The sequence below is a fragment of the Acinetobacter sp. S-1 genome (assembly GCF_059579785.1).
In genome coordinates this window covers 2,074,012-2,130,863 of the sequence record NZ_CM184207.1, presented here as the reverse complement: position 1 = coordinate 2,130,863, position 56,852 = coordinate 2,074,012, and the positions used below count along the sequence as shown (strand labels likewise).

At 37.5% G+C, this 56,852-nt stretch carries 61 protein-coding genes (2 of these 61 only partly in view); 32 read left to right on the top strand and 29 right to left on the bottom strand.

What is annotated here, in order from left to right; translation table 11 throughout:
• On the bottom strand, positions 1-271 hold the 5' portion of the coding sequence (locus AC52J8_RS10205; RefSeq protein WP_025465521.1) for a fimbrial protein. It extends 266 nt beyond the left edge of the window; 271 of the gene's 537 nt are visible here — the first part of the coding sequence; the start codon lies at positions 269-271; the stop codon falls past the left edge of the window.
• Between the two features lie 445 nt (positions 272-716).
• Here AC52J8_RS10205 and AC52J8_RS10200 point away from each other — a divergent pair, with 445 nt between their 5' ends.
• Both AC52J8_RS10200 and AC52J8_RS10195 read left to right on the top strand, forming a co-directional pair.
• Positions 717-1,067 (top strand): hypothetical protein, encoded by a 351-nt coding sequence (locus AC52J8_RS10200; RefSeq protein ID WP_017386793.1) that lies wholly within the window; start codon positions 717-719, stop codon positions 1,065-1,067.
• Positions 1,068-1,130: 63 nt separating this feature from the next.
• The gene (locus tag AC52J8_RS10195; RefSeq protein WP_039760740.1) at positions 1,131-1,343 is read left to right on the top strand and encodes a hypothetical protein; all 213 of its coding nucleotides are present in this window, start codon (positions 1,131-1,133) and stop codon (positions 1,341-1,343) included.
• Between the two features lie 48 nt (positions 1,344-1,391).
• On the opposite strand, the gene bioB is transcribed toward AC52J8_RS10195, so the two are convergent.
• Positions 1,392-2,381, bottom strand: coding sequence for a biotin synthase BioB (bioB, locus tag AC52J8_RS10190; RefSeq protein WP_017386794.1), 990 nt, complete (start codon positions 2,379-2,381; stop codon positions 1,392-1,394).
• A gap of 87 nt (positions 2,382-2,468) precedes the next feature.
• Positions 2,469-3,569 carry a tRNA epoxyqueuosine(34) reductase QueG gene (gene queG / locus AC52J8_RS10185; protein ID WP_060465769.1) on the bottom strand — a complete coding sequence of 367 codons (1,101 nt, stop codon included), beginning with the start codon at positions 3,567-3,569 and terminating at the stop codon, positions 2,469-2,471.
• A gap of 26 nt (positions 3,570-3,595) precedes the next feature.
• Here queG and AC52J8_RS10180 point away from each other — a divergent pair, with 26 nt between their 5' ends.
• A complete protein-coding gene (locus AC52J8_RS10180; RefSeq protein WP_086398930.1) occupies positions 3,596-5,056 on the top strand; it encodes an NAD(P)H-hydrate dehydratase in 1,461 nt (486 codons plus the stop codon).
• A 4-nt stretch (positions 5,057-5,060) separates the two neighbouring features.
• On the opposite strand, the gene ruvC is transcribed toward AC52J8_RS10180, so the two are convergent.
• A complete protein-coding gene (gene ruvC / locus AC52J8_RS10175) occupies positions 5,061-5,606 on the bottom strand; it encodes a crossover junction endodeoxyribonuclease RuvC (protein ID WP_002121356.1) in 546 nt (181 codons plus the stop codon).
• A 198-nt stretch (positions 5,607-5,804) separates the two neighbouring features.
• Here ruvC and AC52J8_RS10170 point away from each other — a divergent pair, with 198 nt between their 5' ends.
• Together AC52J8_RS10170 and AC52J8_RS10165 are read left to right on the top strand one after the other, a co-directional pair.
• Positions 5,805-6,398 (top strand): helix-turn-helix domain-containing protein, encoded by a 594-nt coding sequence (locus tag AC52J8_RS10170; RefSeq protein ID WP_060465767.1) that lies wholly within the window; start codon positions 5,805-5,807, stop codon positions 6,396-6,398.
• Positions 6,395-6,940, top strand: a complete 546-nt coding sequence (locus AC52J8_RS10165) for a GNAT family N-acetyltransferase (RefSeq protein WP_017482297.1) — start codon at positions 6,395-6,397, stop codon at positions 6,938-6,940. The genes AC52J8_RS10170 and AC52J8_RS10165 overlap by 4 nt, the downstream gene beginning before the upstream one ends.
• 79 nt (positions 6,941-7,019) lie before the next feature.
• Here the strand turns inward: AC52J8_RS10165 and AC52J8_RS10160 are convergent, their stop codons facing one another.
• On the bottom strand, positions 7,020-7,841 hold the full coding sequence (locus AC52J8_RS10160; RefSeq protein WP_086398931.1) for an OXA-213 family carbapenem-hydrolyzing class D beta-lactamase OXA-943: 822 nt from the start codon (positions 7,839-7,841) through the stop codon (positions 7,020-7,022).
• Positions 7,842-8,257: 416 nt separating this feature from the next.
• Between AC52J8_RS10160 and AC52J8_RS10155 the strand changes: the two genes are divergently transcribed.
• On the top strand, positions 8,258-8,824 hold the full coding sequence (locus AC52J8_RS10155) for an FxsA family protein (protein WP_002121432.1): 567 nt from the start codon (positions 8,258-8,260) through the stop codon (positions 8,822-8,824).
• A 66-nt stretch (positions 8,825-8,890) separates the two neighbouring features.
• On the opposite strand, the gene AC52J8_RS10150 is transcribed toward AC52J8_RS10155, so the two are convergent.
• Complete coding sequence (locus AC52J8_RS10150; RefSeq protein WP_086398932.1) at positions 8,891-9,082, bottom strand: hypothetical protein; 192 nt, start codon at positions 9,080-9,082, stop codon at positions 8,891-8,893.
• A gap of 259 nt (positions 9,083-9,341) precedes the next feature.
• On the opposite strand from AC52J8_RS10150, the gene AC52J8_RS10145 reads away from it, so the two are divergent.
• On the top strand, positions 9,342-9,590 hold the full coding sequence (locus AC52J8_RS10145; RefSeq protein WP_002121448.1) for a hypothetical protein: 249 nt from the start codon (positions 9,342-9,344) through the stop codon (positions 9,588-9,590).
• A 128-nt stretch (positions 9,591-9,718) separates the two neighbouring features.
• Here AC52J8_RS10145 and metK read toward each other — a convergent pair whose 3' ends face one another.
• Entirely contained in the window at positions 9,719-10,885 is a 1,167-nt protein-coding gene (metK, locus tag AC52J8_RS10140) for a methionine adenosyltransferase (protein ID WP_005069601.1), read from the bottom strand.
• Positions 10,886-11,421: 536 nt separating this feature from the next.
• Between metK and tkt the strand changes: the two genes are divergently transcribed.
• A complete protein-coding gene (tkt, locus tag AC52J8_RS10135; protein WP_005076314.1) occupies positions 11,422-13,410 on the top strand; it encodes a transketolase in 1,989 nt (662 codons plus the stop codon).
• 55 nt (positions 13,411-13,465) lie between these two features.
• On the opposite strand, the gene AC52J8_RS10130 is transcribed toward tkt, so the two are convergent.
• The gene (locus tag AC52J8_RS10130) at positions 13,466-13,873 is read right to left on the bottom strand and encodes an OsmC family protein (RefSeq protein ID WP_002121367.1); all 408 of its coding nucleotides are present in this window, start codon (positions 13,871-13,873) and stop codon (positions 13,466-13,468) included.
• Between the two features lie 213 nt (positions 13,874-14,086).
• Here AC52J8_RS10130 and AC52J8_RS10125 point away from each other — a divergent pair, with 213 nt between their 5' ends.
• Positions 14,087-14,677, top strand: a complete 591-nt coding sequence (locus tag AC52J8_RS10125; RefSeq protein ID WP_002121395.1) for a YceI family protein — start codon at positions 14,087-14,089, stop codon at positions 14,675-14,677.
• A 45-nt stretch (positions 14,678-14,722) separates the two neighbouring features.
• Here AC52J8_RS10125 and AC52J8_RS10120 read toward each other — a convergent pair whose 3' ends face one another.
• The gene (locus AC52J8_RS10120; protein ID WP_086398934.1) at positions 14,723-15,313 is read right to left on the bottom strand and encodes a lecithin retinol acyltransferase family protein; all 591 of its coding nucleotides are present in this window, start codon (positions 15,311-15,313) and stop codon (positions 14,723-14,725) included.
• A gap of 193 nt (positions 15,314-15,506) precedes the next feature.
• Between AC52J8_RS10120 and AC52J8_RS10115 the strand changes: the two genes are divergently transcribed.
• Complete coding sequence (locus tag AC52J8_RS10115) at positions 15,507-16,253, top strand: phosphodiester glycosidase family protein (RefSeq protein WP_086398935.1); 747 nt, start codon at positions 15,507-15,509, stop codon at positions 16,251-16,253.
• 35 nt (positions 16,254-16,288) lie between these two features.
• Here the strand turns inward: AC52J8_RS10115 and AC52J8_RS10110 are convergent, their stop codons facing one another.
• The 4 genes from AC52J8_RS10110 to putA all read right to left on the bottom strand — a co-directional run bounded on the left by AC52J8_RS10110 (position 16,289) and on the right by putA (position 22,293).
• A complete protein-coding gene (locus AC52J8_RS10110; protein ID WP_000011679.1) occupies positions 16,289-16,519 on the bottom strand; it encodes a hypothetical protein in 231 nt (76 codons plus the stop codon).
• Between the two features lie 248 nt (positions 16,520-16,767).
• Positions 16,768-17,853: a tRNA (uridine(54)-C5)-methyltransferase TrmA gene (trmA, locus tag AC52J8_RS10105; protein ID WP_017399478.1), complete on the bottom strand. Its 1,086-nt coding sequence runs from the start codon at positions 17,851-17,853 to the stop codon at positions 16,768-16,770.
• Between the two features lie 108 nt (positions 17,854-17,961).
• Entirely contained in the window at positions 17,962-18,435 is a 474-nt protein-coding gene (locus tag AC52J8_RS10100) for a GrpB family protein (protein WP_005076305.1), read from the bottom strand.
• Between the two features lie 105 nt (positions 18,436-18,540).
• Complete coding sequence (gene putA / locus AC52J8_RS10095) at positions 18,541-22,293, bottom strand: trifunctional transcriptional regulator/proline dehydrogenase/L-glutamate gamma-semialdehyde dehydrogenase (RefSeq protein ID WP_203079901.1); 3,753 nt, start codon at positions 22,291-22,293, stop codon at positions 18,541-18,543.
• A 124-nt stretch (positions 22,294-22,417) separates the two neighbouring features.
• Between putA and AC52J8_RS10090 the strand changes: the two genes are divergently transcribed.
• Positions 22,418-22,906 carry an Lrp/AsnC ligand binding domain-containing protein gene (locus AC52J8_RS10090; protein ID WP_017386809.1) on the top strand — a complete coding sequence of 163 codons (489 nt, stop codon included), beginning with the start codon at positions 22,418-22,420 and terminating at the stop codon, positions 22,904-22,906.
• A 34-nt stretch (positions 22,907-22,940) separates the two neighbouring features.
• On the opposite strand, the gene putP is transcribed toward AC52J8_RS10090, so the two are convergent.
• The 14 genes from putP to AC52J8_RS10020 form a co-directional block, all read right to left on the bottom strand.
• A complete protein-coding gene (gene putP, locus AC52J8_RS10085; RefSeq protein WP_057062008.1) occupies positions 22,941-24,431 on the bottom strand; it encodes a sodium/proline symporter PutP in 1,491 nt (496 codons plus the stop codon).
• Positions 24,432-24,843: 412 nt separating this feature from the next.
• A complete protein-coding gene (locus AC52J8_RS10080; RefSeq protein ID WP_081035403.1) occupies positions 24,844-25,551 on the bottom strand; it encodes an SIR2 family NAD-dependent protein deacylase in 708 nt (235 codons plus the stop codon).
• A 109-nt stretch (positions 25,552-25,660) separates the two neighbouring features.
• Positions 25,661-26,035: a glycine cleavage system protein GcvH gene (gene gcvH / locus AC52J8_RS10075; RefSeq protein WP_017482286.1), complete on the bottom strand. Its 375-nt coding sequence runs from the start codon at positions 26,033-26,035 to the stop codon at positions 25,661-25,663.
• A 37-nt stretch (positions 26,036-26,072) separates the two neighbouring features.
• Positions 26,073-27,098 (bottom strand): AraC family transcriptional regulator, encoded by a 1,026-nt coding sequence (locus AC52J8_RS10070; RefSeq protein ID WP_002121430.1) that lies wholly within the window; start codon positions 27,096-27,098, stop codon positions 26,073-26,075.
• A gap of 108 nt (positions 27,099-27,206) precedes the next feature.
• Complete coding sequence (locus tag AC52J8_RS10065; protein WP_002121358.1) at positions 27,207-27,647, bottom strand: MaoC family dehydratase; 441 nt, start codon at positions 27,645-27,647, stop codon at positions 27,207-27,209.
• A complete protein-coding gene (locus AC52J8_RS10060) occupies positions 27,647-29,494 on the bottom strand; it encodes an ABC transporter ATP-binding protein (RefSeq protein ID WP_069030154.1) in 1,848 nt (615 codons plus the stop codon). The genes AC52J8_RS10065 and AC52J8_RS10060 overlap by 1 nt, the downstream gene beginning before the upstream one ends.
• Before the next feature lie 362 nt (positions 29,495-29,856).
• The gene (locus tag AC52J8_RS10055; protein WP_002121466.1) at positions 29,857-30,393 is read right to left on the bottom strand and encodes a DUF2058 domain-containing protein; all 537 of its coding nucleotides are present in this window, start codon (positions 30,391-30,393) and stop codon (positions 29,857-29,859) included.
• Positions 30,394-30,396: 3 nt separating this feature from the next.
• Complete coding sequence (locus AC52J8_RS10050) at positions 30,397-31,077, bottom strand: YoaK family protein (protein ID WP_069035654.1); 681 nt, start codon at positions 31,075-31,077, stop codon at positions 30,397-30,399.
• A gap of 5 nt (positions 31,078-31,082) precedes the next feature.
• Positions 31,083-32,285, bottom strand: a complete 1,203-nt coding sequence (sstT, locus tag AC52J8_RS10045; protein ID WP_086398937.1) for a serine/threonine transporter SstT — start codon at positions 32,283-32,285, stop codon at positions 31,083-31,085.
• Positions 32,286-32,693: 408 nt separating this feature from the next.
• Positions 32,694-33,005, bottom strand: a complete 312-nt coding sequence (locus AC52J8_RS10040; RefSeq protein WP_002121379.1) for an ArsR/SmtB family transcription factor — start codon at positions 33,003-33,005, stop codon at positions 32,694-32,696.
• A 468-nt stretch (positions 33,006-33,473) separates the two neighbouring features.
• Complete coding sequence (locus tag AC52J8_RS10035) at positions 33,474-34,037, bottom strand: TetR/AcrR family transcriptional regulator (RefSeq protein WP_002121343.1); 564 nt, start codon at positions 34,035-34,037, stop codon at positions 33,474-33,476.
• A 353-nt stretch (positions 34,038-34,390) separates the two neighbouring features.
• Positions 34,391-35,554, bottom strand: coding sequence for a ribosomal protein uL16 3-hydroxylase (locus AC52J8_RS10030; RefSeq protein WP_086398938.1), 1,164 nt, complete (start codon positions 35,552-35,554; stop codon positions 34,391-34,393).
• Positions 35,555-35,584: 30 nt separating this feature from the next.
• Positions 35,585-36,178: a Maf family protein gene (locus AC52J8_RS10025; protein ID WP_086398939.1), complete on the bottom strand. Its 594-nt coding sequence runs from the start codon at positions 36,176-36,178 to the stop codon at positions 35,585-35,587.
• Positions 36,178-36,561, bottom strand: a complete 384-nt coding sequence (locus AC52J8_RS10020; RefSeq protein ID WP_208753209.1) for a DUF2237 family protein — start codon at positions 36,559-36,561, stop codon at positions 36,178-36,180. The genes AC52J8_RS10025 and AC52J8_RS10020 overlap by 1 nt, the downstream gene beginning before the upstream one ends.
• Positions 36,562-36,699: 138 nt before the next feature.
• Between AC52J8_RS10020 and AC52J8_RS10015 the strand changes: the two genes are divergently transcribed.
• From AC52J8_RS10015 to fba, 3 genes are all read left to right on the top strand, one after another.
• Positions 36,700-37,887: a phosphoglycerate kinase gene (locus AC52J8_RS10015; RefSeq protein ID WP_170247726.1), complete on the top strand. Its 1,188-nt coding sequence runs from the start codon at positions 36,700-36,702 to the stop codon at positions 37,885-37,887.
• A 123-nt stretch (positions 37,888-38,010) separates the two neighbouring features.
• Positions 38,011-38,256: a hypothetical protein gene (locus AC52J8_RS10010; RefSeq protein WP_002121463.1), complete on the top strand. Its 246-nt coding sequence runs from the start codon at positions 38,011-38,013 to the stop codon at positions 38,254-38,256.
• Between the two features lie 121 nt (positions 38,257-38,377).
• Positions 38,378-39,415 carry a class II fructose-bisphosphate aldolase gene (gene fba / locus AC52J8_RS10005; protein ID WP_208753210.1) on the top strand — a complete coding sequence of 346 codons (1,038 nt, stop codon included), beginning with the start codon at positions 38,378-38,380 and terminating at the stop codon, positions 39,413-39,415.
• Between the two features lie 118 nt (positions 39,416-39,533).
• Here fba and AC52J8_RS10000 read toward each other — a convergent pair whose 3' ends face one another.
• Positions 39,534-40,844, bottom strand: a complete 1,311-nt coding sequence (locus AC52J8_RS10000) for a peptidylprolyl isomerase (RefSeq protein ID WP_005069560.1) — start codon at positions 40,842-40,844, stop codon at positions 39,534-39,536.
• Entirely contained in the window at positions 40,844-43,285 is a 2,442-nt protein-coding gene (locus AC52J8_RS09995) for an LPS-assembly protein LptD (RefSeq protein WP_017386818.1), read from the bottom strand. The genes AC52J8_RS10000 and AC52J8_RS09995 overlap by 1 nt, the downstream gene beginning before the upstream one ends.
• Positions 43,286-43,405: 120 nt before the next feature.
• Here AC52J8_RS09995 and AC52J8_RS09990 point away from each other — a divergent pair, with 120 nt between their 5' ends.
• From AC52J8_RS09990 to gspK, 18 genes are all read left to right on the top strand, one after another.
• Positions 43,406-44,419, top strand: a complete 1,014-nt coding sequence (locus AC52J8_RS09990) for an aminoglycoside phosphotransferase family protein (protein ID WP_208753211.1) — start codon at positions 43,406-43,408, stop codon at positions 44,417-44,419.
• Complete coding sequence (gene murU / locus AC52J8_RS09985) at positions 44,419-45,108, top strand: N-acetylmuramate alpha-1-phosphate uridylyltransferase MurU (protein WP_002121402.1); 690 nt, start codon at positions 44,419-44,421, stop codon at positions 45,106-45,108. The genes AC52J8_RS09990 and murU overlap by 1 nt, the downstream gene beginning before the upstream one ends.
• A gap of 87 nt (positions 45,109-45,195) precedes the next feature.
• Positions 45,196-45,828 (top strand): 16S rRNA (guanine(527)-N(7))-methyltransferase RsmG, encoded by a 633-nt coding sequence (gene rsmG / locus AC52J8_RS09980; RefSeq protein WP_208753212.1) that lies wholly within the window; start codon positions 45,196-45,198, stop codon positions 45,826-45,828.
• Between the two features lie 21 nt (positions 45,829-45,849).
• Positions 45,850-46,632: a ParA family protein gene (locus AC52J8_RS09975; RefSeq protein WP_002121458.1), complete on the top strand. Its 783-nt coding sequence runs from the start codon at positions 45,850-45,852 to the stop codon at positions 46,630-46,632.
• On the top strand, positions 46,629-47,516 hold the full coding sequence (locus AC52J8_RS09970; RefSeq protein ID WP_017399496.1) for a ParB/RepB/Spo0J family partition protein: 888 nt from the start codon (positions 46,629-46,631) through the stop codon (positions 47,514-47,516). The genes AC52J8_RS09975 and AC52J8_RS09970 overlap by 4 nt, the downstream gene beginning before the upstream one ends.
• A gap of 50 nt (positions 47,517-47,566) precedes the next feature.
• On the top strand, positions 47,567-48,202 hold the full coding sequence (locus AC52J8_RS09965) for a MotA/TolQ/ExbB proton channel family protein (protein ID WP_005069550.1): 636 nt from the start codon (positions 47,567-47,569) through the stop codon (positions 48,200-48,202).
• A gap of 15 nt (positions 48,203-48,217) precedes the next feature.
• Positions 48,218-48,646 carry an ExbD/TolR family protein gene (locus tag AC52J8_RS09960; protein ID WP_005069548.1) on the top strand — a complete coding sequence of 143 codons (429 nt, stop codon included), beginning with the start codon at positions 48,218-48,220 and terminating at the stop codon, positions 48,644-48,646.
• Positions 48,643-50,370: a lipid A export permease/ATP-binding protein MsbA gene (msbA, locus tag AC52J8_RS09955; RefSeq protein ID WP_208753213.1), complete on the top strand. Its 1,728-nt coding sequence runs from the start codon at positions 48,643-48,645 to the stop codon at positions 50,368-50,370. The genes AC52J8_RS09960 and msbA overlap by 4 nt, the downstream gene beginning before the upstream one ends.
• A gap of 2 nt (positions 50,371-50,372) precedes the next feature.
• Positions 50,373-51,383 carry a tetraacyldisaccharide 4'-kinase gene (gene lpxK / locus AC52J8_RS09950; protein WP_086398944.1) on the top strand — a complete coding sequence of 337 codons (1,011 nt, stop codon included), beginning with the start codon at positions 50,373-50,375 and terminating at the stop codon, positions 51,381-51,383.
• Between the two features lie 9 nt (positions 51,384-51,392).
• Entirely contained in the window at positions 51,393-52,154 is a 762-nt protein-coding gene (gene kdsB, locus AC52J8_RS09945) for a 3-deoxy-manno-octulosonate cytidylyltransferase (RefSeq protein WP_086398945.1), read from the top strand.
• A 13-nt stretch (positions 52,155-52,167) separates the two neighbouring features.
• Entirely contained in the window at positions 52,168-53,148 is a 981-nt protein-coding gene (locus AC52J8_RS09940; protein WP_068566161.1) for a DNA polymerase III delta subunit-related protein, read from the top strand.
• A 10-nt stretch (positions 53,149-53,158) separates the two neighbouring features.
• Positions 53,159-53,500: a PilZ domain-containing protein gene (locus tag AC52J8_RS09935; RefSeq protein WP_064784079.1), complete on the top strand. Its 342-nt coding sequence runs from the start codon at positions 53,159-53,161 to the stop codon at positions 53,498-53,500.
• Positions 53,501-53,517: 17 nt separating this feature from the next.
• Positions 53,518-54,291 (top strand): TatD family hydrolase, encoded by a 774-nt coding sequence (locus AC52J8_RS09930; RefSeq protein ID WP_086398946.1) that lies wholly within the window; start codon positions 53,518-53,520, stop codon positions 54,289-54,291.
• 36 nt (positions 54,292-54,327) lie between these two features.
• Entirely contained in the window at positions 54,328-54,936 is a 609-nt protein-coding gene (locus AC52J8_RS09925; protein ID WP_057085321.1) for a TetR/AcrR family transcriptional regulator, read from the top strand.
• Positions 54,937-54,942: 6 nt separating this feature from the next.
• Positions 54,943-55,497 (top strand): type II secretion system protein, encoded by a 555-nt coding sequence (locus tag AC52J8_RS09920; RefSeq protein ID WP_086398947.1) that lies wholly within the window; start codon positions 54,943-54,945, stop codon positions 55,495-55,497.
• Entirely contained in the window at positions 55,487-55,867 is a 381-nt protein-coding gene (gspI, locus tag AC52J8_RS09915) for a type II secretion system minor pseudopilin GspI (protein ID WP_017482272.1), read from the top strand. Before AC52J8_RS09920 ends, gspI begins: the two co-directional genes overlap by 11 nt.
• On the top strand, positions 55,867-56,682 hold the full coding sequence (gspJ, locus tag AC52J8_RS09910) for a type II secretion system minor pseudopilin GspJ (protein ID WP_069035668.1): 816 nt from the start codon (positions 55,867-55,869) through the stop codon (positions 56,680-56,682). The genes gspI and gspJ overlap by 1 nt, the downstream gene beginning before the upstream one ends.
• On the top strand, positions 56,683-56,852 hold the 5' end (the start) of the coding sequence (gene gspK / locus AC52J8_RS09905) for a type II secretion system minor pseudopilin GspK (protein ID WP_086398948.1). 790 nt of this gene lie beyond the right edge of the window; only the first 170 of its 960 coding nucleotides appear in the window; it begins with the start codon at positions 56,683-56,685; the stop codon falls past the right edge of the window.

Below are 56,852 nucleotides of genomic sequence, written 5' to 3'. Positions count from 1 at the left end.
TTGCGCCTGGTTCAAAATAAGTTGCGACTTTACCTGCAGCGGTACAGTTCGTTAAATTAATTTGAAAAGGTGTGCGACCAGCTACATCACCAGCATTTTTTAAGGTTTGAGATGAAACAGTAGGCAAATTGATTGTTAAATTTTTATCTCCAGTATCAATAGTACAAGTATTATCCGTGACAAGACCATTAATAGTAATTGTGCCATCTGCTGCTTGTGCATTTGCTATATTTAAGAAAGAAACTGCCGCCACAAAAATAAATTTTTTCATAAAATCCCCAGAATAGCTTTTTAAAATAAAATCCATTACTTTTCAGTAAGTTTATTCTGATTAAGTAAGGCGAGGGAAATATATCACTTTTCAATCAAAAAACAAGAAAAACATTATATTTATATGTATTTTGATCAATTGTTTTTATTAACAAAAATTAAAAAATTTATTTTTTATCATTTGGTAAAATAATTAATTAGTTTTTATTTAAAATAGAATTTAAAAATTAGTAATATCTAAGTAATTGTATTTTATTGAATTAATGAAATTTTAAAATATTTAAGATAATATATATCTAATATTTTTGATTAAGCTATTGTTTTTTAATGATAAAATTGTTTTGTGTATATCTTATAAATATATTTAATTTTTTAAGAATTTTTTAAGGTTCAATTCCTACTGTTTTAGTTGTAATTTAATAAAAGATAATCTGGAGTTCAGTTCCATGAATACTATGAAGTATAGCTATAAACCTAATTACTTTTTCTTTGCTCATAAATTAGTTTTATTTTTAAAGGATTATCTCATCAAGCATCCGACGGAGCAGCAAACAACGTTTAACTTGCAAACGATTTATGACATCTTTAGCCATGATCTTGCTTCAAGTACGACAAACCTTGAAGGTATCTTAAATATTGCAGATGAATATGTCTTTGAAACAGAAGATGGCTTACTTCCATTAATTAGCAAGCATTCAGTCAATCTCAAAAATCATGTACTTTCTTTAGAATTTACACCTCAAGCCTTGGCAAGTCTATTGTCAGGTCATTCGTTAGTAAATCCTAAAGCAGCTTAGATTTTCTTTTAAGGTAGAGTGAACTCATATAAAATTCATAAAATTTATTTTTAAGAGTTATTTATGAGTAAAGACTTCAAGGCCTTAACTTATATTGCGGATGAAAATGTAGCAGATACAGTGACTTGGCTTTTAAACCATCAAGATGTTTTTGATTCTTTCAATTTTGATGTGTTGAGCCAAGAATTCACAGTAACGCATGCAGCAGGAAAGGATATTATTCGAGTCGGAACCTTTCTAAACGCTACTTACGGAATATTAGTAACTTCTATATAAATGAAAAAAGCCCTGAATGATCAGGGCTTTTAAATTTTCTAATTTGAGTTAAGCACTCATTGCATCTACTGATAAATCAGCAACTGTTGGCTTTGGTTTTTCAGCCGTTAAACCTAGTTTATTAAATAAAGCTTGGTCTTTACCTTCACCGGCATTTGGTGTGGTTAGTAGTTTATCACCAGAGAATAATGAGTTTGCACCCGCCATAAATGCTAATGCTTGGTCTGAATCACTTAATGATTCGCGGCCCGCAGAGAGACGGATATAACTATGAGGCATGATAATACGCGCCACAGCAATAGTACGAATCCACTCAATTACATCAAGCTTTTCAACATCAGCTAAAGGTGTTCCTTCAATAGGAACAAGCATATTGATTGGCACAGATTCAGGGTGAATTGGTAGGGTAGCTAGTTCATGTAATAAACCAATTCGGTCTTCACGAGTTTCGCCTAAACCCACAATACCGCCACTACAAACTTTCATACCAGCTTGACGAACATAATCAAGGGTATTTAAACGGTCATCAAAAGTACGAGTACTAATGATGTGAGAATAATACTCACGAGATGTATCTAAATTGTGGTTATAGTAATCTAAACCAGCAACCTTTAGGCGTTCTGCTTGAGATTGGTTAAGCATCCCTAAAGTCATACAGGTTTCCATACCTAATGCTTTAACTTCACGTACCATTTCTAAAACATAAGGCATATCGCGCTCATGTGGGTTACGCCAAGCAGCACCCATACAAAAACGTGAAGAACCTGAATCTTTTGCAGCTTTCGCTTCACTAATCACTTTTTCAACAGCAATACGTTTTTCTGCTTCTAGTTTTGATTCGTAATGTGCCGATTGTGAGCAGTATTTGCAATCTTCAGGACATTTACCCGTTTTAATAGATAAAAGGGTACTGACCTGAATTGAATTGGCGGTGAAGTGCTCACGATGTACTTGTTGAGCCTTGAAAACTAAATCCAAAAAAGGTTGTTCATATAAAGCTTGGATTTCTTCACGATTCCAATCATTACGTAGAGTCATTGTCATATCCATGATGATGGCATTAATTCACTATACATAATCATACAGAATTCGTATTAAAGCTATAGGGCAAAAAACATCATTTTTTTAATTTGATAGCTGAAGTTGATTAAGTTGCTGTTCAATTGCCCAATCAATATGCACATTGACGATTTCGTCATGTAAATTTTTGCCATTTTGTAGTTGATCTACAATTTCTTTTGAATATGGAGCATTTCCTAATCCGATTGCAATATTACGTTTAAATGATTGATAACCTGTCCGGCGGATCGGGCTACCTTCTGTATTGGCAAAAAAAGTGGCTTCATCCCACTGCCAGATATCAAGCAGACTAATATTATCTAATCCATGTCTAGGATTAAAATCATTAATAGATGCTGTTTTGGCAAAACTATTCCAAGGACAAATTAACTGGCAGTCATCACAACCAAATATTCGATTTCCAATACCTGCACGTAATTCTTCAGCAATAATTCCTTTATATTCGATAGTTAAATAAGCAATACAACGTCGTGCATCTAGCATGTAAGGCTCGACAATTGCTTGCGTCGGGCAAATATCAATACAAGCGCTACAAGAACCACAATGTGCTGTTGCAGGCTCGTCGAAAGGTAAGTCGAGTGACGTAAATAGCTCACCTAATACAAAAAAAGAACCTGACTTTTTATGAATGAGCAAAGTATGTTTACCTGTCCAACCCATTCCAGCACTTTCAGCTAATGATTTTTCAAAAATAGGCGCCGAATCCGCAAAAGGACGAGATTCAAAGTCACCAACTTTTTCACGAATTCGTGTTGCTAGCGTTTTCAATCTACCACGCATGACTTTATGGTAATCACGGCCACGTGCATAACGGGCGATAATGGCAGAATTAGGCTCTAAAGGTACATATCGAGGCTTTGGAGATTCCACAAGATAATTCATGCGGACACAAATAATACTTTTTGTGCCAGGCACTAATAGTGTTGGATCAGCTCGTTTTTCTAGATTTTCTTCTAAATAGGTCATATCTGCATGAAAACCACGTTCAAGATACTCTAAAAAACGTGGCATTTGCTCTTGAGCATCTGGTTTTGCGATGACACAATCAGCAAAACCCAAGTCTAATGCTTGAGCTTTGATCCATGCTTTTAATTCATGTGGATCAATTTGTTGCACTGCAATGCGTGATGTGTCGGAAGATGTCATAAACCAAAATGCAAGAGGATAATAATATGCAAGCGGTAGTTTACCATAGCGATGATATTCGAGCATGGGAGCGGCGCTGGTTTGCTGCGCAAAACTCCTCATTAGGTTTAATGCAGCAAGCGGCTTGGTCAATTGCCCAGCAACTTATTGAGCTTTTTAACGATCGGGCTATTAAGAATATTGCTATTTGGTGCGGACAAGGCAATAACGCAGGTGATGGTTACTTTATAGCAAGTTACCTGAAACAAGCTGGATTTCAGGTTGAAATATTTGCGGCTCAATTGGGTGAGTCAACCGATTTACATTGTGCAGCGCAATTTGCTAGAGAAATGAAAGCCCAAATTCATCCAAATTTTGATATTAAAAGAACATTTGATTGTCATATTGATGCTTTATTTGGCATAGGTTTAAACCGAGAATTAAATATAGATTGGCAACAAGTAATTCAAAAGTTTAATGAACAATCTGGCCTAAAAATTTCAGTTGATATACCTAGCGGGTTACAAGCAAATACAGGGCAAGTTTTACCTTGCGCAGTGAGAGCTGATCATACCTTTACTGTTTTAGGACTTAAAGCTGGATTATTTACAGGACAAGGAAAAGAGTACGCAGGACAAGTTCATTTAATTAATTTAATTCCTATAGACCACGAGTTGAAACCCTTAGCTTATTTGTCACCCACAAATATTAGACTTCCTCAGCGTATGGCATTTGGCCATAAGGGAAGTTATGGGCATGTTTTAGTGGTGGGTGGACATGAGCAAATGGGCGGTGCAGTTATTATGGCTGCTGAAGCTGCCTTTCATGCAGGTGCAGGCAAAGTGACAGTGGTTTGTCATCGCAACCATCATCAGGCCATTTTGTCGCGGGCACCTAATATTATGCTTCGTGATATTAATGCTTTAGATGAAAACAATATTAAAGAGATTCTATCTCAGATCGATGCAATATGCTTTGGAATGGGATTAGGCCGTGACGATTGGGCAAAGCAAATTTACCAACAATGGTTTAATTTGTTAAATCAAAGTACACGCTTAGAAATTGTTTTAGATGCAGATGCTTTATGGTTTCTGGCTAAACAGCCTGAAAAGTTAAATACACATATTTATGCCACACCTCATCCTGGTGAAGCCGCTACTTTACTTGGTTGCTCTACAGCGCAAATTGAAAATGACCGAATTGCTGCAATTTATGCCTTACAACAAAAATATGCAGGCCAGTGGGTACTTAAAGGAGCGGGTAGCTTAATTTTAGAAGATAATTTGTATATCTGTACGCAAGGTAATGCTGGAATGGGAACGGGTGGAATGGGGGATGTATTAGCAGGAATGATTACAAGCTTAAAAGCCCAATTCCACCAAGATATTGCGTTACATGAGATTGTTACCCTTCATGCACAAGCAGGAGACCTTTTAGCTAAAAATGGTATGCGTGGCTTGCAGGCTTTTGAGATGAATCAGGCAATTATTCAAGTCGTAAATCAATAAATTTTTAACGTCTGCGACTGCTAGAACGACTTCGCCCACGTGCCATACCACCTAAAGCATTTAAAACAGACAGTTTGCTCATACTTCCCGATGCATGAGCATGGCAAATGGCAGCAGCAAGAGCATCGGCTGCATCGGATTGAGGCTTAATCGTCAAATTAAGTAATCGCATGACCATCATTTGAACTTGTTCTTTATCGGCAGCGCCATAACCAACCACAGACTGTTTAATTTGACGGGCAGTATATTCTGCAACTTGTAAATCTAAATTCACTAATGCGGCTATGGCAGCACCACGGGCTTGTCCTAGTTTTAAGGCAGAGTCTGGGTTTTGAGCCATAAAGACTTGCTCAACCGCAGCTTCAGTTGGGCCATGGAATTTCACAATTCTCTCAACGCCAGCAAAAATACGTTTTAAGCGTTCTGGCATTTCTTGAGTTTCTGTTCGGATTGTACCGGCATCAACAAAACGTAGTTTACTACCATCTTTTTCAATGATTCCATAACCTGTTAAGCGTGAACCCGGATCAATACCAATAATCAATGCCATGTGAAGACTTATATAAATAGTTTAGAGAGTATTGTTACATAGCCAAAAAGGTTCTGCATGCGTAATTTAAAGAATGCTGCGATGAATGGTTATTTTTCGGTTTTTTATCGAACCAATTTATATCTTTAAAATCATTTGATGTAATTCTATTTTAGTGGAATACTTATCTATAATTTTGGAATTAAAGTTTATCGGTAGATGGAAGATATTAATATCCGCATTGCGCAGCAAGTGCGTGAAATACGTCTATTACGTGGATATACGCTAGATGTTCTTGCTAGTCGATGTCAGGTAAGCCGTTCTGCAATTTCACTCATTGAAAGAGGTGAGGCAAGTCCAACGGCGGTTGTCCTTGAAAAGCTGGCAAATGGTTTAGGGGTTCCTTTAACTCAACTATTCGCCATTTCACAAAATAATCAATCACCACAACCTATAGTTCGACGTATTCAACAATCCGAATGGAAAGACCCGGAAACAGGGTATATTCGTCGTCAAGTTTCGCCTCCAAATTGGAAATCTCCATTTCAAATCGTTGAAATTGAATTTCCAGCTCAGTCACGAGTTACTTATGAAACAAGTGCGAATTCCAAAGTTGTATTACAGCAAATTTGGGTGATAGAGGGGCAAATTGATATTCAATTGGGTGAAAACTTTTATGCTTTACAAGAGGGTGATTGTTTGGCGATGCAATTAGATCAACCGATCATATATAGCAATCCTTCTTCTAAAGCTGCTCGATATATTTTAGTTGTATGTAATGAGCTCGTCTCTATTCTTAAGGAATCTTCATGATTAAAAATCTTAATCCAAATTTACGTTTAATCGATTGTCATGAAGCTACACATGCAAAGGCTATATTAGATATTTTGAATGAAGCAATTATCAATTCTACTGCTTTGTATGACTATTTGCCGCGCTCTGAAGAGTCGATGAAAAACTGGTTTGCAGTTAAAAGAGAAAATGGTTTTCCTGTCATTGGTATTGTAGATGAGACAAACAAGTTATTAGGTTTTGCAAGTTGGGGAACTTTTAGAGCTTTTCCTGCCTATAAATATACGGTCGAACATAGTATTTATATTCATCATGAACATCGTGGCGGCGGATTAAGCAAAATTTTAATGCAAGAATTGATTAAGCGTGCTCAAGAGGCAGACTTACATGTATTGATAGGCTGTATTGATGCAACCAATCAAGCAAGTATTGGTTTGCATGAAAAAATGGGCTTTATTCATGCAGGTACTTTTAAACAAGTCGGTTTTAAGTTTGGCCAATGGTTAGATGCCGCTTTCTATCAGCTAAATTTAAATACACCGCATACCCCAGTTGACGGATAAATAATAAGGTTTTCAAATTTCAAGTTTTAAAATAACCCAGTTTATAAGGATGAATATAAGCTGGGCTATAAAGTTCAAATTATAAAATACCGAGTTGTTCCAATCCCTTATAAGCAATTTCTTTTCGAATAGAACTAGGTATGCCTTTTTTCATTTCTAAATTGAGTGAGAACGCTACAATTTCTCCTTGAGGTTGAACGACCCAGCCTGTTAACCAGCCCACTTGAGGCTCCACATCCCATCCCCAACCACTTTTGGCATAAATTTTCCGTCCATTTTTTTCTTCTATGAACAGCATAGATTGAACTTGTTCTTGCACATTCTTGCTAAAAGGAAGAGTTTTATGGGCTAGTTCATAAGCAAACTGGGCTTCTTGTTGAGGTGTAATTTTAAGTGGACCAACAAGCCAAAAATCATCTACTTTTGAACCAATATCAGCATTACCGAAACCAATGCGTTTTACCTCTTTAGACATAAGATCAAGGCCAATTCGTCGAGCTAGTTCCTGATAAACTGGAATAGCAGAAGCCTTCATAGCATCACCTAAGGTCATGTCTTTTTCCCAATCGGGAAATAAACGCTTTTGCCCATCCCATTTAAACACTTCAGTTGGTGTTGCTTTATGATGTTCAAGTCCAATCAAAGCATTTAACATTTTAAAGGTAGAGGCGGGAACATATTCGGTTGATGCTCTTTTAAGATCATTGCCATAGACTTCCTCTGTTTGCCCACGTTTTATAATTAAAACACCTGTAGTTTGTGCTTGATCAAACAACGATTTAATTTTCTCTGAGTTTTTATTGGTAGAAATTGACTGTATTTGATGCTGTTCTACCGTATTAAAAGAACATGCAGACAAAAACATCGTACCAATGGCAAAGAAAAGAGCTTTTTTAGTCATGAGTCTATGTGTGTTTAAATGAGTTATTCTTTAATTTAACTTGAATAGAAGTCCTTTTAGATAGAAAAATGTAAGTTATTTACGAAATTCTATATCTATGTACTACTTTTTAAAATTTTATAAAACAACTATATAAATAAAGGAATATATCCATGTTTTCTAAGAATCTAAGTTTTCAACTAGACTAAAAAACTGCTTTCTTGAAGGACTTTCCGTTTAACTAAAGTAAAAAAATTAAAATCTAATAGAAGTCACACTTGATAAACTTGATACAGCACTCATTAATAATAAAGCATGTTTGTTTTTATCGAGTTAAAATCAAATGTACTCTAGTATTGCAGACTCTGGCTGATTCGATAGGGTTGGGGCAAATAAAACTGCAATGAATTTTCTTTTTGAGATAGATAAAGTTTTACATGAATTTACTTCTTATTGTAGTTCTGGGCGCGATTGTTGAAATTGCCGTATGGATTGGCGTAGCACAGTTCATCAGTGGATGGTATGTGTTCTTTTGGTTCATTCTTGCTTTCTTTATTGGTTTGGGGCTTATTCGCAGAAGTACTGCTGGTATTATGCCTCAATTACAGCAAATGCAGATGACTGGCCAACTAGGTAATGACCCAACAGTAACTAAAAAACTTGCTTATGCTTTTGCAGGTTTCTTATTAATGTTGCCAGGCCTTGTTTCTGATGTGTTAGCGGTTTTAATTTTGATCCCTGGTGTTCAAACTGCTTTCCGTAATATAGCCATGAGAACTCTTGCAAAACGCCAACAAGCTATGATGGATAAAATGATGGGTGGTATGGGCGGTAATATGGGTGGGCAAAATCCATTTGCTGATCTAATGCGCCAAATGCAAGATATGCAGAATCAACAAGGTGGTGGTAGTCAAGGTCAATACCGTGATTCAAGCATTATTGATGGAGAAGCGCGAGAAGTCACTCCAGATCACAAGAAAATTGAACATAAAAATAAGGATTAATAAATACCTTATCTAAAGGCCTAAACCTCTAAAGTTTAGGCCTTTTTTATTTTAAGAAGATATAAATTATTTAGTTAGATGTTCAGTCACAACAGAATCTGTTTGAGCCACTTCAGTTGGGCCTTCTTGTGGTTTTGTTTGAGGTTGGTATTTGTTTGAAGCTAAGGCTGTTTGCTTATTTTCAGATTGTTGATAACCTCGGCTTCGGTTGGCTCGTTCGCGAAAGCCACCTTTATTAATGAGCTTTGTATGTGACATGCATTTGCCTAAAATGTGAGATTATTCGCTTATTTTAACAAATTTGGCAAAATATCAAAATAAGAAAAATAGTCCTATAAAAATAATATTTAACTTATATATATGTTTTAATTAATATTTTTTTAATTGACTCAATTGTTCATCCAGATTGAATTATCTATTCATTTCACATAGGATAAATATAAAGGATGTATAAATTAAAAAATGTAGCAAACCTATTAAAACAACAACGGTTGAAACGAGGGAAGGAGGGTTACCTATGCTATATCAATACCATTGTGCGTGTTGCGACAAAGTTGTGGCATCGACTGATAAATCATGTCCATATTGTGGTTCACAACATATTCGAAGCCCGTATGGCTTATGGATGTTTTGTGTGATGGCTTGTCTAGCTGTTGTCGTTGTATTTAAAGTTGTCCATATTTATATCCAGAATCATCAAGATACTCCAACGCAGTCAACTTTACTGGATGTATTAAATCAGGATGATAAAACGACAAGACAATAGATTTTGATTACAGCTACAAATGATATGGCGTCAAGGATGATTGCTAGAAGATTAAACCCTACATACCATAAAATTTGAACTATAAATAAAAAAGCCCGCTCAATGGCGGGCTTTTTTACGATTTTATTTTAGAGGCCAGCAGCATCTTTAAGGGCATCAACTTTATCAGTTTTTTCCCAAGTAAATGCAGAGTCAGAACCTTCGCGACCAAAATGACCATAAGCCGCAGTTTGTTTGTACATTGGTTGAAGAAGATCCAACATACGAGTAATACCAAACGGTCTTAAATCGAAATGATCACGTACAAGTTGAATAATCAACTCATCAGAAACTTTTGCTGTACCAAAGGTATTAATTGAAATCGAAGTAGGTTCTGCTACACCAATTGCGTAACTCACTTGAATTTCACATTTGTCAGCAAGACCGGCAGCTACAATATTTTTTGCAACATAACGACCAGCATAAGCAGCAGAACGATCAACTTTAGATGGATCTTTACCAGAGAAAGCACCACCGCCGTGACGAGCCATACCGCCGTATGTATCAACAATAATTTTACGACCCGTTAAACCACAGTCACCTACAGGGCCGCCAATAACGAACATACCTGTTGGGTTAATGTGGAACTTAGTAGCTGCATGGAACATTTCAGCAGGGATGATCGGTTTGATAATTTCTTCAATAACTGCTTCTTTAAGCTGGCTTTGAGAAATTTCAGGATCGTGCTGAGTAGATAAAACAACAGCATCTAGACGTACAGGCTTGCCATTTTCATAGGCAAAAGTAACTTGGCTTTTTGCATCTGGGCGTAACCATGGAAGGGCACCTGAACGACGAAGTTCAGCTTGACGCTCCATTAAGCGGTGAGCATAAGAAATCGGCGCAGGCATAAGCACGTCTGTTTCACGGCTTGCATAACCGAACATTAGGCCTTGGTCACCAGCACCTTGATCTTCTGGTTTTTGACGGTCTACACCTTGAGCAATTTCAGGAGATTGTTTACCAATCATATTGATTACAGCACACGTTGATCCATCAAAGCCAAGATCAGAGTGGTGATAACCAATACCGTTAACAGTATTACGAACAACAGCTTCAACATCAATATTAGCAGTCGTTGTTACTTCACCAGCAAGTACAACAGCGCCTGTTTTTACCAGTGTTTCACAAGCAACACGTGCGTATGGGTCTTCTTTTAAGATTGCATCCAAAATAGCGTCGCTAATTTGGTCGGCCATTTTATCGGGATGACCTTCGCTTACAGATTCCGAGGTAAAAACAGCGTACTCGCGCATGAAAGTCCTATCTTGGTTATTTCAAAAGACATAATATGTTACATCGACTTGAGCTTGAGGACCAGTTCATACTGACTAAAAAGCATGAATTTATTTCATTTATAGTGTGTTTTAATTGATAAGTGTATTAGCAAAATTGATATAGAAAGCTTTAATTTAAAGTATTTATATTTTAACAACTTGTTGCTAGTGTGTTTTTTAAACATATAACTTAATAAAAAACTTAAATATCAGAATTTGAATTTTAAAGTAAAGAAACATGATCAACGCATACAAGATTAGCTAATTATTTTATCTATATATCAAAAGCTAACAAGATTAATGTTCTTACATTTAGTGATTGTACAGAAAAATGAACACTGTTTTGTATAACTTAAAGATTCAAATGTTTTTTGTGTAACCAAGAAACGGTTAAAAATAAAGAAATATATCGTGTTGGGGTTTACCCTAAGCCTTTTTTTTAAGACAATATAGCGGCATTGAATGGTTATTCATCTTCTTCTTTTCATCAATCTATTAAAATTGGATTCTGATCTATGACGACCCCTTTAAACGAACGTCGTATTGCAAATGCAATTCGTGTATTGGCAATGGATGCTGTGCAACAAGCAAACTCAGGGCATCCAGGTGCTCCAATGGGGATGGCAGATATTGCTGACGTCGTCTGGCGTGAGTTTTTAAATCACAACCCAACAAATCCACAATGGGCAAACCGTGACCGTTTCGTTTTATCAAATGGCCATGGCTCAATGTTGCAATACGCTTTGCTTCATTTAACAGGTTATGATCTTTCAATTGAAGATTTAAAACAGTTCCGTCAATTGCATTCTAGAACTCCTGGTCATCCTGAATATGGCTATGCACCGGGTGTAGAGACGACAACTGGTCCTTTAGGTCAAGGTATTGCTAATGCTGTTGGTTTTGCTTTAGCAGAAAAAACATTGGCTGCTCAATTTAATAAAGATGATTTAAAAGTTGTTGACCATTTCACTTACTGTTTCTTAGGTGATGGCTGTTTAATGGAAGGTATTTCTCACGAAGTATGTTCTTTAGCTGGCACATTACAACTTGGTAAATTGATTGCTTATTATGATGATAATGGCATTTCAATTGATGGTGAAGTAGAAGGCTGGTTCAGCGACGATACAGAAGAGCGTTTCAAAGCCTATGGTTGGCAAGTTCTTCGTGTAGATGGTCATGATGCTGATGCGATTCGTCAAGCGACAATCGAAGCAAAAGCTGAAACTCAGAAACCAACAATCATTATGTGTAAAACGATTATTGGTTTAGGTTCACCGAATAAGCAGGGTAAAGAAGACTGTCATGGTGCGCCATTAGGTAAAGATGAAATTACTTTAACTCGTGAAGCATTAGGCTGGAACGAAGAAGCATTTGTTATTCCTGCTGATGTATATGCTGCATGGGATGCAAAAGCAAAAGGTAGTGAATCTGAAGCAGCTTGGAATGCGGTATTTGCACAATATCAAGCAAAATATCCAACTGAAGCGGCTGAGTTACTTCGTCGTATCAGTGGTGACTTACCAGCAGAATTTGCAGCGCAAGCAGATGCTTTTATTCGTGAAACAAATGCGAAAGGCGAGACAATTGCAACTCGTAAAGCAAGCCAAAATACATTACAAGCATTTGGTCCTTTATTACCTGAATTGTTAGGTGGTTCTGCTGATTTAGCAGGTTCTAACTTAACACTTTGGAAAGGTTGCCAAGGTGTTCAAGAAAACCCAGCTGGTAACTATGTCTACTATGGCGTACGTGAATTTGGTATGACTGCGATCGCTAATGGCGTTGCATTGCATGGTGGTTTCGTTCCTTACGTTGCAACATTCTTAATGTTTATGGAATATGCACGTAATGCAGTACGTATGTCTGCATTAATGAAACAACGTGTAATTCATGTTTATACGCATGACTCAATCGGTCTAGGTGAAGATGGTCCAACTCACCAACCGATTGAACAAATTGCTTCATTACGTGGTACACCTAACTTAAATACATGGCGCCCTGCGGATACTGTAGAAACTGCAATTGCTTGGAAATCTGCTTTAGAACGCAAAGATGGCCCTACAGCACTTATTTTCTCTCGTCAAAACTTACCATTCCAAACACGTTCTGAAGAGCAAATTCAAAACGCTGCAAAAGGCGGTTATGTACTTGCTCAAGAAAAAGGCGAATTAAAAGCGATTATTATTGCAACTGGTTCAGAAATTTCTTTAGCAATGGAAGCTTATGCACAACTTGAAGGTGTGCGTGTAGTTTCTATGCCATGTGCAGAAGAATTTATGAAGCAAGATGCCGCATACCGTGAAGCAGTATTGCCAGCTCATATCCGTGCGCGTGTTGCTGTTGAAGCGGCTCATGTTGACTATTGGTGGAAGTTCGTTGGTCTTGATGGCAAAGTAATTGGTATGACAACTTATGGTGAGTCAGCACCAGCAAAAGATTTGTTCCAATTCTTTGGTATTACGACTGAAGCTGTTGTTGCAGCTGTAAAAGAATTAACTGCTTAAATATTAAAGTAGTGTAAAAAAGCGCTCTAGATAGAGCGCTTTTTTATTTGAGAAGTTAAATAGTGAGTTCTGTTTGGATATTAATCTGAGAGGTTAATAACTTATGAATAGGGCAATTCTCTGCAACTTTTAGTAATCGCTTATGCTGGTCTTCAGTAAATTCACCTTTGAGTGTAATTTTTCGTTCAATATTATTTTGGCCTTTTTCAGGTTCGCCATTAGGGTTTAATGCTAAATCCACTTGAACATGCTCAAGCTTAATACCTTTAAGATTCGCATACATTTCTAAAGTAATGGTGGTACAAGCTCCTAAAGCGGATAATAAAAGCTGAACCGGGTTCGGAGCTGTATCTTGTCCACCTTTATCAGTCGGTTCATCTGCAAACCATTGATGACCTGAAGGATCGGTAAGAGTTACTCGATATGGGGTAGAAGTACTTTGTGCTTGGGCTGTATTAACCATGTTTTACCTTGTTATTCATCAATAAAATCGTAATAAAAATTAATAAATCTGAAGCTTCGAATAGAAGAATATCTAAAGTTTATAATATTGTTTTTGAATAACAACTGTAACGCTTTTATTGTTGCATGGATGAAACATATCGTTTTATAAAGAATAGTGAATTAAATTACTTGATGTATACACTAACGACTATATCAATAAAGGATACGAAAAATGCATCTTAAAACATTAAGCTTCGGTTTGGCAGTAGCATTGGCTAGTTCAGTTACTTTAGCTGCACCAGTAGACTATAAAATTGACCCAACACATACAGCTACTGTTTTCTCATGGAATCACTTTGGTTTCTCTACTCCAAGCGCTAACTTCTCGGATATCCAAGGTGTAATTAAAGTTGATAATGCTAAACCAGCAAACTCATCTGTAAATGTGACTATTCCTTTAAGCAGTGTAAATACAAACGTACCTGCTTTAGATAAAGAGTTCCAAGAAGAAGCTTGGTTTAATGCTGCTAAATATCCAAATATTACGTTTAAAAGTACTAAAGTTGAAACCAAAGACAAAAAGCACTTTAAAATTACTGGTGACTTAACTGTTAAAGGCGTAACTAAGCCAGTTGTACTTGACGCTGTTTTAAACAAGCAGGGCGAGCATCCAATGGCTAAAGTTCCAGCGATTGGTTTTAATGCGACAACTTCATTCAAGCGTTCTGACTTTGGTTTAGGAAGTTATGTACCGAACGTTGGTGATAAGATCACTGTAAACATTACTACTGAAGCAACTGCTGCTAATGCAGCTAAAAAATAAGTTATAAGTTTTCTAAAAAGCCCTCAAATATGAGGGCTTTTTTATTTAAACTGGCTCTTTTTTATCTGGGTCTATAAATACTAAAGGCGCTGAAGGATCGATATTTCTTTTCTGAGATTTTTCTCTTAAGAACTGGTAAGTAGGGACTTTTCTTTTTGCCTGATCGCGCAGTTTCTTTTTAATATAAAGAACCAGAGCAAAACATGTAGTTGCAACGGTCAGCATCATACCATTCATATAGCTCATGATTGAGCTTACATAGCCAATAGTCGTTAAGCGATGCATCATACGTTCAACTTGAGTGCTACTTTCAATACCCGTAATTGCCCAACTACATAGATGTTCACAGTTATTAATAATCAAATGATAGTGGTTTTCATGCATACGTGAACGCATTCGGCGAACGACAATCTTTCCTTTATAACGAGGTTTGTCATAAGAACGGACATGTATTTTTTTGCCATGCGAGAAAGCATCTATTGAAGTGATTTCAATCGGGCGTTTTTTGACGAAATGAGCTAAGCCAGAATAATGGATAACTCGATCTCTCCCTGCATATATACCATGATGGCTATAGCCGAGATGCTTTACGATGAGGTGAGCCCCTAAAGGGTAGCGTTTATTCGGTTGTTGCATGCTTACGCTGATCCAATAAAGTGTAAATGGCTTTTATTGAAAAGCTGCTAAACATTATAACCAATATCAGCAATTTGCACTGTATTGATTACGTCGAATGAAGGAATTTGATGCATATCCAATCTATTCATATTTCTTGTATATAATTTAAGAACTTAATATGAAGGGAAAATGTCATGTCAGGTGATGTTAAATGAAATGGGTGGTCGGGTGCTTAGCTTTATATGGGCTTTTGTTCCAGTCTGCATATGCTATAGAACATCAGCAAGTTAAAACAGTAGAAGGTGATCAATACGAGGTGGTCTCTATCAGTGATTTTAAAGCATTGCGCCTGTTTTTAAGAAATCCTCATAATCAGCAATACTATAAAAGCTTTAACAATATTGAGGAACAATTAAGACAATGTGAGCAACTTAGCTTTGCAATGAATGCAGGGATGTTTCATTTAGGGTTTTCTCCAGTAGGGTTGTATGTTGAACGAGCTAAGGTAGTTCAGCCCTTAAATAAGAATAAAGGATTTGGAAATTTCTTTTTACAGCCGAATGGTGTGTTGGCTTGGAGCAAAAAACAGGCTTTTGTTTTAACTACACAACAATATAGCCTACAAAATTTGAAAGTTGATTATGCAACCCAATCTGGGCCAATGTTAGTTATTGATGGAAAGATAAATTCCCTTTTTTTACCGGATTCTCAATCAAAGAAAATTCGTAATGGAGTTGGTATTCGAGATAATAAACTCTACTTTGTAATATCGAAAAATAGAGTGAATTTCTATAATTTTGCCGAGTTTTTTCAAAGAAACCTTAAAGTAGAGCGAGCTTTATATCTCGATGGCTCTATTTCTAGTTTATATATGCAAAAGAACAATCGGAATGATCAGCAATTTCAAATGGGACCAATGGTTGGTTGGATAGACGAGTCCAATTGTGCAGTAAAGTGAAATATAAAAAAGCCAGTACAGGACTGGCTTTTTAATTAATGAATAGATGGTTTTTGAGTGAGTTCATTTAACTCTTTTCGGCTATAACCACGGGAAATAAGAACTTTTTTAATTCCCTTAATGACATCTTCATCTGTTGCTTGCGCAAGCGCACTTAGAAGTTGTTCATTAGTTTTACATGAGCAGTCATTTTCAACACAAGCAGTTTGGTTTTTATGCTCGTTATGCTGTTGATCTGCCAAGAACAGCTTTTGCCAAAAACTCATAGAGCCTTCATATACAACCTAACATAGCTCGAAATATAGCCAATTTAAAATAAAATACAAGACTCCATAAGTGATAAATCCACCAATTGAACTCGAGAATTTTCGATGGGAATGCTTGAGTTAAACGAAATTATGACGAATAGATGACTTGATATTTTTTGAAAATTTAAATACTTAAATAATAAAACTTTAAAAAATAAGGAGGTATATAACCTCCTTATTTAAAAATTTACAATGAAAGATTTTGTTTAAATCTTCTCAAGTAAAACTCCAGACTCGACATGATGCGTATAAGGGAACTGGTCAAATAAGGCGAATTTAGTCACTCGATGAGTTTGACTGAGAGTTTTTAGATTTTCATATAACGTGTCAGGGTTACATGAAATGTAGATAATACGTTCAAAACCTTGTAGAAGTTTTAAAGTCTCATCATCAATTCCTGCACGCGGTGGATCTACAAATACGGTGTCAAAGTCATAGCTTTGAATATCAATATTCGCTTCTTGTAGACGGCGGAATTCGCGCTCACCTTGATAAGCTTGAGTAAACTCTTCAGCCGATAGACGTGCTACTTGAATATTATCGATTTGATTTTGTTCAATGTTCCATTGAGCTGCATAAACAGAGGATTTTGCAAGCTCGGTAGCCAATACTCGTTCGAACTTTAAAGAGAGCGGAAGCGTAAAATTACCATTACCACAATAGAGTTCTAATAAGTGTTTCTTTGATCCTTCAGCTGCGTCACATGCCCATTGCAGCATTTTTTTGCAAACCTGTGCATTAGGCTGGGTAAAGCTACTTTCGATTTGCTTGTATTTAAATGAACGATTTAAAAGTTCGAATTCTTCAACGACGAAATCATCGCCAATAACAATTTTCTGGCCACGACTACGGCCCATAATCTTAATATCTAATTTATCGGCAAGCGCTTTAGCGGCTTGTTCCCATTCTTGATCCAGTTTACGATGATAAATTAGGGTAACCAACATTTCTCCGCTAAGTGTTGCGAGGAAGTCAGCTTCAAATAAACGGTTAGAGAGCTTAGGCTCAGCCTTAAGTTCTTCCAAGAGTTTTGGCATTAAATCATTGATGCTTTGATCTGCAATTGGAAACTCATCAATGCGTACAACGGTTTTTTGCTTGTCGTCATCGTTACGCTCAAACATGGCATAGAACATATCATTTTCTGTATGCCAGATACGAAATTCAGCACGCATACGGAAATGTTGTTCAGGTGATTCAAACACTTCTAATGTAGGTGGTGTAAATTCAGAAAATTGAGTAGTAATGCGTTCAATTTTAGCTTGAAGTTGTTGACGATAAGAAGAGGTCATAGACAAAGAAAATTTAGACAGAATCAAATAGTGAATGGTATCAAAAAAATTGAACTTACAGGAGCCAATTTTAACCAGATATTCATAAGAGAAAAGGAGGTACCTAAACTAGAGATGATTTAAAACGCGATTAATAAAGTCTGATTTTATTGTTCTATATTGATCGGGGTCTAAATGGCTACACTGTAATTTTAATTGATTATATTCATTGACCAATGTGGGTGAGCTTATAAGCTTATTTTTAAATGTTAAGAAAAATGTAAATACTGAATCCGTGACTACAATTTGAAAAGCTACATCATCATTGTTGAGTGATTCGAGCATACAAAGCTCATGTGTTCTTAATGTGTTTTGTTTTTCGATAAAGTTAAGTGTTTTTAATTGTTCTATTGCGAATTCAAATTGCTCAGGTATAACTTCAATATAAATATCTAAATCACCTTTTGAAATTGCATTCGGTATAGCGGAAGAACCAATATGCTCAATTTTGGCAAATGGTAGAAGGGCGCAAATAGCTTTGTGATATGAATTAAAAAGTTGAGCGCATCTTTGTTGATATTTTTCTGGTTCTAAAAAGACCATTATTCGAATCTCGAATTGATAAAGTTTATATATTTAAGAATAGATTACTCGATTAAATAAAAAAGCCCAAATACTGAGATTTGGGCTTTTTTTGAAACTTAGGTATTAATCAGTCATTGTCATTAAGCTTGCGTTACCACCAGCTGCAGCTGTATTCACACTAATTGCACGTTCAATCACTAAACGCTCAAGTGGAATAGCCTCATTTGGTTCAACATGGGTAATACCGACAATTGCACCAGAACGAGTAGCAATCTCTTGCTGTAATGAGAAGATCTCTTCGCGATTACCATGATGTAAAACTGCATCAAAATCATCTGATGAGATATTTTTAACTGTAGTAATTGCAGCAAGTACATCTTTTGGTAATGTTTGTTTGTATTTAGCCATGAATGGACTATTTGGCATTACGGCCGCTTGGCTACCCACTGCAAAAATTGCGAGCAACTGATGCAATTGATTTTGTTCAGTGTCTGCAATTGAAAGCACACGATGACGCGGCAAAATAATATATTGGTTACTTTCCCCAGTAGGGCCTTGTAACTCATAGAATTTACCTACACCAAATGGTTCAATCTCACGATTTGCTTGCGGTAAATGCTGTTTCGCCCAATTTTGTAAGCTCTTATAAACCTCACGGTTAAAGCCTTCAAAAGCAGTTTGCTCAGTTTTCATAGCAAATGGTGTTGCCAATACTTTGTTTGAACACTGCTGCATCAAGCGATACATGTAAAGCGGACCACCAGCTTTCGGGCCTGTACCAGATAAACCCTCACCACCGAATGGTTGTACACCAACGACAGCACCCACAATATTACGGTTGATATAAAGGTTACCCACTTCAGCATGCTGAATGACTGTTTGGATGGTTTCATCAATACGGGTATGCAGACCCATTGTTAAACCATAACCTTTGGCATTAATACGTGAGATCAACTGCTCAAGCTCGCCATACTTATAGGTAATGATGTGGAGAACTGGACCAAAAACTTCGCGCTGCAAATCATCAAGGTTAGGGAGTTCAATTGCTGTTGGTACAACAAAGGTTCCTTTATCTAGTTCATTCTGGCTTGTTGCTCCAAACATCAACTGATGTACTGGATAGCCTTTCGACTTCATTTTTTGGATGTGTTGATCAATCGTCTGTTTTGCTTCGTCATCAATCACAGGACCAATGTCAGTTTTTAAAATTGCAGGGTTCCCTACAATTAACTGTTGCATTGCACCTTTAAGCATTTTAATAACGGTTGCAGCGCTGTCTTCTTGTACACATAAAATACGTAAAGCAGAGCAACGTTGACCCGCGCTATCAAAGGCGGAACTTACAACATCGAGTACGACTTGTTCAGTTAATGCAGATGAATCCACAATCATTGCATTTTGACCGCCAGTCTCTGCAATGAGAGGAATAGATTGACCATTTTCGGATAAACGTTTCGCAACGGTTTTCTGTAAAATTTTTGCAACTTCAGTCGAACCAGTAAACATGATGCCATCAATACGGCTATCTTGGCTAAGCTGAGCACCTACTGTTTCACCGCGGCCAGGAAGTAGCTGTACAGCACCATGTGGAATACCAGCTTCCCATAAAATCTGAACTGCTTGAGCTGCGATTAATGGGGTTTGTTCAGCAGGTTTAGCAATAACGCAGTTACCACTGACTAATGCTGCAGCAATTTGGCCAGAGAAAATTGCAAGAGGGAAGTTCCACGGGCTAATACAAAGTACAGTACCTAAAGGCTGAATAGCTGTATTTGCAGGAAGATTCTCAACTTGAGTTGCGTAATAACGTAAGAAATCTACAGCTTCACGAACTTCTGCAATCGCATTGGCATAAGTTTTCCCACTTTCACGGCAAAGTAATACCATCAACTCTTGAATGCGGCTTTCCATTAGGTCAGCTGCATGTTTTAAGTGTTGAGCACGCTGTTCTTTAGGCGTATTTGACCATTCTGACTGAGCTTGTTCAGCTGCATTAAGCGCAATTTCAACATGCTTAAGATCAGCTTCTTGCACATAACCAACAATTTCATCATTTTGTGCTGGGTTTGTAATTGCAACAGAATGACCTTGCTCTAACGACTCGTTATTTGCCAATAATGGATGACTTTGCCAAATACGATTACGTAATTCTTGAGCTGTGCTATCTAATGCTGCAAGTGGGGTGTCATTTGCTAAGTCATAACCTTTAGAATTTTTACGAAGCGTTCCGTACATATCTAAAGGTAGAGGAATAGATGGGTGTTTTAAGCCAACTGAACCTTCAAGCTTAGCTGCATGATGAATATCGTAAATTGGAGACTGGATAAGATCTTCAACTTTAAGCGTTTTATCGGCAATACGGTTAACGAATGAAGTATTCGCGCCATTTTCAAGTAAACGACGAACTAAATAAGCTAACAACGTTTCATGGTTACCAACGGGAGCATAAATACGGCATGGTACGCCTAATTTATTTTGCTCACGTGGACCAACAACTTGTTCATAAAGCGGTTCGCCCATGCCATGTAAGCATTGGAACTCATATTGACCAGCATAATATTTGCTTGGATCAGCTAAATGATAAATCGTTGCCAATGTTTGGGCATTATGAGTGGCAAATTGCGGATAGATGAACTCAGGCGCTGCAAGTAATTTTTTAGCACAAGCGATATAAGATAAATCGGTATGTACTTTACGAGTGAAGACAGGGTAGTCATCCATACCTTCGATTTGCGCTTTTTTAATTTCGCTGTCCCAATATGCGCCTTTTACAAGGCGGATCATGAGACGCTTTTGGCTGCGTTTAGCAAGGTCAATAATATAATCAACCACGAAGAAACAGCGTTTTTGATAAGCTTGAATTACGAAACCAATGCCTTTCCAGTTCGCAAGTTCCGGCTCGAAGCAAAGACGTTCAAGTAACTCAAGAGAAATTTCTAAACGCTCTGATTCCTCTGCATCAATATTTAAACCAATATTGTATTTTTTAGCCAAAAGAGCGAGTTCAAATACTTTACCGTAGAGTTCTTTGTGAACACGTTCAATTTGCGCACGTTGATAGCGAGGATGTAAAGCAGAAAGCTTAATTGAAATACCTGGGCCATCATAAACGCCTTTACCATTAGATGCTTTACCAATTGCATGAATGGCTTGTGTGTAATCGCTAAAGTAGCGTTCAGCATCATGTTCGGTTAAAGCTGCTTCACCCAACATGTCATAAGAATAGCGGAACCCTTTGTCTTCGAGTACTTTGGCGTGGTCTACAGCTTCTTCAATGGTTTCACCAGTCACAAACTGTTCACCCATCATACGCATTGCGACGTCAACGGCTTTACGAATAATACCACGACCACTACGTGCTAAAAGACCAGTAAGTACACTTGAAAGACTAGTTTGCTTAGGGGTTTCCATCAGCTTACCAGTTAACATGAGACCCCATGCTGCAGCATTTACAAACATTAAGCTGCTTTGGCCAACGTGTTCTTTCCAGTTACCTTGATTGATTTTATCTCGAATAAGCAAATCACGTGTTGCTGAGTCTGGAATACGAAGTAAAGCTTCGGCAAGACACATAAGCGCCACGCCTTCTTGTGAAGAAAGAGAGAATTCTTGTAATAACCCTTGAACAATACCTGCTTTACCCGAAGAGGTCTTACGTTCACGTAAATTATTGGCAAGATTAAAAGCAAGATCATAAATTTTATGATCTAAATCATCAGATACCGCGGCAGCTTGTAATAGCTCTTCTACAGCTTCTGGTTCAGCACGTCGCCAAGCTGTATTGATGCGTTGTTCAAACTCACTTTTATCGTTGAATTCGGTGATATAGCCTTGGTGAGATTTATCCATTTGATGAAAAGTATCCATTGTGTTCATATCTGTTTCCGCCAACCAGCTCTCGTAAACTCATCTTGAGTAGAGAGGTTTAGATAATTTATCATTACAGAAGAAACACCGAATAACTCACTATATTTAGCCCATTTTTTAGAGGAAAATTCAGATGAATGGCCCAATTTTAAGCCTTGACCGCACTGATTTAAAAATTTTGGATATTCTTCAAACAGATGGGCGAATTTCTAATAGTAAATTAGCCGAACTTGTTAACTTGTCGCCAACTGCTGTTATGGCTCGAGTGCAGAAGTTGACAAAGGATGATTTCATTTTGGGATATGAAGCGAAATTGAATCCAATCAAGTTAAACGCAAATTTTTTGGTGTTCGTAGAGGTACTATTAGATAAGACTACCCCCAATGTTTTAGATGAGTTTATTGATGCTGTGGTTCACTATCCTGAAATTGTTGAGTGCCATATGGTGAGTGGTGGGTTTGATTTTTTAATTAAATTACGAAGTGGCAGCATGGAAGAGTTTAGACGAATTGCGGGGCAGGTACTGTGGCAATTACCAGGGGTAAAAGAGACTCGTAGTTATCCAGTTATGCAAGTTGTAAAAGATACTTCAAAAATTAAAATCAAAACTAAAAATAAATAAAGGGGCCGAAGCCCCTTTTATTTATTTCAATAACTTATACGCTTTCTTTGTAGAGTTCATCTGCTTTTTCAAAGCGGCCAGTTACTGTCGTATTTGGCGCTTTAGTTAAGAGACTCACTACAATGATGCTGATAAATGCAAGGATAAAGCCTGGAATGATTTCGTAAACACCAGTGTCTGCGAAAAGATTTTTCCAGCCAATCACTACAACTGCACCAACGATCATACCTGCTAAAGCACCTTGTAAATTCATACGTTTCCAGAATAGTGACAAGATGATAAGCGGACCAAATGCAGCACCGAAACCAGCCCATGCATAAGCAACAAGACCAAGAACCTTGCTATCAGGGTTGCCTGCAAGAAAAATTGCGAGAAGAGCAATGGCAAGAACCATAACACGCCCAACCCATACAAGTTCTTTCTGAGAAGCGTTCTTACGAATGAAGCCTTTGTATAAATCTTCTGTTAATGCACTCGAACATACTAAAAGCTGGCAGCTCAATGTACTCATCACAGCAGCTAAAATCGCAGCCAGAATGATACCTACAATCCATGGATTGAATAAAATTTTAGTCAATTCCATGAATACTGTTTCAGGGTTTTTGCTAACAACTGCTGCTAATTCAGGGTGTTGTTCAAAATAAGCAATACCGAAGAAACCAGCACCTACAGCACCGATTAAGCATAAAATCATCCACGTCATGCCAATACGACGAGCAGCAGGGATTGATTTTACAGAGTCAGCAGCCATGAAGCGCACAAGAATATGTGGCTGGCCAAAGTAACCTAAGCCCCATGCCATGGAGGAGAGAACCGCCACAACACTCAAATCGGAGATGATGTTAAACGCATGCGGGCGAGCAGTTTCAATGAGCGTAACGAAATGAGTCGTATCGCCAATCGCAAGGTAAGTCACAATTGGTGTTAACAACAGAGCAAAAATCATTAGGCCAGCTTGGAACGTATCGGTCCAGCTAATTGCTAAGAATCCACCAATACAAACATAGCTGATGGTCGCGATAGCGCTGAGCCAAATAGCGGTGTTGTAAGACATTCCAAATAAATTTTCAAATAGGCGGGCACCTGCTACCATGCCTGAAGCACAGTAAATTGCAAAGAAAACCAAAATGATAACGGCAGAGAAAATACGAAGTACTTTTTTCTGATCGTCAAAACGGCTTGTAAAATAATCTGGCAAAGTCAGTGCATTATTTTGGATTTCAGTATGAACGCGTAATCGACCAGCAACCAGTAGCCAGTTAAGCCAAGCACCGATAATAAGACCAATTGCAATCCACGCTTCAGATAAACCAGAAAGATAAATCGCGCCTGGTAAACCCATGAGCAGCCAACCACTCATGTCTGATGCGCCTGCGGATAATGCAGTTACGAAACTGCCTAAACTACGACCACCGAGAATATAATCTGAGAAGTCGCTTGTAGCACGGTAGGCAAATAAGCCGATAAGAACCATTGCTACGATGTACACCATAAACATGATGAGGGTGGGATCAAAATAACTCATAATGGATGTGTGTCCTTATATCCATAATCCGTGATTGTAACCTAATCCAGGTCGCTGTTTTCTTGTACGGCATCCAAGAGGTTGAGATTCAACCACAAAAGATTTTTTTTGCACTGTTATTTTTATATTGTACTTTTGTATCATTGTGTAACTTAAAATAAATTGATTTTAAAGATGTAAAATTACAATATTAATCATCAACTTATAATTTTTTATTATTTATTTTTTTTAAATTTTTTCAGCAAAAAAATGTCATTTTCTAAAAAAATAAATCGATATTGAGTTATAAATAGGCTATTGGTCAAAAAAATTTATAGAAATTTAGAATAAAGTTAAAAAAAATCGACATTTTTTTGTTCAATTAATAATTTTTTTATTCAAATTAAGCTTATTTAGTGTCTAAAAATAGCAATTAGCCGATTAAATTTTCAAAAAGTCTATGCATTCCTTGAGACGCTGACATTTTTAATAATTCATATTGATGAGGAACACGCAGATGATCTGCATTTGGATCTATATAGTAGGCTTTACATTGATTTGAAGTTTCATGAACTAAAGCCGCAACAGGATATACGCTTAATGTCGAGCCGATCACAATAAAAATATCTGCACTTTGTACTAATTGAATTGCTTCTTCATAAGCGGGTACAGCTTCACCGAACCAGACTACATGTGGACGCAGGGGATAGCCATCTGGGCAAAAGTCTTGTTCTAAATCTAGCTTCCAGCCATTAATATCGTAAAACTGTGTTGTAAATTGTGCATTCGGGCCAGAGCTTTTCGCTAAACGAATGTTTCCATGCAAATGTAAAACGTTAGAACTCCCAGCCCGTTCATGTAAATCATCAATATTTTGAGTAATCACTTGTACGTCAAAGTAGTCTTGTAGTTTGGCAATATATTGATGAGCTTCGTTAGGTTCAGCCTCTAAAATATTTTTACGTCGCTCATTATAAAAGCGTTGAACTAAAGCAGGGTTCTTTTGCCATGCCTCAGGTGTGGCAACTTGTTGGATGTCGTAATTTTCCCATAAGCCATTGCTGTCACGAAAAGTGCTAATTCCACTTTCGGCACTCATGCCAGCGCCAGAGAATACAACAAGCTTTGTCATAGAAGTCACCGATTCGTAAAACTGAATTTGAATAGATTTTGAATAGATAATAGATAAAGAAAAAACCAGTTTAAGACTAAACTGGTTTTTATTAAATATGAAAAGCTATAGCTATCTTTTATAAGCCAGCTTCATATTCTGCATTTGTTAAAAGTTTTTCAACATCTGCCATGTTGTCTGGTTTGATTTTATAAATCCAGCCTTTTCCATATGGATCGTCATTTACAAAATCAGGATCATCTTCAAGGTCACTATTTACTTCTACTACAGTGCCTGAAACAGGAGCATGGATGTCAGAAGCAGTTTTTACTGATTCAACCACACCAGCTTGTTCGCCAGCAGTAACTCTACTCCCAACTTCCGGAGTTTCAACGTAAACCAAATCGCCAAGTTCATCTTGTGCATGATCGGTAATCCCTGTAATAACAAGATCACCCTCAATCTTTACCCACTCATGTGTACGTGCATACTTCAGTTCCGAAGGATGATTCATGGTAACTCCTTAAGCTTGTGTCCAATAGTTTTAAACATTATAAGTATGGGTCTTTACGCCAGTTGCTTGGGCTACGGCCACTCCAGCGTTTAAAAGCACGGCTAAAATTTGCAACGTCTGAATAGCCAAGTTCATCTGCAATTTGTTCAAGACTATAATCTGTACGTGAAAGTAAAGATGTTGCATGTCGATAGCGTACTTCATCAACTAAAGTTGAAAATGATGTTCCTTCCGCTGCTAATTGGCGCTTTAGTGTACGGTCTGACATGTGTAGACATTCAGCTACATTTTCAATGCTTAAATAATGTTGTTCAGAGTTACTTAAAATATCACGAACTCGCATTGCTAAGCGACGGCGCTCACCTAAAGCGGAAAGTTCGGCTTCGCACTGATTAATAGCAACCTGACTTGCGATAGGATCAGCATTAACTAATTTAATTCCTAAGTATTTTTTGTCAAAACTTGAAATCAAATGTGGCTGGTTAAAGCGAATTGTGCTGCTTAGTTTATTTCTATACTTTTCAAAGCCTTCTGGTTCAGGAAAGTCCAAATCTACATCACCAGCTAAATCTTCGATACCCGTAATCGCTTTGGCCATACTCATAATACCAATGGTCAAACCTAAAACGATTTCTGTCCTTAGAGGTTCAAGTTCGATGTCACACTGTAATTGTAGGGTAGCTTTTGGCCCAAACGTTGAAAAATAGAGTTGTAAAAAAGGTAGACGTAGTTGAATAAAGCGTGCTGCAAGTGCAATTGCTTCTGTAATATCTTTGGCTGTCATAATCGCATAGCCAATGAAGCCATGAATCGAAATACGCATTTGAGTACCAAGATGGTACCCCAAAGTAGTTTCACCAGTTAAATTAAGCGCGTGTTTAACTAGTTCATTTGCTACAGGTGTAGAAATACGATAATCAGGATCGGCTAGTTGCTCACTAGTAAGATGGAATGGAGCAAATAATGTTTCATCGTTATATCCCCAACGCGAAACAACATCTAATAGCAATAAGCCATAGACACCCGGAATACCTTGATCTTGACGAGCTGAGGTAATTTTCATATGCGTTCCATTGCTCTCATCAATTTGTCACATGCATTTCTTACACATCTTGTCATGAAATATAATCTGAGTTTATAAAAACTGTTAGACAATCATATCAACCATGTTTTAAACATTCTTTTTAAAGACAACAATTTTTGTTGTTGAAATAAGTAATACGTCACCATTTTGATTTAAGGCTTGCGTAACGTAACTTACAATACCACGATCTAATTTTGTTTTGGATGGTGTGATCGCTGAAATTTCTGCTTCAACATGAATTTTATCACCTGGTCGAGTAGGGCGTGGCCACCGTAAGCTAGACTCTGAACCAATCAGGCCGCCATGAATCGGCATACATTCTGTCCATAACCGCATAGTAATTGCAGAAGTATGCCAACCGCTAGCAGCAATTCCTTGAAAAATTGGATCGTGCTTAGCTTGTTCTTCATCTATATGGAAGGGTTGAGGGTCATAGGAGCTTGCGAATTTTTTGATTTCATCTAAGGTAATTTCATATTCACGGCTAATGAAACGATCACCAATTTTCAAATCTTCTAAATAAAGCATTAATCTTGACCCTGTAATACTTTTTGTTCAATTAGGAAACCACCTGTTTGACGTTTCCATAAGTGTGCGTATATACCATTTTGCGCAATTAACTCTTCATGAGTTCCTTGCTCAGCAATTCGACCTTCATCAAGAACGATTAAACGGTCCATTTGTGCAATAGTAGATAAACGGTGTGCAATTGCAATAACGGTTTTATCAACCATCAGGTCATTTAAACTTGACTGGATTGCTGCTTCAACTTCCGAGTCTAATGCACTAGTTGCTTCATCTAAAATAAGAATAGGAGCATCTTTTAAGAATACACGTGCAATGGCAATACGCTGTCTTTGACCACCAGAAAGTTTAACACCACGTTCACCTACTTGAGCGTTATAACCACTACGTCCTTTTAAATCAACTAATTGCGGAATAAATTCAGCAGCTTTGGCTTTATTTACAGCATTCTCCATGTCTGCATCAGATGCATCAGGGCGACCATATTTAATATTTTCTGCAACTGAGCGATGCAATAAAGACGTATCTTGAGTAACTAAAGCAATATTAGCTCTTAGACTATCTTGAGTTACATCTTCGATGTTTTGGCCATCAATTAAAATTGCACCTTGCTTAAGATGGTAAAAATGCAAAAGCAACTGGATCAGTGTCGACTTTCCTGCGCCAGAACGACCCACAATTCCTATTTTTTCGCCTGCTCTAATATGCAAGTTGAAGTGATCAATCACATTTTTATTGTTATAAGCAAAGCTTACATCTTTAAATACAATCTCACCTTTGGTCACTGCAAGTGGTTTTGCATCTGGTTTGTCTTGAATATTGATTTTTTTACCTAATGTTTGCATACCATCTTGAATGGTTCCAACATTTTCAAATAAGGCTGACATATGCCACATCATAAATTCAGCCATACTATTAAGTTTTAAAATCATTGCAGTAGTCGCTGCGATTACACCTAATGCTGCTAAACCTTGGGTCCATAGCCAAACAGAAGTACCAATTACACCTACAAACAAAACAGCAGACAACATATTGATGCTGACTTCAAAGAGGGTGCCTAAACGCATTTGAGCATAGACTGTAGTCATAAACTCTTTCATAGACGCTTTTGCGTATTGGCTTTCGCGACCAGCATGGGCAAATAGTTTTACTGTTTGGATGTTGGTGTATGCATCTGTTACGCGGCCCGTCATGATCGCTCTAGCATCGGCTTGTTGCTGAGAAACTTTACTTAAGCGGGGGATAAAGAACCATGCGCTTAATAAAAATAGGCTTAACCAAACTAAAAGTGGAATAAGTAAAATTGGTGAAATTGCGCCAAGAACAATGCTGACTGTAATGAAGTAAATGCTGACGTATGCCAACATGTCACCCAAAATAATCCAGAACTCACGGATTGCTAACGCTGTTTGCATAACCTTAGCAGAAAGTCGTCCTGCAAAGTCATTATGGAAAAAGTCCAAGCTTTGTTTCAATAAAAGATTATGGAAACGCCAGCGCAAACGCATTGGGAAGGTACTATATAAAATTTGATGTTTGATAATAGATTGAATATTTACAAAAAAGATGTTGGTAAATAAGACCGCAATCAAAATAAGTAAATCAGTAGCATGCTGACTTAAAAAGCTTTCCGGATGACTTTTACTTAACCAGTCTACGAGTTGTCCAATCTTTGAAAAAAGTAAGGCTTCAAAGCTTGCAGCACCTGCTGTAAAAAGAATAAGTAAGAATAAGTAAGGGCGTAGGCCTTCCGTAGCTTGCCACACAAATGGGAAAAAACGAGTCGGTAAAGGTTCATCTAAACCTTTAGTTGGGTAGGGATCTACAAGTTTTTCAAACCACTTCAGCATGAATTACTACCTTTGACACAAAAGCCACTTAATTAAATCTTTGCAATTTAATTTGCAAAAAGTCAGTTAGATCAATATCACTTAGGGTTTCGATCTTGTGAATATATGCAAATACACATGAACTGATAATGTTGTACGTCTTAAATTAATACATGACGCAAAAATGGAGACTCGAAGAAATCTTCAAGAACGTCGCGAGGACTAAAAAATATTATTCATTATATCGAGATTAATAGATAAAGGGTGAAGGAATTTATTCTTTAAGTATTTTTTATTAGTATTTTGAACATTTGTTAAATTATTACAGCTACACATATTAGAAAAGGCCTTTAGATTTTGGTCGTAAAGGCCTAAGTATCGTATTACCACATTAAGTCATCTGGAATAACATATGCTGCATATGGATCTTCCTCATCAGTAGCTTGTTCGTTTTTCTCAGCATTATTAATCAAAATGAAGCCTTGCATTTTTTGATCAATTTTTTCACCTAAAGCTTTTGGAAGATAGGCGTATTGATCTTGATCTTTAGCAATAACTAGGCTACCTGCAACAAGTGCATTATAAACTTGCTGAGATAGATAAACTTTTTTGATTTTATTTTCATCAATAAACTGATAAGCCACATCCCCAGCAAAATCAGTAATTTTATGTTGTTTAATCATCTGAATGATTGATGCTTTAAGTGCTTTTTCTTCAAGCTGTTTCTGTTTTTCTAAATTTAAAGCCTGATCTTTAGCTAACTTTTCTTGTTGAGCTTTTTCAATATTTGCTTTGATTTCAGCTTCATTACTTAGCCCAAGACGTTGTTCGTGATGAGCTTGCTTTGTTAATTTTTTTGCTTTTTTATTATCAACTAAACCAGCTTTTAATAGCTGTGCTTGTAAGGCATTTTTAACCATGTCTTAGTCCTTGTGTGAAGTTGAAGTACTATAGAGATAAACTATCCAGTAAGAAATACTTAAGGCTAAGCTTAAAATTGCTGGCAATAAAAATGATTGTAGTTTCAAATATGGATGTACTGAAGCGGCAACAATTCCACCCAACAGGAAGCCAGCAAGAATAAGTAAATGTAAAACAATACGTCGATTTTCTACAATTAAGCCCCTGGCTTTATATCCAAGTGCTAAACCAATATCAGTCAGCACACCAGATAGATGAGTAGTGCGAATAATCGTTCCTTTGTAGTGGCTTACCATCGCATTTTGTAACCCCATTGCCGTACAAGCCCATAATAATCCATAGCGTGGAAAATAAGGAAGCAATAGCCAGCAAAGGAAAATGAATAAGGCAACAAGGCTCAAAGGTAAGCCATAACGACGACCTAGTCGAAAATGACTGCTACCTAAAATAAAACCACTATAAAATGAACCGCAAACATAACAAATAATCACCATAAGTAAAAAAATGATATGTTCGGGTTGCCACGCTACCAAACTCATAGCCAGCATACTAACGTTGCCAGTCATATGTGAAATAGATTGATGCAAAAGAGTAATTAACCCTAATACATTAATCATTCCGGCATTAAAAGCCAGTAAAAAGGCTCCAAGTTGGAACCAGTTTGGTAGACGTTGAAATGGCATTTTGTTTAAGACGTTTGTTTAGAGCGAATATCTACAGCTGCAGTAAATAATACATCTGTAGATGAGTTAAGGGCTGTTTCTGTAGAGTCTTGCAATACACTGATAATCATACCAACCGCTACAACTTGCATCGCAATTTCTGTTGAAATACCAAATAGACTACAAGCTACAGGAATAAGTAGTAAAGAACCACCAGCAACACCAGAAGCACCACAAGCTGAAATAGTAGCAACAACTGATAAAATAACCATTGTCGCAAAATCAACATGAATACCAAGCGTATGTACAGTAGCTAATGTAAGTACAGTAATCGTGACTGCTGCACCTGCCATATTTACTGTTGCACCTAAAGGAATAGACACACTAGCTGTAGATGGGTTAACACCTAAACGCTCTGCCAAGTCTAAGTTAACTGGAATGTTTGCTGCTGAGCTTCGAGTAAAGAAAGCTGTAATACCACTTTCTTTTAGACACTTAAATACGAGAGGGTATGGATTTCCACGTATAGTAAGGGCAACAAGAATAGGGTTGATAACTAATGCAACAAAGAACATGGTACCTAACAATACCACTAATAATTGTGCATAGCTTTCAAGTGTTGCAAGGCCCGCATCGGCAAAAGTCACTGCAACTAATCCGAAAATACCGATTGGTGCAAAAGCAATTACTTTATGAATAATAGCACTTACAGCATGTGAAACATCCTGCATCACTTGTTTTGTGGTGTCTGAGCTATGACGCATAGCTAAACCTAGGCCAATTGCCCAAGCTAAAATACCAATAAAGTTAGCTTCACTAATTGCTTGAACAGGGTTCGCAATAAAGCTTAAGAGCAAGTTTTTTAATATATCTGCGAGACTACCAGGCGCTTGTAAATCATTATGTGAAACTGTATTGAGGAATAATGTGCTTGGAAAAGAAAGACTGACAATCACAGCTGTGAAAGCTGCAAGCAACATACCTGCCACATATAGAATCATGATTGGGCGTAAATTGGCGCTATGACCCACTTGGAAGTTGGCAATTGAAGAAAGCACCAATACAAAAACTAAAATAGGGGCAACCGACTTTAAGGCTTTAATGAAAAGCTCACCAAATAAACTTAAGTAAGGCGTAACGTTCGGAAATAGTAATGCAACGCCTATCCCTAGAATAATGGCGATAATAATCTTAGTGACTAAGCTTAATCGAGAAAAGAATGCAAGCATATAAAGGCCTTATTAACCTAATCATGGCTAAAGGTTGAACAAGCGGAGTATTTTATACTTAAGTGATGTGAATCTTAAGCTTTTTTATAGTACCTATAAGTATTTATACTTGATGGTAATATTAAACAATTGTTTTTATTGGTCTTAATTTAATATTTTTAATTTTGTGGTTGGTGATTTTGCTTGTTAATTGCTCATTAAAAAACGAGGTATATCAAAAAGCTGTGAAAGCATGGAATAGGCTAAAGAAAATAAAGGGGCAAAAAGTTAAATATGGTTGAGCTTTTTAGAAAAGCTACGCGAATTTTCAAAACTTTGTGCTTGGATTGGACTCTAAGCTTTCAAGCTGAAAAATCGCATATTTCAGGAAGTTACTACTATTATTATAAATTTATAATTTAAAAAATATTATTTACTTGCACAGTACAGCTGATGAAGCGTATTTAAAATTGAATGCATATTGTCATCCTTAATTGAATAAAAAATTTGCTTGCCATCACGACGAGTTGATACAACGTCACTTTTGCGTAGCATCATAAGCTGTTGTGAAAGAGTGGGCTGGGTAATTTGGGTCTTCTCTTCAATTTGAGAAACATTTAACTCCTCATAAGCTAAGTGACATAAAATTAATAAACGATCTGTATTAGCCAAAGATTTAAGAATTCCAACGACTGAATCAGCCGCATTTTTCATTTCTTCAATTTGGAGTCCATCTTTCATACTTTATACCTATATCAATATAGCGGGCATAGTATAGATTGATCTTATGAAAATGAATGTAGCAAAACTAATCAATCCAATTGTTTTTGTTGAAAAGCAATATAAGGGGAATTGATAAATAAGTAGTCTTTCTAATTAAAAACAACTATTTGTATTTCTTTTGTGTCTAAAATGTTGCTTTGTGTTATAAGTGTAATTGTTAAGTATAAGTGAAACGAAGTCAACCTAAAACAATTCCAATTTGCTTCCAATAAATAGTTAAATCTAATTTATCTTGAGACAAATCATAAAAAAGGATTGAGTTTTTATTTTTTAAATATATAATCTGTTTTGTACAGACAGGTCTGTATATTTTGGTTCAGTAAGGTCGAAAAAAACGTCTAATTGTGAACCAAAATGACTTTCAGACGCAGCGTGATACATAAGAAGAATCATTAAATATAAGAAGAAGAATATCACGCTTTATTTTTATGCTGCTCTTTCGAAATCGATTAATTTTTCTACTCGAGTCCAGTAATCATTAATTTTTATTGAACCATGTTCGACTTGAGCCTGTATAGTCATACCTTCCAAAATATTAACGAGTAGTAAAGATAGGGGAACTGGCTCTTTTACATCATACTGGTTAAGAAGATTTTGCATGAGTTGGGTCAACCAAGCTTTATACAAAGTGGCAGGTTGATGTGTTGAAGGATATTGTTTTAAAACCTCTTCCAAGGCTTTTTGAAACATACAGCCATTAAAATCTTCGCTATTAAACCAGTCGGAATACCATAAAAATACTGCTTTAATTCTCGCAAGAGGGTCTAACTCATCATGTTTTGATAAGGCAGAAGTAAGAGAGTTTTGTAGAAGCGTATTTCGAAGAAGTAGACACTCTTCAATTAATTTTTCTTTTGATGGAAAATGCTTATAGAAAGTCATTTTTGCAACGCCAGATTCATTAATGATGCGATCTACACCTATAGAATTATAGCTATACGAGTTAAAAAGTCTTAATGCGGTATTAATAATGTCATCTTTTTTCGACATATTTTAGCCTCTCACAAATGAATTGCTATTAGCTTGAACGGTGATCTTTATCAATGAGAATCTAGATAATTTAATTTTACAAGGTATTGTTTGTTATTGATAGAAAAAAGATATTATTTTTTTAAACGCTGAAGTTTTACTTTTAAGGGAATGGTAAAGAGTTTTAGACTATATATTTAAATAATTATACTTCCTTTTTCAAAATCTTTTAACTCCAATATTTTTGCGATAAGTCGATTTTAAAATTTAAAAAGGAAAATTAGTAAACAAAAAACAAATTTATTTTTGAGTTTGTCGGCCAATTTAAAAGTGGACTTCCCGTTGCTTTGAAAAGTCCACTTTTATTAAGTTTCTTACTCTGAAGGCGGTAAAAGCATCAAAATAGATTCATTGAGTAAGTAAGCAACATTTTCAAGGATTTCAAGCTCATTAAATTCGCTATCGAAAGCTAAGCTCTCTCCATCAGCAATAGCTTTTAATTTTGGTGCGAAGGTTTCAGCTATACATAGCGCTTCGCCATTTCCCCAGAAGTTTAAAATTCCGTTATTTTCTGTATAAAGTAGGCGAGAGGCAGGTTCTAATAGAACTTCATAACCTTCATGTAAGATCTCTTGAAGATCATCGGCTTCGATCTCATCAGGTTCTGGAATATTATCTGGATATTTAGGTTCGCTCATATAAGACATGATTGCTGCATCAAGTGCTGTAGAGTCTTGCAACTGAGCTAAAACTAATTCTTTTAGATAACTTAGTTCAGTTGAGCTAATTTCACCAATTTGACTCATTTTTTTGCGTGCGATATCTACAACAGGATTTTGAAGTGAAGTATTAGCTGAAAATTGATCGCTAATACGTTCCATCATTCCTGCAACGTTTGGCATGCGAAAGCCAAATGAGAAAGTTAAGCAGTCATCTTCGGCAACCCCATAATGTGCCATTCCAGGTGGAACATAGAGTAAATCACCTGGTGCTAAAACTTCATCAAATTGCACATCTATTTCTGGCAAAAGTTTTAATGGTTGATTGGGTACAAATGTAGTATTTACATCGCACATTTGACCTAGCTGCCAGCGACGATGACCATGACCCTGAACTAAAAACACATCATAGAAATCGAAATGTTTCCCAACTGAACCACCCTTAGGTGCATAAGACACCATAATATCGTCGCGGCGCCATTGAGGAATAAAAGGAAATTTTTTCCAAAGTTCAGAAAGATCAAAAGAGTAGTGATCTACTGCCTGTACTAAAATTGACCATAATTTTGGTAGCTTTTGAAAATCACCTTTGGTTAAAGGTGAAGACTTAACGTGCCATTCATTTGGATTTTTATCTTTTTGGCGAATCAGTCTGGCACTTGCATGTTCTTCTAAGGCAAGTTCTTGCACATCCTGAGGTTGTAAAAGACCTATAATTTCTGGTAATCCGTTACGCACCAGTAAAGGTTTTTTCTGCCAATACTCTGCTAAAAATTGCTCGGCAGTAATACCGCCTAAAACTGTTAAAGGTTCTGTCATGGAAATAACCTATTTATAAAATATCTAGAATTAAGGAATTTGTAGATCAAGTTGCCTTAAAATATGGCAAAGTTGAATCATAGGAAGACCCATAAGTGTGGTCTGGTCTTGGCCTATCATTTTTTCAAACAAGCTAATTCCTAAACTTTCACACTTAAAGCTGCCAGCGCAATGTAGTGGCTGATCTAATAAAACGTATCGTTCAATTTCAGCTTGATTCAGGTTTCGAAATTTAACTTGATAATGTTCAACGAGCGTTTGTTCAAAGTCTCTATCGAGCCATTGCACGCTAAGTGCTGTACTAAAAAAAACAGTTCGACCAGAATTTTCGGCTAGTTGTGCTTTAGCATTTTCACTAGTCATCGGTTTGCCAATAAAGTCATGCGGAGCATGTTCTCGCCAAGCAACTTGATCTGAACCAATAACGATGGCTGATGGGTTCTGTTCAGCAATCACCTGAGCTTTTGTGAAAGCGAGCCTTTTTGCAAGTTCATCGGCATGGGTTTCATCGCGAGGACTTTCATCAATATCGGGACTAATACAAATATAATTAATTCCAAGACGGTCCATTAAGTCTTTGCGAGTTTGACTACTCGAAGCCAAAATAATTTGTGGCTGAACCATTACACTGCAAATTCCATTAATACATCTAAAGGTACATAGCTTAATACAGCTTGATGACATGCATGTATTTTAATAGGAGGGGCTTCACCCGCTTGATAAGCCTCTACCCAGCGAGTTACGCAGATACACCAGAAATCACCCGGTTTCAGACCAGGGAAACCTACTTCTGGCAAAGGAGTAATAAGATCATTACCAATTTTCTGAGAGAAATTTAAGAAATCAGAGGTCATTTGTGCACATACGGTATGCTGACCAAGATCTGTTACTGCTGTGTGGCAGAAACCATTTCTAAAATAGCCTGTAATAGGGTCAAAGCAACAACTTGCTAAAGGTTCCCCTAAAACATTTAAGAGATTGATTTGTGGATCTGGATGAATAGACATAATGGGTGAAATATCAAATAACTACCTCTATCATAATCAAAACTGGGGCTTTCTACAGCTTTTATGCAAAAAAACTAACCTTTTTTGATGTAATCATTTAAAATTGGCGCGTTTTTAAAATCATAAAGAGAGCTTTACATGAATTTTCAGCGTATGACTGACCTTAACTTAACAGGCAAACGTGTCCTTATTCGTGAAGATTTAAACGTTCCTGTCAAAAATGGTGTGATTACTAGCGATGCTCGCTTACGTGCAGCATTACCAACTATTAAAGCTGCTTTAGATAAAGGCGCAGCAGTGATGGTATTTTCACATCTAGGTCGTCCTGTTGAAGGTGAACCAAAGCCAGAACAATCACTTGCACCAGTTGCTGCTTATTTAACAGAAGTATTGGGCCAAGAAGTTAAATTATTAACAGATTATCTAGAAGGCGTTGAAGTTGAAGCTGGTCAAGTTGTATTGCTTGAAAATGTACGCTTTAACCATGGCGAAAAGAAAAATAATCCAGAGCTCGCTCAAAAATATGCTGCATTATGTGACGTATTTGTTATGGATGCATTTGGTACTGCTCATCGTGCAGAAGCATCTACTGAAGGCGTAGCTCGTTTCGCTCCAGTTGCTGCTGCTGGTCCTTTGTTGGCTGCTGAGTTAGATGCACTAGGCCGTGCAATGCAAACTCCTGAAAAACCAATGGTTGCAATTGTTGCTGGTTCTAAAGTTTCAACTAAACTCGATGTTTTAAACTCACTTTCTAGTATCTGTGATCAACTGATCGTTGGTGGCGGTATTGCAAATACATTCTTAGCAGCTGCTGGCTTTAACGTTGGTAAATCATTATATGAAGCTGATTTGGTTGAAACTGCTAAACAAATTGCTGCTAAAGTAAGTGTCCCACTTCCTACAGATGTTGTAGTTGCGGATGCATCGCAAATTAATTTTGAAGATTTCTTAGGTTCTTTAGCAGCAGCTCAAGCTGTTGTGAAGAAAGTAGAAGATGTGACTGCAAATGATATGATTTTAGACGTTGGTCCAGAAACAGCTAAAGCATTTGCTGATATTTTAACAACATCAAAAACGATCCTTTGGAATGGTCCAGTAGGCGTATTTGAAGTAGATCAATTTGGTGAAGGTACCAAAGCGCTTTCTCTTGCGGTTGCTCAATCGGAAGGATTCTCGATCGCTGGTGGTGGAGATACATTAGCTGCGATTGATAAATATAACGTAGCTGACCAAATTGGTTATATTTCTACAGGTGGTGGTGCATTCCTTGAGTTTGTTGAAGGAAAAACATTGCCAGCAGTTGCTGTTTTGCTTGAACGTGCTTAATACTGTTATATAGAAATAAGAAGGGATTGGGTAACCAATCCCTTTTTCATTGATAAGTCATTAAACTGTCATATATTTGCAATAAAATGTCGAGTATTAAATCACCAACTGTGGAAAATAGTGATGAATTTAAAGCTTACATTTGCTGCTATGTTAATTGTACCGATGATGTTGACTGCTTGTGCTAAGAAAGATGAAGCGTCTCAAGCGGGGCAAGAATCAGCTGCATCTACTGCTGTTTCTGAAAAAGTAACGCCTGAGCAACAAGCAGCAATTGATGCGATCGATAAGCCAGTTCTAGATGAAAAGAATACAGATGTGGTTGAAGGTAGTGCGCCAAGTGAGGCTGCTGCTTCAGAAACACATTAATTTGTTGTTTTTTGTTAAAAAATCCCTGCAAATGCAGGGATTTTTTTTGAAATACTGTGATTTGTTGCTGAATTGAAATAAATGACAGGGTAGAATAAGCCGCACTACCTGGGAGGATATTATGGCACTCATTTCAATGCGCCAGCTCTTGGATCACGCTGCTGAACATAACTACGGCGTACCAGCATTTAACGTAAATAACTTAGAACAAATGCGTGCAATTATGCTTGCCGCGGATGCAACCAATTCACCTGTAATTGTTCAAGCATCAGCTGGAGCTCGCAAATATGCAGGCGCTCCATTCTTACGCCATCTTATTTTGGCTGCAATTGAAGAATGGCCACATATTCCAGTGGTAATGCATCAAGACCATGGAACAAGCCCTGATATCTGTCAGCGTTCAATTCAGCTTGGCTTTAGCTCAGTGATGATGGACGGTTCATTAGGTACAGATGGTAAAACACCTACTTCTTACGAATACAACGTTGATGTAACTCGTAATGTTGTTGCTTTAGCACATGCATGTGGTGTTTCTGTCGAAGGTGAGATTGGCTGTTTAGGTAGCCTTGAAACTGGTATGGCTGGCGAAGAAGACGGTGTTGGTGCAGAAGGTGTACTTGATCACTCACAACTTCTTACTTCTGTTGAAGAAGCAACTCAGTTTGTTGCCGATACAAATGTAGATGCATTAGCGATTGCTGTAGGTACTTCACATGGTGCTTACAAGTTCACTCGTCCACCTACAGGTGATATCTTGGCAATTGACCGCATTAAAGAAATTCATGCGGCATTACCAAATACTCATCTTGTTATGCATGGTTCAAGTTCTGTGCCGCAAGAGTGGTTGAAAGTAATCAATGAGTTTGGCGGTGATATTAAAGAGACTTATGGTGTACCTGTTGACCAGCTTGTAGAAGCAATTAAACATGGTGTGCGTAAGATCAATATCGATACAGACTTACGTTTAGCATCTACTGGTGCAATTCGTCAGTTTATGGCTGAAAACCCAGCTGAATTCGATCCACGTAAATACTTTGCTAAAACTGTAGATTCAATGAAGCAAATTTGTATTGATCGTTATGAAGCGTTTGGTACAGCTGGAAATGCTGACAAGATTCGCCCGATTTCTTTAGAGAAAATGGTTGATCGTTATAAATAATTCCCGTTAGGGTTTAATTTATAGAAACCGGTTATTTATATAACCGGTTTTTTATTAGGAAAATTTCATGCATAAAAAAACCTGTGTTTGTCACAGGTTTTGATGAAGAGAAAAAGACTTACTTTTGTAAGTTCTTTTTATCTAGACTTGGATCTTTGATTTCTACATATGCGTTTGCACGTACTTCACGTAACCAGCTATCAATCTCAGTGTTAAATTGGCGTTCACCTAAAATTTGACGTGCCATCCGCTCTTGATATTCATGCGTCATATCTTTTTCACGTTTATCCGTTACTTGTAAGATATGCCAGCCGAACTGAGTTTGGAAAGGTTCGCTAATTTCACCTACAGGAATTTCCTGCATTTTTTTATCAAATTCAGGAACCATCATTCCAGGTGTTACCCAACCCAAACTTCCCCCATCACGTGCTGAACCTGTGTCATTTGAATAGGTTGCTGCAAGTGTTGCAAAATCTTGACCAGCTTTTAAGCGTTTATAGATGTTATCAATAATTTGCTTAGCATTCTCAAGAGTCACTACTTCAGATGGCTGAATGAGAATGTGGCGGGTTTGAAATTGAGGTACTAAAGCTTTTTGCTCATTTTGTTTACGCTCAAGAAGCTTTAAAACATGTACACCATCACGTACTGAAACTAAGTCAGTCGTTTGACCATCTTGTAATGGTGTAATACGAGCCGCAAGTTCAGCAGGAATATCAGACAGTGGGCGGAAACCCATATCAGCACCTTCAACTTTTACATTTGCAGTTGAAAGTTTTTTCAAAGCATTTATATCATTACTTTGCGCAAGCTTTGAACGCACTTCTTGAGCTACAGATTGAACTTCCTGTGCATTGTCACCAGAAATACGCATATGAATTACATGTGCTTGATTACCTAACGCAGCTTGTCCCTGAGGTGATTTTAAGAAGTTTTCTACATCTTGATCACTAATTTTAATACGAGACATCACTTGTTGTTGGCGCAAACGGCTAATCGCTAAGTCCTCAGCGATTCGGCCACGTAAACTTTCATAAGTTCCTGGTGCCATAGCATCCAACTTTTGCTGGAAAGCTTCTAAACTTTTACTTCCAGATTGACTTGCTACTTTTAAGACTGCTTCATTTAAGCTTTTTTCATCAGGTTTGATGCCATATTTTTTAACTTGTTCAAGTTGTGCCTCACGCAAGATGAGTTGATCTAATACTTGAAACTGTAAGTATTGCTGAGGTGGCACTTCTTTTTTTTGAGCTTGCAGTTCATGAGCTGCTTCAGCCATACCTTGTTGAAGATCGCTTTTTAAAATTACGCTATTGTCCACAATTGCCACAACTTCATCAGCGGGTTGGGCAAAACTATGCATTGATGAAGAGATTAGGGCAGCAAGTGTAGTTGCTTTAAAAAACTGTTTAAGATGCTTTGTCTTCATTAACGTTGTGTCCAAGATTGATTAATTTTGTTAAAACCTAAAACGCGATTTTCAAGTAAAGACGCGAGTTTATTGTTTAAACCACCTAAACCTTTTAGTGTAATTTCGGCCATGATCGCGCGCTTTTCACTAACATCTGGAGATTTTGGATCGTCTAGATCGTTATAGTATGAACGGCCATAGACAGAAATACCCCAGCAACATGACTCATAGTTAACTCCTAACAAGAGTTCACGGGCAACATCATTGTCCATGTCATATTGTACGTGGCCCATAATACGCCAATTGTCTTTAATTGGTTGTATAAACGATGCAACAACTTGGTCATAAGTGTCTTGACGACCAGGAATATCTTTACGATAGAAATAGCCTAAGTTATATAGATTTCCTTTATCACCAGTATAGTAAAGTTGGAAGTCACGTTGAGCATTGTCACCATTCGACATCCAAGCTGAGTTGGCAGCAATGGTAAAGTTTTGGTTAAGCTGGCTTGATAGACTCACCACAGGACCTGTGTTGCGTTCAGTATCAATTTCATCTTGTTGTCGTTGTAAGGTGACACGACGGTCTTCGAAATAGTAACTTTGACCTACACTTGCCCGTAAACGTTCTAAACCTACTGTGTCAAAGAGGCTATAACTTACACCCAATGATAAAAAGTTATTGTCTTCTAGGCGGTCATGACCATAAAAACGGTAAGGGTTAAATAATTGATCATAACTTACTGACGCAGTAGTTGAGTCAAAGTTAGGGTAACCATCTTGATTTTTGTATGGCGCATATGCATAGAAAGCACGTGGCGTAAGTGTTTGTAAATACTTACCATCACGTTCAAAGTTCAGTCCAGTGTCTAACGTAAATTGAGGTACAACGACTGATTTATTTTCGGAACCACCATCTAGATTTTGAGATGCGATACTGTCCTTATCATAAAACGTTTGAATAGAACGTACAGAGACTTCAGGAATCACAAAAGCTGCCGGTGTACGGTAGTTATAACGCGTTGCGAACTGGTTATAAATACGTGTACCACTACTTTCTTGAGCAGAATCATCATTAATTGATTTCTTAAAGTAAGCAGTGTCGTTATTAAATTCGTATTGTAGTCCTAGTGGATTACCAGTGACGTAATTTAATAAGAATTGTGGTAAACGCGCGTATGGTTTATCTGCATCCGCAACTTCAGGATCAAGTGTCTGGAAATCTTCGACCTTAAGCTGTGCTTTTAAACCCGGAATACCATGTTGGTAGTTAAGTTCCCAAGCTCTACGTAAGTTAAGATCTGTTTTAGAGTTAGGACTGCTATCTAAGTCAGAGAAATAATCTTTATCTGATGCATAGTTATATTCGAGGTTAGTAGACCACTGATCGTTGATATCCCAATTATGTAAAAAATGGAAATCTTTACGATCTTTGTCATCATAACCTTTGTCAGATGGCAAGATGCCACCCCACATTTCCCCAGCACCAAAGCCATCGGTTAAATATCTAAATTCACCTTTTAGCATTGCACCGCGGTCTGCTAAATATCGCGGAGTAAGTGTCAAATCATAGTTAGGTGCAAGATTTAAATAAACCGGAACAGAAAGCTCAACACCACCATCGTTTGAGAAACCAAATTGTGGGTTGAGGATACCTGTAGTACGGCGGTCGTCAATCGGGAAGTTAAAATAGGGAACAGCTAGAACAGGAACGTCCTTAACATATAATTTTGTTCCACGAGTTACGCCTCGTCCTGTTTCCTGATTTAACTCAATTTTATTGGCTTGGATTTTCCAACCAGGTTTTTGGCCTGGTGGGCAAGTCGTATAGGTTGCATCATTAAGAACCATAACGTTTGGTGAGGTTCTTTCGATTTTTCCTGCATGACCATGGGCATGCTGCTGTTCAGAAATATAAAAACTATTGTCTAAATTCCCGGTTTGGGTTTTTAGGTTGTAATTAATTTCATCACTCTGTGAAAGTAACCCGCCTTGAGCTAACTGTACTCGACCTTGTGCATGCGCAAAGGTTTGGGTCTTATCAATCGTTACTTTGTCAGCACGAACTGTGCGTCCTTCCTGATCAATAACGACATCACCTTCTAAAACAGAGTCACCCGCTGGATTGTAATGTCCGTAGTTAGCCGTAACGACAGAAGTCGCTTTGTCGGCGTCTAAAGCTTTGGTCTCAGGGTTAATCGGTGTAACCCATGTGCCTTGGCAAAATGCCGAGCTTAAATATTTATTGTCACGAAGCTGGGCTTCAGGTGCAGATTTATCAACATAATATTGCTGAAAGAATTCTTGACCTGGGTAAGCTTCCTTAATGCTCGCTTTAAGTTGATTATTGTCTATATTGGAGACAACATCAGTTGACTCAGCATAACTTGATTGTATGGAGCCACATAAGAGCGTAAAAATAGCTGTCGCTAAAGGATTAAATTTAAACTGATGCTTCATTGTCTCATTAACCAAGTATGCTAATTCACAATTAATTATTGTCGCATCATAGAGAAAAAGTTTATAAGTGGCTACACTTAACCCTTCAAAAATCTCAGCTTGTTTTAGATTTTATTGCAAATGAATACACAACGTGAACAATTGATATATACATGGCTTACATCTGTTCTTGAAAATGATCAATTTAAGATCGCTTTTTTAGCAGGTGATGCAAGCTTCCGCCGTTATGCGCGTATCGAGTTACAAAATAAAACGTATATGCTCATGGATGCCCCTCCAGAAAAAGAAGACTGTGTTCCGTTTGTGACCATTGACGAGTTTTTTGCGAGCCATGGCGTACGTGTGCCTCAGATCGTCGCGAAAGATCTGGCTCAAGGTTTTCTATTGTTAGAAGACTTTGGTGATGTGCTTTTGTCGACATTATTAACTAATGAAACTGTTGATAAATACTACGAACAAAGTTTTAAACAACTTATTCAATTGCAATCTATTGACGGGACTAATCAGTTCCCAGCTTATTCTTACGAAAAATTAATGTCGGAAATGCAGCTACTCACAGACTGGATGTTGCCGTCGCTTTCTATTCAGCCGACTGCTGAACAGAAAAAAACGATTGATAATGCATTTGACTTCTTGGCTCACGCTGCATTAGCCCAACCGCAAGTTATTGTACATCGAGATTTTCATAGTCGAAATTTGATGAAAATTACCGATGAGCAAGAATTAGGGGTAATCGACTTCCAAGATGCTGTTATTGGCGCTGATACATATGATCTAATTTCGATTACTCGTGATGCATATGTTCAATGGAACGCTGATCGTGTTTATCAATGGTTTAAAGTGTTTTATGAGCTGTTGCCAGCGTCGACTAAACGGAACCGTAGCTTTGATCAATTTAAACGTGATGCAGATTTAATGGCGATTCAACGCCATATTAAAATTCTAGGTATTTTTGTTCGCTTGTTTGAACGTGATGGGAAGTCGGGTTATTTGAAGGATTTACCACGTGTCATGTGGTATTTGCTCGAAGAAAGTCGTGGTTACGCTGAACTTGAAGAGTTTATGGCATTTATAAATAATATCGTGATGCCTAAATTTATCGAGAAATATGGTAGCTATGAGGTAGCAGCATAATGAAAGCAATGATTCTTGCTGCTGGCTTGGGTAATCGTATGCGTCCACTTACGCTATATACACCAAAGCCTTTGCTCGAGGTGGGCGGTAAGCCCCTGATTGTGTGGCATATTGAAAAACTTAAGAAAATTGGTGTGACTGAAATAGTCATCAATTCTGCATGGTTGGCCGACAAGCTCATCAGTAGTTTAGGTGATGGCTCTCAATTTGGTGTGGATATCCGTTGGACACGAGAGGATGAAGGGCTAGAAACAGCTGGTGGAATTATTAATGCTTTGCCACTGCTTGGAACAGATCCTTTTATTCTGGTGAATGGGGATGTATGGACCACAATGGATTTTGAAGGTCTGCGCCATATTAAGCTAAATGATGATTTGGCACATCTTGTGTTGGTTGATAATCCTAAACAGCATCCTGAAGGCGACTTTACATTATTGGATGGGCGCGCTTTTACATTCGATCAAGATGTGACGGGCGAAAACCTCACTTTTAGTGGTCTATCTGTTATTCATCCTAAACTTTTTGACGGATTGGAAGCGGGTAAGCGTCCTTTAGCTCCACTATTGAAGCAAGCGATGCATAATCAGAAAATATCTGGTGAAAAGCTTAAAGGTGCATGGGTAGATGTGGGAACGCCTGAGCGTTTAATGGAGCTAGATTTGCAAATTCGTGAAGGCTTCTACGATTAAGTGTGTAATCCCTAATCGTTAACTAGTGTTCCACGATGCATAAATGGGTATACTTTGTTTTAAATTTTACTTAGATGTTATCTGTTTATGCATCCGTTTTTTCAAGAGTTACAACAGGGTAGTCAAAAATTAGGTTTATCGCTTAGCGATGAAGCTTTGACATTATTGTTGAAGTATCAAGATGCTTTGGTACTTTGGAACAAAGCTTATAATCTAACAGCGATTCGTGATCCGAAAGAAATGTTAGTGAAGCATTTGTTAGATAGCCTAAGTATTTTGAAAGATTTGCCAACAGGCCGTTTGCTTGATGTAGGTACAGGTGGTGGTATGCCGGGCATGATCATTGCTTTATGTCAGCCGGAACGCTCATGTGTATTACTTGATTCAAATGGTAAGAAAATTCGTTTTTTGAAACAGTTTATTGCTGACCTTAAGTTAAAAAACGTAGTAGCCGTGAAAACACGTGTTGAAAATCAAGATACAATTGATGAGCTTGGTCAATTTGATGTGATTACAAGTCGCGCTTTTGCTTCTTTAACGGATTTTGTGGATGCAGCTCAGCCATACTTGCATCAAAGCAGTATAATTGCAGCAATGAAAGGAGTTGTGCCAGTTGAGGAAATTGAGCAACTTAAGCAGGACTTTTCATGTAAAGTGGTTGAGCTGCGCGTACCAAGACTTGATGAACAACGTCATTTACTTTTACTTCAACGTATTTAAATAAAAAGTATTAGGGTTACCATGGCTCAAATTATTGCGATTGCAAACCAAAAGGGTGGTGTTGGTAAAACAACGACTGCAGTAAATCTTGCAGCGTCTCTAGCTGTATTAAAGAAACGTGTATTACTTGTAGATATGGATTCACAAGGTAATGCTACGATGGGGTCTGGTATTCAAAAGAACGATCTTTTGTATTCCATTACGGATGTTCTACTTGGTGAAGTACCAATTGAAACGGCCATTCAAAAAGCAGAAGTTGGATATAAAGTTTTAGGGTCTAATCGTGAACTTTCCGGTGTTGAGCTTGCTATTGCAGAACAAGAGGGTCGTGAATTCATTCTAAAAAATGCTTTGAATGAAATTCGAAACTCATTTGATTTTATCATTGTGGATTGTGCGCCAAGCTTGAGTTTGATTACTGTCAATGCTTTGGCAGCTGTAGATAGTGTAATCATTCCAATGCAATGCGAATATTATGCGCTAGAAGGTTTAGCTGATTTAACCCAGACTATAGATCGTATTCAAAAGGCATTAAATCCTGATTTAGAGATTATTGGTGTATTACGTACAATGTACGATGCACGAAATGCTTTAACACGTGATGTATCTGCTGAGTTAGAACAGTATTTCGGAAAAAAACTTTATGATACTGTCGTTCCGCGTAATGTTCGCTTAGCAGAAGCGCCGGCGCATGGTTTGCCTGTTATCTATTTTGAGAAAAGTTCTAAAGGTGCAGTTGCATACTTAAATCTTGCAGCTGAGATGTTGAAGAAAAGTAAAGTAAAGAAAGGAAGTAAAGTATGAGCATCAAAAAACGCGGATTGGCTAAAGGACGTGGTTTAGATGCATTACTTGGTTCAATTCAAAAAGAAAAATTACAGCTGGAAGCACAGGCACTTGACCACGGACAGTTGAAACAAATTGATGTAAATTTATTGAAACGTGGTGAATATCAACCACGTCGCTTTATTCATGAGCATGATTTGCAAGAGTTAGCATCTTCTATTGAAAAACATGGAGTGATGCAACCTATTGTAATTCGTCCAGTTGATGATGAAGCACATCCATACGAAATCATTGCGGGTGAACGACGCTGGCGTGCAGCGCAACTTGCGGGTTTAACTGAAATTCCTGCAATTGTTCGTGATTTAAATGATCAGGTTGCCATTGCATTAGCACTTATTGAGAATATTCAGCGTCAAGATTTAAATCCGATTGATCAGGCTATAGCCTTGCAGCGTTTTCATGATGAATTCGGTTTGAGCCATCAAGAAATTGCTGACACAGTAGGGAAAGCACGTACTACCGTAAGTAATTTACTTCGTTTGTTGAGTTTGGCGGATGAAATTAAAGATTTCATGCAGCAAGGCCAGCTTGATATGGGGCATGCTCGAGCTATCTTGACGTTAAAGGGTAAAGATCAATTAGACGTTGCTAAAATCGTAATTGAAAAAGGACTATCTGTTCGTCAAACAGAGCAATTGGTGCGTGATAGAAGTGAGCCTAAGCAGGAGAAGGAAAAAGCACCTGTAGCACCTGATATTGAACAATTGACACAAAAATTATCAGAGCGTTTTGGCGCTAATGTGAAAATTGATCATAATCAAAAAGGTAAGGGTAAGCTTGTTATTCATTACCATACCTTAGATGAGTTAGATGGCATTTTAAATATTTGTTTGCCTGATTAATTTGCATTTGGGTCATATATTTCTAATTTTATATTCTTGGGGAAGAAGATATGTGGGAACTTGTGAGAGCGGGTGGCTGGTTGATGCTGCCTTTAATTCTATGCTCAATTTTAACTGTTGCGATCAGCATTGAACGTTTTGTTCGGTTAAGACGTTCACAAGTTCTACCCAAAGCATTAATTGATGATAGTTCGTTAAGAACTGAAGATATTGTGGAAAATTTGGAACAAAATGTAGAAGTACAAAACAGCGCATTGGCTCACATTTTAAAAGCAGGTTTTGATCATCGTGAGCATGGCGAGCAATTTGCACGTGCGCAAATGGAAGTTGCAGCTTCTCAAGAAATTTCTTATTTAGAAAAAAATATTAATTTCTTGGGGACTTTGAGTGCGGTGGCACCTTTATTAGGGCTGCTTGGTACAGTAGTCGGGATTATTGAATCATTTCTTGTGATTGATTTTGGATCAGCTGGTAGTCCAAGTTTAATGATTCCAGGTATCTCTAAAGCGCTTATTACTACAGCTGTGGGAATGTTAATTGCGATTCCGGCTTTAGTTGCTTATCGCTATTTCCAAAGATTAGTACAAGATTATATTGCTGAACTAGAACAGCAATCGACTTTATTTCATGCCTCATTGTTCTATAAACGTTCCTCGTCTATAGCAGAACATCGTCGTGTTGGGTGATGGGTGAATAGCCAGATGAAATTTAAACGTTCTCAGGTTGAAGACATTCATATCAATTTAACGCCTATGATTGACTGTTTGTTGTTCATTTTGGTTTTTTTATTACTATCGACTACTTTTAATCAGCCAAGTCGCCTCAATTTAACGTTACCAGATGCACAAGGTGTTCCACCAAAACAGTACGATCACAAAATTGAAGTCGTGGTAGACTCTTCTGGTCATTATGCTGTAAATGGTCAGGCACTTTCGTCTAAAGAGGTTGCTGATCTGAGTACTGCGATTAAGCAAGTTGCTCAAGAGCGCCGTGATTTTATGTTCATCATTGCTGCGGATGCCAAAGCGTCTCATCAGGATGTAATTCGCGTTATGGATGTAGCAGGACAACTCGGTTTTGTTAACATCAATATTAGTACCAAAGTTCCTTCTAGAGGTTTTTCTGAGTGAATCAAGATTTTAAGGTTTATTTGCGTCTCATAGCCTATTTAAAACCTTATTGGGGCGTGGCCTTATTAGTTCTTATCGGGTTCGGTATTAACTCAGCAACAGAAGTCTCCGTTGCTAAATTGATTAAATTTATTATTGATGCAATCCAAAATGGCAGTAGAGGTGATTTGGATTGGTTCCCATTATTAATCATTTTATTGGTTTTTTTCCGTGGTTTAGGCCTTTTTATGGGAGGTTACTATACTGCGGTGATTTCACGTAGTTTGGTTTTTAGTATTCGCCAAGAAGTTTATGCCAAACTTTTAAGACTACCGGCACAATATTACCTCGATAATTCATCTGGCCATATTACTGCCAAGATTATGTATAACGTTGAGCAGCTAACGGCAGCTTCTTCGGAGTCATTAAGAACCATTGTTAGGGATGGGATGATTACTCTGGGACTGTTAGGCTACCTGTTTTATACCAATTGGCGTCTTACGCTATGCATTTTTGTATTTTTACCTGTAATTGGTGTATTGGTACGTAAAGCTTCAAAACGTATGCGAAAACTCTCATTACAGGTTCAAGATACGATGGGTGACGTGAACCACGTTGTTCAAGAGAGTATCAATGGTAATGCTGTAGTAAAAACTTTTGCTGGTGAAGAGTCTGAACAAGAACGATTCTATAAGTCATCGGAAGAAAACTTAAAACGTGGTTTAAAAATGGTAATTGTACAAAACCTGAATAGCCCTGTGGTTCAGGTAGTAATGGCTTGTGCGATGGCCCTTATTGTATGGTTAGCTTTACGACCGCAGATTTTAGGTAATACAAGTGCGGGTGAGTTCGTAGCCTATATTACAGCTGCTGGTTTATTAGCAAAACCAGTAAAAAATCTGACTGATGTTAATGAAAAGTTACAACGTGGTTTGGCGGCAGCTCATTCTGTTTTTGAACTATTAGATTTACCTGAAGAGCAAAATAACGGTCAGTTGAAACCTAAACTAAATGGTGCGATTCGTTTTGATCATGTGGCATTAAATTATGCTGATGGCGTGAAGGCTATTAAAGATTTTTCTTTAGATATTCTTCCAGGTCAAACCGTAGCGTTAGTTGGTCGTTCAGGTGCTGGTAAGAGTTCATTGGTTAATATGTTGGTTCGTTTCCAAGAACTATCAAGTGGGCAAATTTACTTAGATGGTTTGCCAATTAATGACATTGAACTTTCTTGTCTGCGTACACAAATCGCAATGGTAAATCAGCAAGTTGTATTATTTAACCGTACTGTTCGTGAAAACATTGCGTATGGTCAGTTGCAAGGTGCTTCAGATGAGGAAGTTCATGCTGCTGCAAAAGCTGCATATGCACATGACTTCATTATGAATTTACCAAATGGTTATGATACTGTTTTAGGGGCACAGGGCTTAAACTTATCCGGTGGTCAGCGTCAGCGAATTGCTATTGCTCGAGCAATTTTAAAGAATGCTCCAATATTAATTTTAGATGAAGCTACAAGTGCCCTTGATAATGAATCTGAACATTTTATTCAGCAAGCATTTGATGAAGCGATGCAAGACCGCACTACGATTGTCATTGCTCACCGTTTATCAACAATTGAAAATGCTGACCGTATTGTAGTGATGGATCAAGGACAAATTGTTGAACAAGGTACTCATCAAGAACTCCTCGCAAAACATGGTGCTTATTATCAATTACATCAGCGTAATTTCGAGGATAACTAAGCATGTCATTAGTCCAGCTGATCCAGAATGCATGGAATAAACAATCGATTTGGTTGATTGTTTTACGTCCATTGTCTTGTTTGTATCGGGCTGGGTTTTTACTAAATCGTAATCTTTATAATTCAGGTTTTAAGCAAGTTTATAAAGCGCCTGTACCTGTGATGGTTATAGGTAATATCACAGTAGGTGGAAGTGGAAAAACTCCCTTGCTAATACAACTGGTGAATTATCTACAGCAGCATAATGTAAAAGTGGGGGTAATTAGTCGGGGATATGGGGGTAATGGTCCTTTTCCAATGCTGGTTACCTCGGGTGCCCAAGTAACTCAGGCTGGGGATGAGCCAGCATTAATTGTTCAGGCTACAAGTGTACCAATGGCGGTAGGTCCCAATAGACAGGCTGCAATAGAGTTATTGCTTGAGTCATCAGAAATAGATTTGATTATTAGTGATGATGGGTTGCAGCATTGGGCATTGGATCGACAGATCGAGTGGATTGTACTGGATCAAAATCGTGGTTTAGGGAATAAAAAACTATTACCTGAAGGTTATCTGCGAGAGCCTGTTGAACGTTTAGAAACTGGAACAGTGATTGAGCATACTCATAAACCTGCTACAGAATTAAACATGTATCTCGAGACAGGACAGCCATATTTACTTAACCCTTTATCTAATTCTAAACCAAGCTTTAATCTTGAGAATAATTATCATGCTGTAGTTGGTATTGGCTTTCCTCAACGGTTTTATCAAACCCTTAAAGATCTAGGGTTGAAGCAATTCCAAGAGCATGCCTTTCAAGATCATCATGATTACACAATCAATGATTTAATTTTTAATGATGAGCTGCCACTTATTACAACTGAAAAAGATGCAGTTAAACTATTACCGTTACTTGAAAAACATCCTGATTTTAAACAATCTATTTGGGTAGTTCCTGTTAAAGCTGTCCTGTCTACACAGTGTTATCAGGTTTTAAAAATGCAATTGCAAGAACTTGATATTCAATTATCTTAGGAAGAAAAAATGAAACACATCGTCATTCCAGCACGCTTCTCAAGTTCGCGTTTGCCAGGTAAACCATTGTTGCTTATTCATAACCGTCCTATGATTTTACGTGTAGTGGATCAGGCAAAAAAAGTGGAAGGTTTTGATGATTTATGCGTGGCAACAGATGACGAACGTATTGCTGAGATCTGCCGTGCAGATGGAATTGATGTAGTTCTTACCAGCGCTGATCATCCTTCGGGTACAGACCGTTTAAGTGAGGTGGCTCGCATTAAGGGTTGGGATGCAGACGATATTATTGTAAATGTTCAAGGTGATGAACCTTTATTACCAGCTCAACTTGTTCAGCAAGTTGCAGAACTTTTGGTTGATAAACCAAATTGTTCAATGTCTACATTGTGTGAGCCGATTCATACCTTAGATGAGTTCCAGCGTGACAGTATTGTAAAAGTAGTCATGTCTAAACAAAATGAAGCCTTATATTTTAGCCGGGCTACCATTCCTTATGATCGAGATGGGGCTAAGCATGATGAACCGACTTTACATTCACAAGCATTTCGTCATTTAGGTTTATATGCTTATCGAGTGAACTTATTACAAGAATACGTAACATGGGATATGGGGAAGCTTGAAAAGTTAGAGAGCCTTGAACAACTACGTGTTTTGGAAAATGGTCATCGAATTGCAATTGCGGTAGCCGAAGCAAATTTACCACCCGGTGTGGACACACAAGCTGATCTTGATCGCTTAAATAACATGCCTGTTGAATCTTTTGAATAAGCGTTAATTTTTAATGAATCCGAATGTAACTTCAAAGGTCTATCCTTGGCAGCAAACAACATGGGACACCTTGACTACAAGGTTTCCCAATATTGGACATGGTCTCTTGTTTTACGGCAAGCAAGGTTGTGGAAAACATGCTTTTGCTAAGCAGTTTTTGGCATGGGTACTTTGTTTAAATAAGCAGCCGCAGGGAGCTTGTGGTGAATGTAGTAGTTGTCAATGGTTAAAATCAGACACTCACCCCAATTATGTTCATATCACAACGGATGAAGAAAATAAAAAACAGAATGCAAAAATTAAAATAGAAAAGATCCGTGACTTACTACCTTTCGTACAACAAACGGGGGAAGGTTGGCGCGTTATTGTGATTGAGCCTGCAGAAGCACTTAATTTGGCATCTTCAAATGCTTTGCTAAAGACTTTAGAAGAACCAGGCGAGCGTGTTGTTTTAATTTTATTAGCTGATCACTATCTTAAACTACCGGCCACTATTCGTAGCCGATTGCAACATTTCGCTTTAGATCGTATTTCATATGAGCAAGCTACTTCTTATTTGAATGAGCATTTATCTGAACTTGCGGAAGTGCAGCCTGATTTACTGCTTGGCTTATCTAATGATATGCCTTTACAAGCAATAGAAATTGCTCAAAGTGACTGGTTTGCGAAAAGGCAAGTTTTCTTAAATGATTGGCTTAAAATTGTTGCTCAAAAAAATATGCCTTTATTTTTCTCAGGCAAATGGCAAAAAGAATTAAGTTTTAATGATTTTATAATGCTTTTTGAATACTTGTTGGGTGATTTAATTTGTGTCAAGCTAAACCAACCACAGAAAAATACTGATTTAGATTTTGATCAGTTAAGCCCATATTATGATTTAGAAAGCTTATTTAATATTTATAGTGAATTACAGCAAGCAAAAAAGCTTGTTGAGCAAAATGTACAAAGTCAACTTATTATAGATCAATTATTTATAACGTTAATGAATATTTAAGGGGAAAACTATGCAGCCGCAGATGGGGGGGATTATTCAGGTAAATATTCCTGATAAAGTTACTTTGCAAGCAAGCTATATGGGGTATGTGCAAGGTGGAGGTCTATTCGTACCATCAAAACAAAAGGTAAAGATGGGGCAAGAAATTTTCATTTTAGCGACTTTGCCTGAGCAGTCTCAAAAAATTCCTTTAACAGGCAGAGTAATCTGGATCTCCCATAAGCAAAGTGGATTTAAACCTCAAGGTTTTGCTATTCAGTTAAGTGGAGATAAGGGGATTTACTATAAAACTGAGGCAGAACGAGTTTTGGCTGGTAGTATGTCTCTAGACCGTCCAAGTTATACGATGTAATTAAATAGGAAAGAAAAGTGTTTGTTGATACGCATTGCCATTTAACGATGTTAGATTTAACGCCTTATAACGGTGATCTGGACCTTGCGCTTGCAGCGGCGCGAGCAGAAGGAGTGTCTAAGTTTATGGCAATTTCCGTTGATCTCGATGACCATATTGCACTATCTGAGATTGCAAAGAAACATGCAGATGTTGGTTATACGGTAGGTGTACACCCTTGTGAGGATGTGGACACAATGGCACGTGCAACAACCGAATATTTGGTTGAATTGGCTCAATCAGAAAAAGTATGGGCTTTAGGTGAAACAGGACTGGACTATTATCACAGTACAGATTTTATTGAAGAGCAAAAGACATGTTTTGCAAGACATATCCAAGCTTCAAAAATTGTAAATAAACCAGTTGTGGTTCATACCCGATCAGCAAAGCATGATACGGTAGATATTATCCGTGCTGAACACTCAACACATGGGATTCTGCATTGTTTTACTGAAGATTGGGAAACTGCTAAAGCTGTGCTTGATTGTGGTTATTACATTTCTTTTTCCGGTATTGTGTCATTTAAAAATGCTCAAGATTTACGCGATGTAGCTAAACAGGTCCCACTAGATCGCCTTTTAATTGAAACAGATAGCCCGTATTTAGCACCTGTCCCATATCGTGGTAAAACAAATGAACCAAAATATGTGCCTTATGTAGCCAAAGCGCTCAGTGATGTATATGATAAATCGGTTGAGGAAATTGCAATGATCACCTCACAAAATTTTGAGAACTTGCTAAAAGCGATTTAGGTTATAGAAACTATATAAGAGAGTAATTGCGTGAAGATGGATCGTCAGGCTCAGTTCCGAGCAAGAGAAGTATTAATATTTCAGGTTGCGGAACAATTATTGCTAGAAAATGGCGAAGCCGGAATGACACTCGATGTCTTGGCTGCTGAGCTTGATTTAGCAAAAGGAACTTTGTACAAACACTTTCAAAGTAAAGATGAGTTGTACATGCTGTTGATTATTCGTAATGAGCGTATGTTACTTGAAATGGTTCAAGATACTGAAAAAGCCTTTCCAGAGCATTTAGCCTTTTTCATGTTGCATCATTTACATCATCCTGAACGAACAGTTTTATTTCATCAAATTGAAGAAAAACTCTCAATCACTGCTCAAGGCGTTCATCATCTTTTTCATGAACTTTATCAAGTGCGTAAACAGAGATTGCGAATTATCATTCGGATGACTGACCATTACCTGGAATCTATTCAAAGCAATATGCCTACACGAGATTATCTTGCTTCTATTTGGTCATTAACTCATGGTGCAGCAGCTATTCTCAATTCAAGTTTTTATCAACGATATTTAGGTTCAAGAGACACTTTAAGAGTGGCTTATATTGATCAGGCTTTAGCCTTACCTAAACAAGCTATTGAGCAATATGCTTAGGTCGATATGAAATCTCAATCACCACTTAAATCCCAAAAAGGTTTTACTCTCATAGAAGTGATGGTGGTGATTGTTATTATGACGATTATGACCTCTCTAGTTGTACTCAACATAGGTGGGGTTGACCAAAAGAAAGCGATGCAAGCAAGAGAGTTATTTTTGCTTGATATGCATAAGATTGGTAAAGAGTCGCTTGATCAGTCTCGTGTTTTAGCTTTATCTACTCTCAGTGAAACAGATGTTTCACCATTTTCTTATGAATTGTATGAGTATCACGACCAGAGTAAATTACAGGTCCAAGATTTAAAAAATCGCTGGCAGAAATATTCTGAGTTTAATATACGTCAGTTGCCTAAACATGTATCGTTTACAATACAACCTTTAGATGAGCAAAACTATTCAAAAGCTACGAATACCGATTTAATTGGAGGGCAGGCTCCCCAGTTAATCTGGTTCGGTAACGGTGAAGCTAAAACTGTGAAAATACAGTTTTACTTTGAACAAAAACCAATTGGTTCAGAAATACAAATTGATCATTTGGGTAAAATAAATGAAATCTAAAGGTTTTACTCTATTAGAAGTAATGGTTGCTTTAGCAATTTTTGCAGTAGCGGCTGTCGCGTTAACTAAAGTAGCCATGCAATATACTCAATCTACCTCAAATGCAATTCTTAGAACAAAAGCTCAGTTTGTGGCAATGAATGAAGTTGCTTTAATGGAGATAAATCAGGAATGGCTTGAAGGTACTCAAAGTAAGCAAATTACTTCTCAAGGCGAAACTTGGCAGATTGACAAATCTGCACAATCTACAATTAGCCCGAATGTTCAGAAAGTAGATTTACAAATTAGCTTATATGATTCAGATAAGGGCAAAGTTCAAAATGGTATTACTCACTTGGTATTTTTTAATTATCCAATGAAAGCAAAATAATGATAAAGAATAAAAGTTTTCGCTCTCCAAGCTCAGCTTCACCTCTTGCGGTACGATCGGAGCAGATGATGAGGGGTTACTCCGAGCAAAGCTCTTCGTCTTCCGCTCAGACAAAGCATTGCTTTAAAGACTCTCACACTCGAAACATAGTTTCTCATCTTGCGACACGATCGAGCAGTGCTCGATTAACTCGTGCCTCAGGATTTACTTTAGTTGAGCTTTTAGTTTCAATTGCAATTTTTGCTATTTTATCTTTGTTGGGTTGGAAGGTTTTTGACTATTTATTAAAAGTTCGCGATCGTAATACTCAACATGAAGTGCAGCTATTTGAATTACAAGATGCTTATCAACAAGTTTTGCGTGATACATTGCAAATTATACCTTTATCAGCCAATCAAGGCGGGCAATTACGTCCAGCTTTAGAGATTGATAATCAAGTTCTCCGCTTTAGTAAGGCGGGTGTTACTGATCCATTAAAGCAAGGATTATCACCTTTTGAGCGTATCGAATATCGATATGATCCTGATCAAAAAAAGCTTTATCGCCTTAAATATAGTAACTTAAATACTTTAAATAGAGAGCAACCCTTATCAAGTACGCTGTTGAGCCAAGTTGAACAATTTCAAATTATGGTTTTGACACCTCAAGAAGTAACAAAGTGGCCTGAAGTTAATATTGACCCTACAAAACCTGATGAATTTAGGAAGTTGCCAAAAGGAATAAAAATGCAACTCACGGTTGCAGGTGTAAGTTATGAGTGGATTTATAGCTTAAACCAAGGGGACTTATCGCTCTCCAAACAGGGAGGTCAATAAATGTTACTCTATAAAAAAAATCAGCAAGGTGTAGCGTTACTCACAATTTTGATAATGGTGGCTTTGGCTACAATTTTAGCTGCCTCTATCGCAAAGCATCAAACTAATACGATGGAAAATACAGGTTATTTGATGCGTCAAAATCAGTCATTACTCTATGCAAAAAGTGC

What these genes read in the sequence shown, in the direction of transcription:
- AC52J8_RS10200 (WP_017386793.1), top strand. Translation starts at nt 717, where the DNA reads ATGAATACTATGAAGTATAGCTATAAACCTAATTACTTTTTCTTTGCT.
- AC52J8_RS10195 (WP_039760740.1), top strand. Translation starts at nt 1,131, where the DNA reads ATGAGTAAAGACTTCAAGGCCTTAACTTATATTGCGGATGAAAATGTA.
- bioB (WP_017386794.1), bottom strand. Translation starts at nt 2,381, where the DNA reads ATGACTCTACGTAATGATTGGAATCGTGAAGAAATCCAAGCTTTATAT.
- queG (WP_060465769.1), bottom strand. Translation starts at nt 3,569, where the DNA reads ATGACATCTTCCGACACATCACGCATTGCAGTGCAACAAATTGATCCA.
- AC52J8_RS10180 (WP_086398930.1), top strand. Translation starts at nt 3,596, where the DNA reads ATGCAAGCGGTAGTTTACCATAGCGATGATATTCGAGCATGGGAGCGG.
- ruvC (WP_002121356.1), bottom strand. Translation starts at nt 5,606, where the DNA reads ATGGCATTGATTATTGGTATTGATCCGGGTTCACGCTTAACAGGTTAT.
- AC52J8_RS10170 (WP_060465767.1), top strand. Translation starts at nt 5,805, where the DNA reads ATGGAAGATATTAATATCCGCATTGCGCAGCAAGTGCGTGAAATACGT.
- AC52J8_RS10165 (WP_017482297.1), top strand. Translation starts at nt 6,395, where the DNA reads ATGATTAAAAATCTTAATCCAAATTTACGTTTAATCGATTGTCATGAA.
- AC52J8_RS10160 (WP_086398931.1), bottom strand. Translation starts at nt 7,841, where the DNA reads ATGACTAAAAAAGCTCTTTTCTTTGCCATTGGTACGATGTTTTTGTCT.
- AC52J8_RS10155 (WP_002121432.1), top strand. Translation starts at nt 8,258, where the DNA reads ATGAATTTACTTCTTATTGTAGTTCTGGGCGCGATTGTTGAAATTGCC.
- AC52J8_RS10150 (WP_086398932.1), bottom strand. Translation starts at nt 9,082, where the DNA reads ATGTCACATACAAAGCTCATTAATAAAGGTGGCTTTCGCGAACGAGCC.
- AC52J8_RS10145 (WP_002121448.1), top strand. Translation starts at nt 9,342, where the DNA reads ATGCTATATCAATACCATTGTGCGTGTTGCGACAAAGTTGTGGCATCG.
- metK (WP_005069601.1), bottom strand. Translation starts at nt 10,885, where the DNA reads ATGCGCGAGTACGCTGTTTTTACCTCGGAATCTGTAAGCGAAGGTCAT.
- tkt (WP_005076314.1), top strand. Translation starts at nt 11,422, where the DNA reads ATGACGACCCCTTTAAACGAACGTCGTATTGCAAATGCAATTCGTGTA.
- AC52J8_RS10130 (WP_002121367.1), bottom strand. Translation starts at nt 13,873, where the DNA reads ATGGTTAATACAGCCCAAGCACAAAGTACTTCTACCCCATATCGAGTA.
- AC52J8_RS10125 (WP_002121395.1), top strand. Translation starts at nt 14,087, where the DNA reads ATGCATCTTAAAACATTAAGCTTCGGTTTGGCAGTAGCATTGGCTAGT.
- AC52J8_RS10120 (WP_086398934.1), bottom strand. Translation starts at nt 15,313, where the DNA reads ATGCAACAACCGAATAAACGCTACCCTTTAGGGGCTCACCTCATCGTA.
- AC52J8_RS10115 (WP_086398935.1), top strand. Translation starts at nt 15,507, where the DNA reads ATGAAATGGGTGGTCGGGTGCTTAGCTTTATATGGGCTTTTGTTCCAG.
- AC52J8_RS10110 (WP_000011679.1), bottom strand. Translation starts at nt 16,519, where the DNA reads ATGAGTTTTTGGCAAAAGCTGTTCTTGGCAGATCAACAGCATAACGAG.
- trmA (WP_017399478.1), bottom strand. Translation starts at nt 17,853, where the DNA reads ATGACCTCTTCTTATCGTCAACAACTTCAAGCTAAAATTGAACGCATT.
- AC52J8_RS10100 (WP_005076305.1), bottom strand. Translation starts at nt 18,435, where the DNA reads ATGGTCTTTTTAGAACCAGAAAAATATCAACAAAGATGCGCTCAACTT.
- putA (WP_203079901.1), bottom strand. Translation starts at nt 22,293, where the DNA reads ATGAACACAATGGATACTTTTCATCAAATGGATAAATCTCACCAAGGC.
- AC52J8_RS10090 (WP_017386809.1), top strand. Translation starts at nt 22,418, where the DNA reads ATGAATGGCCCAATTTTAAGCCTTGACCGCACTGATTTAAAAATTTTG.
- putP (WP_057062008.1), bottom strand. Translation starts at nt 24,431, where the DNA reads ATGAGTTATTTTGATCCCACCCTCATCATGTTTATGGTGTACATCGTA.
- gcvH (WP_017482286.1), bottom strand. Translation starts at nt 26,035, where the DNA reads ATGAATCATCCTTCGGAACTGAAGTATGCACGTACACATGAGTGGGTA.
- AC52J8_RS10070 (WP_002121430.1), bottom strand. Translation starts at nt 27,098, where the DNA reads ATGAAAATTACCTCAGCTCGTCAAGATCAAGGTATTCCGGGTGTCTAT.
- AC52J8_RS10065 (WP_002121358.1), bottom strand. Translation starts at nt 27,647, where the DNA reads ATGCTTTATTTAGAAGATTTGAAAATTGGTGATCGTTTCATTAGCCGT.
- AC52J8_RS10060 (WP_069030154.1), bottom strand. Translation starts at nt 29,494, where the DNA reads ATGCTGAAGTGGTTTGAAAAACTTGTAGATCCCTACCCAACTAAAGGT.
- AC52J8_RS10055 (WP_002121466.1), bottom strand. Translation starts at nt 30,393, where the DNA reads ATGGTTAAAAATGCCTTACAAGCACAGCTATTAAAAGCTGGTTTAGTT.
- AC52J8_RS10050 (WP_069035654.1), bottom strand. Translation starts at nt 31,077, where the DNA reads ATGCCATTTCAACGTCTACCAAACTGGTTCCAACTTGGAGCCTTTTTA.
- sstT (WP_086398937.1), bottom strand. Translation starts at nt 32,285, where the DNA reads ATGCTTGCATTCTTTTCTCGATTAAGCTTAGTCACTAAGATTATTATC.
- AC52J8_RS10040 (WP_002121379.1), bottom strand. Translation starts at nt 33,005, where the DNA reads ATGAAAGATGGACTCCAAATTGAAGAAATGAAAAATGCGGCTGATTCA.
- AC52J8_RS10035 (WP_002121343.1), bottom strand. Translation starts at nt 34,037, where the DNA reads ATGTCGAAAAAAGATGACATTATTAATACCGCATTAAGACTTTTTAAC.
- AC52J8_RS10030 (WP_086398938.1), bottom strand. Translation starts at nt 35,554, where the DNA reads ATGACAGAACCTTTAACAGTTTTAGGCGGTATTACTGCCGAGCAATTT.
- AC52J8_RS10025 (WP_086398939.1), bottom strand. Translation starts at nt 36,178, where the DNA reads ATGGTTCAGCCACAAATTATTTTGGCTTCGAGTAGTCAAACTCGCAAA.
- AC52J8_RS10020 (WP_208753209.1), bottom strand. Translation starts at nt 36,561, where the DNA reads ATGTCTATTCATCCAGATCCACAAATCAATCTCTTAAATGTTTTAGGG.
- AC52J8_RS10015 (WP_170247726.1), top strand. Translation starts at nt 36,700, where the DNA reads ATGAATTTTCAGCGTATGACTGACCTTAACTTAACAGGCAAACGTGTC.
- AC52J8_RS10010 (WP_002121463.1), top strand. Translation starts at nt 38,011, where the DNA reads ATGAATTTAAAGCTTACATTTGCTGCTATGTTAATTGTACCGATGATG.
- fba (WP_208753210.1), top strand. Translation starts at nt 38,378, where the DNA reads ATGGCACTCATTTCAATGCGCCAGCTCTTGGATCACGCTGCTGAACAT.
- AC52J8_RS10000 (WP_005069560.1), bottom strand. Translation starts at nt 40,844, where the DNA reads ATGAAGACAAAGCATCTTAAACAGTTTTTTAAAGCAACTACACTTGCT.
- AC52J8_RS09995 (WP_017386818.1), bottom strand. Translation starts at nt 43,285, where the DNA reads ATGAAGCATCAGTTTAAATTTAATCCTTTAGCGACAGCTATTTTTACG.
- AC52J8_RS09990 (WP_208753211.1), top strand. Translation starts at nt 43,406, where the DNA reads ATGAATACACAACGTGAACAATTGATATATACATGGCTTACATCTGTT.
- murU (WP_002121402.1), top strand. Translation starts at nt 44,419, where the DNA reads ATGAAAGCAATGATTCTTGCTGCTGGCTTGGGTAATCGTATGCGTCCA.
- rsmG (WP_208753212.1), top strand. Translation starts at nt 45,196, where the DNA reads ATGCATCCGTTTTTTCAAGAGTTACAACAGGGTAGTCAAAAATTAGGT.
- AC52J8_RS09975 (WP_002121458.1), top strand. Translation starts at nt 45,850, where the DNA reads ATGGCTCAAATTATTGCGATTGCAAACCAAAAGGGTGGTGTTGGTAAA.
- AC52J8_RS09970 (WP_017399496.1), top strand. Translation starts at nt 46,629, where the DNA reads ATGAGCATCAAAAAACGCGGATTGGCTAAAGGACGTGGTTTAGATGCA.
- AC52J8_RS09965 (WP_005069550.1), top strand. Translation starts at nt 47,567, where the DNA reads ATGTGGGAACTTGTGAGAGCGGGTGGCTGGTTGATGCTGCCTTTAATT.
- AC52J8_RS09960 (WP_005069548.1), top strand. Translation starts at nt 48,218, where the DNA reads ATGAAATTTAAACGTTCTCAGGTTGAAGACATTCATATCAATTTAACG.
- lpxK (WP_086398944.1), top strand. Translation starts at nt 50,373, where the DNA reads ATGTCATTAGTCCAGCTGATCCAGAATGCATGGAATAAACAATCGATT.
- kdsB (WP_086398945.1), top strand. Translation starts at nt 51,393, where the DNA reads ATGAAACACATCGTCATTCCAGCACGCTTCTCAAGTTCGCGTTTGCCA.
- AC52J8_RS09940 (WP_068566161.1), top strand. Translation starts at nt 52,168, where the DNA reads ATGAATCCGAATGTAACTTCAAAGGTCTATCCTTGGCAGCAAACAACA.
- AC52J8_RS09935 (WP_064784079.1), top strand. Translation starts at nt 53,159, where the DNA reads ATGCAGCCGCAGATGGGGGGGATTATTCAGGTAAATATTCCTGATAAA.
- AC52J8_RS09925 (WP_057085321.1), top strand. Translation starts at nt 54,328, where the DNA reads ATGGATCGTCAGGCTCAGTTCCGAGCAAGAGAAGTATTAATATTTCAG.
- AC52J8_RS09920 (WP_086398947.1), top strand. Translation starts at nt 54,943, where the DNA reads ATGAAATCTCAATCACCACTTAAATCCCAAAAAGGTTTTACTCTCATA.
- gspI (WP_017482272.1), top strand. Translation starts at nt 55,487, where the DNA reads ATGAAATCTAAAGGTTTTACTCTATTAGAAGTAATGGTTGCTTTAGCA.
- gspJ (WP_069035668.1), top strand. Translation starts at nt 55,867, where the DNA reads ATGATAAAGAATAAAAGTTTTCGCTCTCCAAGCTCAGCTTCACCTCTT.